The sequence below is a fragment of the Cupriavidus sp. 291-E7 genome, assembly GCF_057798835.1.
In genome coordinates, this window is sequence record NZ_JBYOJV010000007.1 from 281815 (window position 1) to 331087 (window position 49273).

At 64.2% G+C, this 49273-nt stretch carries 42 protein-coding genes, 2 tRNA genes and 3 rRNA genes (1 of these 47 cut by a window edge); 15 read left to right on the forward strand and 32 right to left on the reverse strand.

Translation table 11 applies throughout. The features are described from left to right. On the reverse strand, nucleotides 1-674 hold the 5' portion of the coding sequence (locus AC3FLX_RS15110) for an MFS transporter (protein WP_488697791.1). It extends 637 nt beyond the left edge of the window; the window shows 674 of its 1311 coding nt (coding positions 1-674); the start codon lies at nucleotides 672-674; its stop codon lies beyond the left edge, outside the window. A gap of 159 nt (nucleotides 675-833) precedes the next feature. Then, a complete protein-coding gene (locus tag AC3FLX_RS15115; protein WP_488697869.1) occupies nucleotides 834-1121 on the reverse strand; it encodes a hypothetical protein in 288 nt (95 codons plus the stop codon). A gap of 293 nt (nucleotides 1122-1414) precedes the next feature. On the opposite strand from AC3FLX_RS15115, the gene AC3FLX_RS15120 reads away from it, so the two are divergent. Further along, nucleotides 1415-2296 (forward strand): DODA-type extradiol aromatic ring-opening family dioxygenase, encoded by an 882-nt coding sequence (locus tag AC3FLX_RS15120; protein WP_488697871.1) that lies wholly within the window; start codon nucleotides 1415-1417, stop codon nucleotides 2294-2296. 47 nt (nucleotides 2297-2343) lie between these two features. Here the strand turns inward: AC3FLX_RS15120 and AC3FLX_RS15125 are convergent, their stop codons facing one another. The 6 genes from AC3FLX_RS15125 to AC3FLX_RS15150 form a co-directional block, all read right to left on the reverse strand. After that, nucleotides 2344-3546 (reverse strand): MFS transporter, encoded by a 1203-nt coding sequence (locus tag AC3FLX_RS15125; RefSeq protein WP_488697793.1) that lies wholly within the window; start codon nucleotides 3544-3546, stop codon nucleotides 2344-2346. 31 nt (nucleotides 3547-3577) lie between these two features. Next, on the reverse strand, nucleotides 3578-4816 hold the full coding sequence (locus tag AC3FLX_RS15130; RefSeq protein WP_488697794.1) for an MFS transporter: 1239 nt from the start codon (nucleotides 4814-4816) through the stop codon (nucleotides 3578-3580). Nucleotides 4817-4919: 103 nt separating this feature from the next. Continuing rightward, entirely contained in the window at nucleotides 4920-5339 is a 420-nt protein-coding gene (locus tag AC3FLX_RS15135; protein WP_488697795.1) for a VOC family protein, read from the reverse strand. 12 nt (nucleotides 5340-5351) lie between these two features. Then, nucleotides 5352-5702 carry a GFA family protein gene (locus tag AC3FLX_RS15140; RefSeq protein ID WP_488697797.1) on the reverse strand — a complete coding sequence of 117 codons (351 nt, stop codon included), beginning with the start codon at nucleotides 5700-5702 and terminating at the stop codon, nucleotides 5352-5354. Between the two features lie 25 nt (nucleotides 5703-5727). Further along, the gene (locus AC3FLX_RS15145) at nucleotides 5728-6147 is read right to left on the reverse strand and encodes a GNAT family acetyltransferase (RefSeq protein WP_488697798.1); all 420 of its coding nucleotides are present in this window, start codon (nucleotides 6145-6147) and stop codon (nucleotides 5728-5730) included. A 135-nt stretch (nucleotides 6148-6282) separates the two neighbouring features. Continuing rightward, nucleotides 6283-9876: an indolepyruvate ferredoxin oxidoreductase family protein gene (locus AC3FLX_RS15150; RefSeq protein ID WP_488697799.1), complete on the reverse strand. Its 3594-nt coding sequence runs from the start codon at nucleotides 9874-9876 to the stop codon at nucleotides 6283-6285. Nucleotides 9877-10198: 322 nt separating this feature from the next. On the opposite strand from AC3FLX_RS15150, the gene AC3FLX_RS15155 reads away from it, so the two are divergent. Then, a complete protein-coding gene (locus AC3FLX_RS15155; protein ID WP_488697801.1) occupies nucleotides 10199-11500 on the forward strand; it encodes an NYN domain-containing protein in 1302 nt (433 codons plus the stop codon). A 103-nt stretch (nucleotides 11501-11603) separates the two neighbouring features. On the opposite strand, the gene gspF is transcribed toward AC3FLX_RS15155, so the two are convergent. The 11 genes from gspF to gspG all read right to left on the reverse strand — a co-directional run bounded on the left by gspF (nucleotide 11604) and on the right by gspG (nucleotide 23144). Next, nucleotides 11604-12821, reverse strand: a complete 1218-nt coding sequence (gene gspF / locus AC3FLX_RS15160) for a type II secretion system inner membrane protein GspF (protein WP_488697803.1) — start codon at nucleotides 12819-12821, stop codon at nucleotides 11604-11606. Nucleotides 12822-12836: 15 nt separating this feature from the next. After that, the gene (gene gspE / locus AC3FLX_RS15165; protein ID WP_488697873.1) at nucleotides 12837-14312 is read right to left on the reverse strand and encodes a type II secretion system ATPase GspE; all 1476 of its coding nucleotides are present in this window, start codon (nucleotides 14310-14312) and stop codon (nucleotides 12837-12839) included. A gap of 71 nt (nucleotides 14313-14383) precedes the next feature. Further along, on the reverse strand, nucleotides 14384-16777 hold the full coding sequence (gene gspD, locus AC3FLX_RS15170) for a type II secretion system secretin GspD (protein ID WP_488697805.1): 2394 nt from the start codon (nucleotides 16775-16777) through the stop codon (nucleotides 14384-14386). 37 nt (nucleotides 16778-16814) lie between these two features. Further along, on the reverse strand, nucleotides 16815-17621 hold the full coding sequence (locus tag AC3FLX_RS15175; RefSeq protein WP_488697806.1) for a type II secretion system protein N: 807 nt from the start codon (nucleotides 17619-17621) through the stop codon (nucleotides 16815-16817). Beyond that, nucleotides 17621-18211 carry a type II secretion system protein M gene (locus AC3FLX_RS15180; protein WP_488697808.1) on the reverse strand — a complete coding sequence of 197 codons (591 nt, stop codon included), beginning with the start codon at nucleotides 18209-18211 and terminating at the stop codon, nucleotides 17621-17623. Before AC3FLX_RS15180 ends, AC3FLX_RS15175 begins: the two co-directional genes overlap by 1 nt. Beyond that, the gene (gene gspL / locus AC3FLX_RS15185) at nucleotides 18208-19749 is read right to left on the reverse strand and encodes a type II secretion system protein GspL (protein ID WP_488697810.1); all 1542 of its coding nucleotides are present in this window, start codon (nucleotides 19747-19749) and stop codon (nucleotides 18208-18210) included. The genes AC3FLX_RS15180 and gspL overlap by 4 nt, the downstream gene beginning before the upstream one ends. Nucleotides 19750-20004: 255 nt before the next feature. After that, the gene (gene gspK, locus AC3FLX_RS15190; RefSeq protein ID WP_488697811.1) at nucleotides 20005-21036 is read right to left on the reverse strand and encodes a type II secretion system minor pseudopilin GspK; all 1032 of its coding nucleotides are present in this window, start codon (nucleotides 21034-21036) and stop codon (nucleotides 20005-20007) included. Continuing rightward, nucleotides 21036-21755, reverse strand: a complete 720-nt coding sequence (locus tag AC3FLX_RS15195; protein WP_488697813.1) for a PulJ/GspJ family protein — start codon at nucleotides 21753-21755, stop codon at nucleotides 21036-21038. Before AC3FLX_RS15195 ends, gspK begins: the two co-directional genes overlap by 1 nt. Continuing rightward, nucleotides 21745-22155, reverse strand: a complete 411-nt coding sequence (gspI, locus tag AC3FLX_RS15200; RefSeq protein WP_488697815.1) for a type II secretion system minor pseudopilin GspI — start codon at nucleotides 22153-22155, stop codon at nucleotides 21745-21747. The genes AC3FLX_RS15195 and gspI overlap by 11 nt, the downstream gene beginning before the upstream one ends. Further along, nucleotides 22152-22664 carry a prepilin-type N-terminal cleavage/methylation domain-containing protein gene (locus tag AC3FLX_RS15205; RefSeq protein WP_488697817.1) on the reverse strand — a complete coding sequence of 171 codons (513 nt, stop codon included), beginning with the start codon at nucleotides 22662-22664 and terminating at the stop codon, nucleotides 22152-22154. Before AC3FLX_RS15205 ends, gspI begins: the two co-directional genes overlap by 4 nt. A 15-nt stretch (nucleotides 22665-22679) precedes the next feature. Continuing rightward, nucleotides 22680-23144: a type II secretion system major pseudopilin GspG gene (gene gspG, locus AC3FLX_RS15210; protein ID WP_488697819.1), complete on the reverse strand. Its 465-nt coding sequence runs from the start codon at nucleotides 23142-23144 to the stop codon at nucleotides 22680-22682. A gap of 171 nt (nucleotides 23145-23315) precedes the next feature. Here gspG and AC3FLX_RS15215 point away from each other — a divergent pair, with 171 nt between their 5' ends. The 5 genes from AC3FLX_RS15215 to AC3FLX_RS15235 all read left to right on the forward strand — a co-directional run bounded on the left by AC3FLX_RS15215 (nucleotide 23316) and on the right by AC3FLX_RS15235 (nucleotide 27356). Next, entirely contained in the window at nucleotides 23316-23771 is a 456-nt protein-coding gene (locus AC3FLX_RS15215; RefSeq protein ID WP_488697821.1) for an RrF2 family transcriptional regulator, read from the forward strand. Between the two features lie 97 nt (nucleotides 23772-23868). Further along, nucleotides 23869-25089: a globin domain-containing protein gene (locus tag AC3FLX_RS15220; RefSeq protein ID WP_488697823.1), complete on the forward strand. Its 1221-nt coding sequence runs from the start codon at nucleotides 23869-23871 to the stop codon at nucleotides 25087-25089. A 79-nt stretch (nucleotides 25090-25168) separates the two neighbouring features. Then, nucleotides 25169-25885 carry a hypothetical protein gene (locus tag AC3FLX_RS15225; protein WP_488697825.1) on the forward strand — a complete coding sequence of 239 codons (717 nt, stop codon included), beginning with the start codon at nucleotides 25169-25171 and terminating at the stop codon, nucleotides 25883-25885. 175 nt (nucleotides 25886-26060) lie between these two features. After that, nucleotides 26061-26654 carry an EF-hand domain-containing protein gene (locus AC3FLX_RS15230; RefSeq protein WP_488697827.1) on the forward strand — a complete coding sequence of 198 codons (594 nt, stop codon included), beginning with the start codon at nucleotides 26061-26063 and terminating at the stop codon, nucleotides 26652-26654. A gap of 207 nt (nucleotides 26655-26861) precedes the next feature. Beyond that, entirely contained in the window at nucleotides 26862-27356 is a 495-nt protein-coding gene (locus tag AC3FLX_RS15235; protein WP_488697828.1) for an Lrp/AsnC family transcriptional regulator, read from the forward strand. A gap of 76 nt (nucleotides 27357-27432) precedes the next feature. Here AC3FLX_RS15235 and AC3FLX_RS15240 read toward each other — a convergent pair whose 3' ends face one another. Then, on the reverse strand, nucleotides 27433-28131 hold the full coding sequence (locus tag AC3FLX_RS15240) for a GNAT family N-acetyltransferase (RefSeq protein ID WP_488697829.1): 699 nt from the start codon (nucleotides 28129-28131) through the stop codon (nucleotides 27433-27435). A 344-nt stretch (nucleotides 28132-28475) separates the two neighbouring features. Between AC3FLX_RS15240 and kefF the strand changes: the two genes are divergently transcribed. Together kefF and kefC are read left to right on the forward strand one after the other, a co-directional pair. Further along, nucleotides 28476-29063: a glutathione-regulated potassium-efflux system oxidoreductase KefF gene (gene kefF, locus AC3FLX_RS15245; protein WP_488697831.1), complete on the forward strand. Its 588-nt coding sequence runs from the start codon at nucleotides 28476-28478 to the stop codon at nucleotides 29061-29063. Beyond that, nucleotides 29063-30886 carry a glutathione-regulated potassium-efflux system protein KefC gene (gene kefC / locus AC3FLX_RS15250; protein WP_488697832.1) on the forward strand — a complete coding sequence of 608 codons (1824 nt, stop codon included), beginning with the start codon at nucleotides 29063-29065 and terminating at the stop codon, nucleotides 30884-30886. Before kefF ends, kefC begins: the two co-directional genes overlap by 1 nt. 4 nt (nucleotides 30887-30890) lie before the next feature. Here the strand turns inward: kefC and AC3FLX_RS15255 are convergent, their stop codons facing one another. From AC3FLX_RS15255 to paaA, 7 genes are all read right to left on the reverse strand, one after another. Then, nucleotides 30891-31517: a TetR/AcrR family transcriptional regulator gene (locus tag AC3FLX_RS15255; protein WP_488697834.1), complete on the reverse strand. Its 627-nt coding sequence runs from the start codon at nucleotides 31515-31517 to the stop codon at nucleotides 30891-30893. 44 nt (nucleotides 31518-31561) lie between these two features. Continuing rightward, complete coding sequence (locus tag AC3FLX_RS15260) at nucleotides 31562-32359, reverse strand: DUF1835 domain-containing protein (RefSeq protein WP_488697835.1); 798 nt, start codon at nucleotides 32357-32359, stop codon at nucleotides 31562-31564. A 218-nt stretch (nucleotides 32360-32577) separates the two neighbouring features. Beyond that, entirely contained in the window at nucleotides 32578-33672 is a 1095-nt protein-coding gene (gene paaE / locus AC3FLX_RS15265) for a 1,2-phenylacetyl-CoA epoxidase subunit PaaE (RefSeq protein ID WP_488697837.1), read from the reverse strand. 13 nt (nucleotides 33673-33685) lie between these two features. Next, on the reverse strand, nucleotides 33686-34297 hold the full coding sequence (gene paaD / locus AC3FLX_RS15270; RefSeq protein ID WP_488697838.1) for a 1,2-phenylacetyl-CoA epoxidase subunit PaaD: 612 nt from the start codon (nucleotides 34295-34297) through the stop codon (nucleotides 33686-33688). 12 nt (nucleotides 34298-34309) lie between these two features. After that, nucleotides 34310-35158, reverse strand: coding sequence for a 1,2-phenylacetyl-CoA epoxidase subunit PaaC (gene paaC, locus AC3FLX_RS15275; protein WP_488697840.1), 849 nt, complete (start codon nucleotides 35156-35158; stop codon nucleotides 34310-34312). A gap of 10 nt (nucleotides 35159-35168) precedes the next feature. Next, a complete protein-coding gene (gene paaB, locus AC3FLX_RS15280) occupies nucleotides 35169-35459 on the reverse strand; it encodes a 1,2-phenylacetyl-CoA epoxidase subunit PaaB (protein ID WP_124683005.1) in 291 nt (96 codons plus the stop codon). Between the two features lie 22 nt (nucleotides 35460-35481). After that, nucleotides 35482-36492, reverse strand: coding sequence for a 1,2-phenylacetyl-CoA epoxidase subunit PaaA (gene paaA, locus AC3FLX_RS15285; protein WP_488697842.1), 1011 nt, complete (start codon nucleotides 36490-36492; stop codon nucleotides 35482-35484). A gap of 213 nt (nucleotides 36493-36705) precedes the next feature. Here paaA and AC3FLX_RS15290 point away from each other — a divergent pair, with 213 nt between their 5' ends. After that, complete coding sequence (locus AC3FLX_RS15290) at nucleotides 36706-37176, forward strand: universal stress protein (protein ID WP_488697844.1); 471 nt, start codon at nucleotides 36706-36708, stop codon at nucleotides 37174-37176. A 25-nt stretch (nucleotides 37177-37201) separates the two neighbouring features. Here AC3FLX_RS15290 and AC3FLX_RS15295 read toward each other — a convergent pair whose 3' ends face one another. The 5 genes from AC3FLX_RS15295 to AC3FLX_RS15315 form a co-directional block, all read right to left on the reverse strand. Continuing rightward, complete coding sequence (locus tag AC3FLX_RS15295; RefSeq protein WP_488697846.1) at nucleotides 37202-37480, reverse strand: DUF1488 family protein; 279 nt, start codon at nucleotides 37478-37480, stop codon at nucleotides 37202-37204. Nucleotides 37481-37601: 121 nt separating this feature from the next. Further along, nucleotides 37602-39710 carry an FUSC family protein gene (locus AC3FLX_RS15300; protein WP_488697848.1) on the reverse strand — a complete coding sequence of 703 codons (2109 nt, stop codon included), beginning with the start codon at nucleotides 39708-39710 and terminating at the stop codon, nucleotides 37602-37604. 389 nt (nucleotides 39711-40099) lie between these two features. Beyond that, nucleotides 40100-41344: a nucleoside recognition domain-containing protein gene (locus AC3FLX_RS15305; protein WP_488697850.1), complete on the reverse strand. Its 1245-nt coding sequence runs from the start codon at nucleotides 41342-41344 to the stop codon at nucleotides 40100-40102. Nucleotides 41345-41417: 73 nt separating this feature from the next. Then, complete coding sequence (locus AC3FLX_RS15310) at nucleotides 41418-41804, reverse strand: DUF488 domain-containing protein (RefSeq protein WP_488697851.1); 387 nt, start codon at nucleotides 41802-41804, stop codon at nucleotides 41418-41420. A gap of 19 nt (nucleotides 41805-41823) precedes the next feature. Then, entirely contained in the window at nucleotides 41824-43515 is a 1692-nt protein-coding gene (locus tag AC3FLX_RS15315; protein ID WP_488697853.1) for an AMP-binding protein, read from the reverse strand. 580 nt (nucleotides 43516-44095) lie between these two features. Between AC3FLX_RS15315 and AC3FLX_RS15320 the strand changes: the two genes are divergently transcribed. The 5 genes from AC3FLX_RS15320 to rrf all read left to right on the forward strand — a co-directional run bounded on the left by AC3FLX_RS15320 (nucleotide 44096) and on the right by rrf (nucleotide 49248). Next, a 16S ribosomal RNA gene (locus AC3FLX_RS15320) occupies nucleotides 44096-45627 on the forward strand. Between the two features lie 63 nt (nucleotides 45628-45690). Continuing rightward, nucleotides 45691-45767 (forward strand) — tRNA-Ile (locus AC3FLX_RS15325). Nucleotides 45768-45778: 11 nt separating this feature from the next. Then, a tRNA-Ala gene (locus AC3FLX_RS15330) sits at nucleotides 45779-45854 on the forward strand. 284 nt (nucleotides 45855-46138) lie between these two features. Further along, nucleotides 46139-49017 (forward strand): 23S ribosomal RNA (locus AC3FLX_RS15335). 117 nt (nucleotides 49018-49134) lie between these two features. Then, nucleotides 49135-49248, forward strand: a 5S ribosomal RNA gene (rrf, locus tag AC3FLX_RS15340). The 16S, 23S and 5S rRNA genes sit together here with 2 tRNA genes alongside, the layout of an rRNA operon. Nucleotides 49249-49273: the final 25 nt, after the last annotated feature.

A 49273-nucleotide genomic window follows, 5' to 3' on the forward strand; every position in this document is an offset into this window, starting at 1 on the left:
GCCTGGCGTGCCTCGAACTCGGGCGGCTCCTCCAGGTGCGAGCGGATGTACATGCCCACCGGGCCGATCAGCAGGCCGAACAGGAACGGAATGCGCCAGCCCCAGGCGTCGATCTGGGCCTGGTCCAGTCCATTGGTGACCAGCGCACCCATCGCCGCGCCCAGCATGAACGAAATGCCCTGGCTGGCCTGTTGCCAGCTGGCATAGGCACCGCGCTCCTCGTCGGGTGCGTGTTCGATCAGGAACGCCGTGGCGCCACCAACCTCGCCACCGGCCGAAAAGCCCTGAATCAGCCGCGCCACCACGATCAGTGCGGGTGCCCACAGGCCAATCGACGCATAGGTCGGGGCCAGGCCGATGATGGCCGTGCCCAGCGCCATCAGCAGGATGGTCAGCGTCAGCGCCGCCTTGCGGCCCACGCGGTCGGCGTAGACGCCCAGCACGATGGCGCCGACGGGACGCATGAAAAAGCCCACGCCGAACGTGGCCACGGTGAGCAGGAACGACGTCAGGTCATTGCCGGTGGGAAAGAACAGCTTGGCGATGATGACCGCAAAGAAGCTGTAGACGGTGAAGTCGAACCATTCCAGGCCGTTTCCGATCGTGGCGGCGATGATCGCGCGCCGTCGGGTGGCTTTGGAAAGGTCGTTGGCGGATGTTGCGGTAACGGACATGGAGCTTGCTACGACGATGAATGAACCGGTGGATGCCCCCGCCGGTGTACCCCGGCGGTGACGCAAGCTAGCATCTTAAGCGATTCCTTACATCGGATAGGAATACGGAAGCGGATAGCGGGGTTGTCTGCGCGTCACCCGGTGTCTGCCGGAAAGTTCTTAACCGGCGCGGTGTCCGTGATGCCGGGTAGTGGGCGGGGTCTGGGTGGGCGCGCCGAGGTCGAGCGGCGCGGGCTCCCGCGACGGGGCCGGACGCTTGCGCGTGAACCACAGCCATGCGGCGCTGGCCAGCCAGCCCACCACGAAAATGGTGTCGCCCGCGTGGTTGAGCAGGGCCGGGGCGTAGGGTGTGCCGAAGGTGTCCGCCAGCATGTCGGCCGGCAGGCGCGCGATGATCCAGAGCAGCACGGCCGGGCCGCTGCCGTAAACGCCGGGCTGCCACCACAGCGCGTGGGGCAGGGCGTGCAGGGGATCGAAACGCTTTGACACGGGCTTTCTCCGGCGGATGCGTAAATCGCATCTCTGCGGCACATCATAGGCCGATTCCGCTTACGTCCGCTGCCAGACCCCCGCAAAACCCTTCGGGTTGTGTGCGCTATCCAACGCCCATCACGCGCGCGCCAGCCACGCTTCAAGTTTTTTGCAGGACTTGTCCGCAAATGACGTGTGCCACGGGCCGCCAGCTTTGCCAGACTTCCCTCATCGCATAAAAAACCGAACAGGTTGCTGCCATGACCACCATGCTTCCCGCCATCTATGTGTCACACGGATCCCCGATGCTGGCGATCGATCCCGGCCCCACGGGTGCCGCGTTCGATGCGCTGGGCGTGCGCCTGCGCGCGCTCAAGCCGAAGGCCGTGCTGGTGATTTCCGCGCACTGGATCTACAGCACGCTGGCGGTCACCACGCGCTCGCGCCAGGAAGCCTGGCACGACTTTGGCGGCTTTCCGCGCGAACTGTACGCGCTGCGCTATGACGCACCTGGCTCCCCGGACCTGGCCGCCCGCGTCAAGACGCTGATCGAGGCCGCGAGCATTCCCGGCGCCGGCTTTGTGGCCGAAGACGAGGAGCGTCCGCTCGATCACGGCGCGTGGATGCCGCTGCGCTACTTCTTCCCCGATGCCGATGTGCCGGTGGTCCAGCTCGCCTTCAATCCGTACCTGAGCCCGGCCACGCAGATCGAGATCGGTCGCGCGCTGGCGCCGCTGCGCGAGGAAGGTGTGCTCGTGATCGGCTCGGGCAGCTTTACCCACAACCTGCAGGAAGTGTTTGGCAGCGGCGGACGCAAGGATCAGCACGGCCCGGACGCCGAACCGTATGTCGATGCCTTTCGCGGCTGGATGGCCGATGCGCTGAACCAGGCCCTGGCCACGGGCGATGTGAGCCGGATTGCCGACTATCGCACGCAGGCGCCATTTGCACGCCGCGCACACCCGACGGACGAGCATCTGCTGCCGTTCTACGTCACGCTCGGCGCCGCCATCGGGCCGGATGCCGGGGCCGGCAGGCAACCCAGCGTGACGCGCGTGGCGGACGAGGTCACCTACGGCGTGCTGGCGATGGATACGTTCGTGTTCGACGGCATCGGTACCGGCCATGCGCCGTTGCCGAAGGCCGCCTGACTTCGCAAGCGGTCCTCGGTCAAGCCGATGGCCGATGATTCGGGCAGTCAGGTCGTGAGATAGCGGCGCACCGACCTGGCCCCGAACAGCGCGATGTAACCCATCGTCAGCGCCACCACGGCGATGCCGACGCGCAGTTCGGCCAGGTGCGCCACGCCGCCGATCAACACTGGCCCAATCAGCAGGCCCACATAGGCAAAGCGCGCCACGCGCGCGATGGCCTCGGCGGCGGTCATGCCGGGCAGGCGCGACGCCGCCACGAAGAAGATCGGCACCATGTTCGCGGCGCCCAGCCCCATCAGGCTGAAACCGACCAGCGCGGCCAGCGGGTATGGCACGGCCATCGCCAGCGCGATCCCCGCAAAGCCAAGCCACGCGCTGCCGGTGAGCGTGCGCGCATCGCCGAAACGGGCACGCAGGCGGTCGCCGCCGAAGCGGCCGCAAGCCATGCCACCCGAGAACGCCGCGTATCCAAAGCTGATCCATTCCAGCGGTGCCTGGGTGACTTCGCGCATGTAGACCGTGGTCCAGTCATACATCGCGCCTTCGCCCACCAGGCCCAGGAAAGCCATCAGACCCAGCAGCCAGAGCGCGCGTGATGCGTGCTCGTGGTGGTGCTCGGCGCTGGGCAATACCGGATGATCGGCCAGCAGCCCGCGATGCGCGCCAAGCGCCGCGGCGGCCGTCAGCGCGGCAATCAGTGCGGTATGGATCAGCGGCGGCACCTGCAGGCTCAGCATCAGCCCGCCGAATGCCGCGCCGGCCATGCCGCCCAGGCTGAACATGCCGTGCAGCGCGGACATGATGGGCCGGGTCCGGCTGGCTTCCACCGTGGCCGCCTGGGCGTTCATGCCGACGTCGAACATCGCGTTTGCCATGCCGAACACCAGCAGCGCCGGCAGCAGCAGGGCAAAGCTGGGCATGGCCAGGATCGCCAGCGTCATGCAGGCGAACGCCACCGCGCCCAGCATCGATGCCCTGGCGCTGCCCATCTTGCCGACCCAGCGGCCGACCGGCCCCATGACAAGGATCGCGCCGGCGGCCACGGCCAGCATCGCCAGCGACAGCATGGCGTCGGACAGCCCGAAGCGGGCCTTGATGGTGGGAATGTGGACGCCCCAGGTGGCAAACGTGGCGCCGTTGGCAAAGAACAGCGCCATCGTGCCGCGCGTGGCGCGTGAGACGGCCGACGGGGAGAGGGCGGCGGTGGAAGCGGAGGGCGACTCGGTTTCGATCGAATAATCAGACATCAGGTACAGCCAGACAACAGTTCAGGAAGGCTCATGCCGGCACGGCGCCGGGCCGGAGCAGGCCGCGCTGGTGCAGCGCGAACGCGAACGCGGCCAGCGCGCCCACGGCCAGCGCCACCATGACCCACAGCATCAGCCAGTAGCCACCGGCGGCACGCCACAGCAGGGCGCCAAACCACGGCGCGGCCGCCTGCATCAGCAACACGGGGGTCATCATTAACCCGTTCAGCGTTGCATAGTGATGACGCGAGATCAGCTCGGGCATCGCCATCGCCCGCAGCATCGTATTGACGCCATTGGCGCAGCCATAGCAGACCGCCGCGAACATGAGCCAGTAGCCGTAGCCGAGCGTCAGACACAGCAGGCCCAGGCTCATGACGATGTAGACCGGCATCGACAGCCGCACCGGATGGCTGATCGGCAGTCGTGCCATCGCCAGCCGGCCAGCCACCTGCGCGGGCCCGATCAGTGCAGCCACGATCAGTTGCTGTGCCACGGGCATGCCCTTCTCGGTCAGCATCGGAATCAGGTGCGCGCCCAGCAACGATGCGATGACGGCCGTGGCGGTGAAGGCCAGGACCACGGCCCAGAATACAGGCTGGCGCAGCGTGGACCGCGTGATGCTCGGCGGTGACCCGGCGCCAGGCACCGGCGTGCCGCCATAGCTTGGATGCACCGCGTAGCGCAGCCGCGCATGGAGCGGGGCGCAGACGAACAGGTTCAGTGCCGCGAAGATGACCAGCGTCTCACGCCAGCCCAGATGCAGCACCAGCCATTGGCCGATCGGGATGAAGATCGTGCTGGCGAATCCAGCCAGCAGCGTCACGTGAACGATCGGCTTCTGGTAGCTGTCGCCGAATGCCTGGCGCAGCACCACGAAAGCGGGCTCGTAGAGCGTGGAGGACATGGCGAGGCCGAGTGGAATCCACATCAGCAGGAACATCGTGGGCGACGGGCTCCATGCCCAGAGCAGCAGGCCGATGGCCGCCAGCACCGAGCCGATGCCCATGACCTTGCGTGCCGGCACGCGGTCGAGCAGGCGGCCCACCGCAAACGAACACATGGCCCATACCAGCAGCCCCAGGGAGAAGCCTCCCGCCAGGAACGGCTTGCTGAAGCCCAGCGTCTCGTGCATCGGCCCGATGAAGACCGTGAATGTGAAGTACAGGGTGCCCCAGCTGATGATCTCGGTGATACCGAGCGTCCAGACGATCTGGCGGGGCGATAGCGCGGCGGGGCGCGCGGGTTCAGGGGCGGCGGAGGCAGTCATGGCGCGCCCGGCGCAATTGGGGGACGCCGGTGGCGATGCAGTCGATGAAGCGGAAATTGTATCGGCGGGCGCACCAGTGAGGGAAGGCGCACGTCAGGGGGTATCAGGCCACATCCGCCGGATTTGGCGGCCCTTTCAGTTCCACGGTGTTGCCGTCCGGGTCCTTTACATAGATCGACGGGCCGCGGCCTTCGGCCCCGTAACGCTGCTCCACCGCACTGAAATCTATGTGATGAATATTCAGGTGAGATTCTATCGATGAAATATCGAACGGATCGATACGAAGGCAGAAATGGTCGAGATTGCGTCCCTCCGTACCCGGTGCTGCGCCGCCGGCCTGGCCAAGCGGGCCGTCGAGCGATACCAGGTCGATCAGCCCGCTGCCCGCCCGCAACTGGGTCAGGCCGAACGCCGGCTGTTCGCGCTCGACCGTGCAGCCCAGGACATCGACATAAAACCGCAGCATCCGCGCAACATCGGCGGTCCGCAGCACCAGGTGGTCGATGCCCAGGATCGAGAACATGACGGTCGGCGGTTACTTGTGCAGTCCGTCGTACTCGATGATTTTGAGGCTGGCCAGGTCCACGCTTTCGATGCACCGCACATTCACGGCGGCGGTCGGGTTGCCTTGCGGGTCGGTCGCCTCCGAATACGGGCCGATGCCGCAGGTGGGGCAGAACCGGTGCGCGATCTTCATCGTGTTGAAGCGATAGGTGGATGCGTTCTCGTCAGGCGTCTTCAGGCGGAAGCTCGTCTTGGGGACGAACCAGAGCAGGTGGCCGCGACGGCGGCAGATCGTGCAATTGCACTGCAATACCTGGGTGATCTCGCCATCCGCCTCGAACGCGACGCGGCCGCAGTGACAGCTTCCCTGATACGTCGTCATGGGGTCTCCTGTTGGTGGTCTGTTTCTATTGATCGGGAATCAGACGCTTGCCAAGGCTGACAGCGGCATCGCGCCCGTAACCGAGCCGGTCATAGAACGCCAGCACCGCGTCGTTGGTGTCGCGCACGAGCAGGTTGATCTTGGGACAGCCGCGCTCGATCAGCAGCGCTTCGGCGTGTGCCATCAGCATACGCCCGTAGCCGCGTCCCTGAAACCGCGGGTCCACGGCCAGGTAGTAGACCCATCCGCGATGGCCGTCGTAGCCGATCATCGCCGTGGCCATGAGGCGGCCGTCCACTTCGCCCACCTGGAACAGCTCCGGCTGCGTGGTCAGCTTTCGGGCGATGTCCTTGTGCGGATCGTTCCACGGACGGGTCAGGCCGCAGGCTTTCCAGAGGTCGACAACGGCGGTTTCATCGGCGGGGCGATAGGGGCGGAGCTGCATGGCATGACCGGGGAATGGATGGGTCCCCAGTGTAGCCACGCGCGTGCGGAGGTGGAAAGGGCGGCCGGCTCCCGCACGGAGGGAGAGGGGCCGGGGGCGAGGGTGAGCACCCTCCCCACGCCCCCGTGGCGCGTATCAAGCCGCCTGCTGGCCCGCCTTCGGATCGCGGAACAACTTCAGCAGGCGCTCCCACTTGCCGCGTGCCGCCTTGAGGTTGTTTTCCTTGATGTGCCCGTAGCCTCGGATGTCGTCGGGCACGTTGGCCAACTCCACCGCGGTGCCGTGGTTGGCGGCCGTCAGGCCCTTCGACAACTCATCGAGCAACGTCTTGTATTCGCCGATCAGCGCCCGTTCCGTGCGACGTTCCTCGGTCTTGCCGAAGATGTCGAGCGCACCGCCACGCAGGCCCTTCAGCTTGGCCAGGATGCGGAACAGCGTCATCGTCGACGGACCAAAGCGGCGCTTGACCAGGTTGCCCTTGTCGTCGCGCTTGGCCGTGGTCGGCGGCGCCAGCCAGAAGTTGAGCTGATAGTCGCGGCCCGGCTCGCCTTCGAACTGCGCGCGCAGTTTGTCGAGGAAGATCGGATCGGTGTACAGGCGCGCCACCTCGTACTCATCCTTGTATGCCATCAGCTTGGCCAGATTGCGCGCGGCGGCTTCCGTCAGCGGCAGCGGCTTGCCGGCGCCGACCAGCGCCGCTTCGGCAGTGCGCACACGGTTCACCGCTTCACGGTACTGTCCGGCGTAGGCGGCGTCCTGATACTTGGTCAGCAACTCCACGCGATTGGCGATCAGCTTTTCCAGCAGCGCGCCGCTGGACGTCGGCAGCTTCACCACGTCCGCGCCTTCGGTCTGCGCCTTGAGCTTGCCGGTCAGCGACAGCACGTGATCGGGGTCGTGTGCCATATGGCGGCCCCAGTCGAATGCCGCCTTGTTCTTGTCGACCGATACACCGTTCAGTTCGATGGCGCGCTCCAGCGCTTCGAGCGTCAACGGAATCCAGCCCTTCTGCCACGCATAGCCCAGCACCAGCGGGTTGGTGTAGATCGTGTCGCCCAGCAACGCCACGGCCAGCGCGCTGGCGTTGATGAAGTCGCACTGATCGCCCACGGCATTGCGGACGTCCTGCTCGGCCGACAAGCCCGGGAACTGCCACTTCGGATCCTTGATGAAGGCGGCGGTCGGGGTTTGCGCGGTATTCACCACGGCGCGCGTGCGGCCCGACTGCGTCTTCGAGATGACTTCGTCGGTGGCCGACACGATCGCGTCGCAGCCGATCACCAGATCGGCTTCGCCCATCGCGATGCGCGTGGCATGCAGGTCGTTCGGCGTCGCGGCGATCTGCACGTGCGACAGCACCGCGCCGCCCTTCTGCGCCAGGCCCGCCATGTCGAGCACGGTCACGCCCTTGTTTTCCAGGTGCGCCGCCATGCCGAGCAGGCCGCCGATGGTCACCACGCCGGTGCCACCCACGCCGGTCACCAGGATGCCGTACGCGCGGCGCATGTCCGGCAGCGTCGGTAGCGGCAACTCAGGCAGGCCGCTCATCGACACGCCATTCGCCTTGGGTTTGCGTACCTGCGCGCCTTCCGCCGTGACAAAGCTCGGGCAGAAGCCGTTCACGCAGGAGAAATCCTTGTTGCACGAAGACTGGTTGATCTGGCGCTTGGTGCCCAGCTCGGTTTCCAGCGGCTCCACGGACAGGCAGTTCGACTTGACCGAGCAATCGCCGCAGCCTTCGCAGACGGCGTCGTTGATAAACGCGCGGCGTGCCGGATCGGGGAACGTGCCACGCTTGCGGCGGCGGCGCTTTTCCGTCGCACAGGTCTGGTCGTAAATCAGAATCGTGCAACCCGGCACTTCACGCAGCTCGCGCTGGATCGTGTCGAGCTGCTCGCGCGGATGCACGGTCAGCCCTTCGGGCAGCTTGATCGCGCTGTTGTACTTCTCGGGCTGGTCCGTGACGATGACGATCTTCTTGGCGCCTTCCGCAGCCACCTGGAACGCGATGTCCTGCACCGACAGCTGGCCGTCCACGGGCTGGCCGCCCGTCATGGCCACGGCGTCGTTGTAGAGGATCTTGTAGGTGATGTTCACGCCGGCCGAGATCGAGGCGCGGATCGCCAGCAGGCCCGAGTGGAAGTAGGTGCCGTCACCCAGGTTGGCAAACACGTGCTGGTCGCCGGCAAACGGCGCCTGGCCGATCCAGGCCACCCCTTCGCCGCCCATCTGACTGAAGGTGCTCGTGTTGCGGTCCATCCATACCGTCATGTAGTGGCAGCCGATGCCGGCCAGCGCGCGCGAACCTTCGGGCACGTTGGTCGACGTGTTGTGCGGGCAGCCGGAGCAGAACCAGGGCTTGCGCTCGGCGGTCACGCGCGGCGTGGCCAGCGCGCGTTCCTTGGCATGGATGATGGCCAGGCGCGACTCGATGCGCGCGCGGATGTCGCTGGGCAGATCGAACTTTTCCAGGCGCGTGGCGATGGCCTTGGCGATGATCGCGGGCGACAACTCGTAGTGCGCCGGCAGCAGCCAGTTGTTCTGCGGGATAGACCATTCGCCGCCCGCGTTGTCGCGCTCGTCGAACTTGCCGTAGACCTTGGGGCGCACGTCGTCGCGCCAGTTGTACAGCTCTTCCTTGAGCGCGTACTCCATGATCTGGCGCTTCTCTTCGACCACCAGGATTTCCTGCAGCCCTTCGGCAAACGCGCGTGCGCCATGTGCTTCCAGCGGCCATACGCAACCCACCTTGTACAGGCGGATGCCCAGGCGCGAGCAGGTCTCGTCGTCGAGGCCCAGGTCGGACAGCGCCTGGCGCGTATCGAGATAGGCCTTGCCGGCGGTCATGATGCCGAAGCGTGCGCGCGGAGAATCGATCTCGATACGATCGATCTTGTTGGCACGCACATAGGCCAGGCCCGCGTACCACTTGAAGTCGAGCAGGCGGGCTTCCTGTTCCAGCGGCGGATCTGGCCAGCGGATATTGAGGCCGCCTTGCGGCAGTATGAAATCGTCGGGCAGCACGATCTGCACGCGGTGCGGATCGAGTTCGACGGAGGCGGACGACTCCACCACATCGGTCACGCACTTCATGGCCACCCAAAGGCCGGAGTAGCGGCTCATGGCCCAGGCATGCAGCCCGTAGTCGAGGTATTCCTGCACGTTGGACGGATAGAGCACGGGCAGGCCGCAGGCCTTGAAGATGTGCTCGGACTGATGCGCCAGCGTGGAGGACTTGGCCGAGTGATCGTCGCCGGCCAGCACCAGTACGCCACCGTACTTGCTGGAGCCAGCGGAGTTGGCATGCTTGAAGACGTCGCCGGTACGGTCGACGCCGGGGCCCTTGCCGTACCACATGCCGAACACGCCATCGAACTTGGCATCCGGATACATGTTGACCTGCTGCGATCCCCAGACCGACGTCGCGGCCAGGTCCTCGTTCAGGCCGGCCTGGAACACGACGTTGTGCGCCGCCAGGTGCTTCTTGGCCTTCCAGAGCGATTGATCGAGGGCGCCGAGCGGGGACCCGCGGTAGCCGGAAATGAAGCCGGCGGTATTCAGGCCGGCGGCACGATCGCGTTCCTGCTGCAGCATCGGCAAGCGCACCAATGCCTGCGTGCCGCTGATGTAGATGCGGCCACGCTCCAGCGTGTACTTGTCTTCGAGGGAAACGTTTTCGAGCGCGCGGCGGATGGCGTCGCTGACCGGTGGGGTCAGGGGGGCATTCATAAGTGCTCCTCTTTGGGCCCTGTGGGGCATGCTGTCGGGATCACCGACACATCATTTATGGGCAGCCGCACGTGGTCTCTTGTGGAGATGTTGAGCGGCCGTGTCTCTGCGCGGCATGGTAGCACCGGCGTGCAGGCCGCGGTACCGTGCAATGCAGCATAAAGTGCGCCAGATACCCCCGTGATTTCCCGTATACGCCTATGCTGCACGTGTACACTGCGGTGCATCCAAATGGCGCGCGCGCACATCGCATGAATCCCGCGCGCCACACGCCGGAAACCCCGTCACGGTGCAACCCGGCCCCATCAAGAAGAACCTGACCATGACAAATTCCCCTCGCCAGGGCGCTACCCTGGCAGTACTGATCGATGCCGACAACGCGGCGCCCGCCATCGTCGAAGGCCTGCTGGCCGAAGTGGCCAAGTACGGCGTGGCGGCGGTCAAGCGCATCTATGGCGACTGGACGCGCCCGAACCTGTCGGGCTGGAAAGACCGCCTGTTGGCGCACTCGATCCAGCCGATCCAGCAGTTCCGCTACACCGTGGGCAAGAATGCCACCGACAGCGCGATGATCATCGACGCGATGGACCTGCTCTACACCGGCCGTTTCGATGGCTTCTGCATCGTGTCGAGTGATAGCGACTTCACGCGCCTGGCCTCGCGCATCCGCGAGCAGGGCCTGATCGTCTATGGCTTTGGCGAGCGCAAGACGCCGAAGCCGTTCGTGACGGCCTGCGACAAGTTCATCTACGCGGATGTGCTGCGCGGCGATGCGGACACCGATACCGATGCCGAAGCCGAAACCGCTCCGACACGACGCCGCAGCTCGCAGGAGCTGCGTCAGGACTCGCGCCTGGTGCGGTTGCTGCAGAGTGCATCGCAGGCCGTTTCCGACGAGGATGGCTGGTCCACGCTCGGCGGCATCGGCAACTACATCGCCAAGCAGGCGCCGGAATTCGATTCGCGCAACTATGGCTACGGCAAGCTTTCCGAGCTGGTGGCCGCGACGAACCTGTTCGAGGTGGAAACGCGCAACGGCGGCAACAACAAGACGATCTGGGTGCGGCTGAAGAAGCGTGGCAAGGGTGAGGGCGGACAGCCGCAGCAATCCCAGCAGCCGCAGCAATCCCAATCGCAGCCGCCGCGGCCGGTCCCGGTGAAGCCGTCTCCGGCGCCGCTGCCCACGCAGACCGTGGCGCAGCCAGTGCCTCCGGTGGAAACACCGGCTGCCGTGGTGGATGTGGAAGACATTCCCGAACCCGCGCCTGCGTTGTCGGCGGCGGATGACGAGACAGCAGGCTCGGCATCGACGCTGATCTCGGAAACGGTGGAAGCGGTGGACGAAGAATCGAAGCCGCGTGGCAAGCGCACCAAGCGCCCCGACGTAAAGCTCAGCGAAACGCCGTGGCCGATCGACCAGACCGTATTCGCGGCGCCGGGCTCGACGGTGCTGGCGGCGCAGGTGGAAGCGGAGGTGCCGGTTGCCGTTGCCGAAGCCAAGTCCGAAGCCGCGCCTGAGGCGGATGCCAAAGTGAAGGCACCGGCAAAGAAGAAGCCTGCGGCAAAGAAGGCCGCGCCGCGCAAGCGCGCGCCGGCCAAGAAAGCGCCCAAGGCCGGGGAATAAGCGTTATCGGGACTCGATGCGCTAGCCCTCTGGTTTGCTCCCCTCTCCCGCCAGGCGGGAGAGGGGCCGGGGGAGAGGGTGCGGCGCGTGAACGACTACCGCGCTACCGCACCAACTGATTGATCTCGATGATCGGCATCAGCACGGCCAGCACGATCAGCAGTACCACCACACCCATCGTCAGAATCAGCAGCGGCTCAAGCAGGCTGGTCAGGAACAGCGTACGGCGCTCAAGCTCCTGGCCTTCGCCCGTTGCCGCGCGCTCCAGCATCACGGGCAGGTTGCCCGTGGCCTCCCCCGAACGGATCAGGTGCACGAGCACTGGCGGAAACTGGTTCTGCGCGGCCAGCGCGCGTGCCAGCGAGGCGCCTTCGCGTACACGTGTCGTCGCGTCGTCGACGTTTGCCTTGAGCGCGACATTCGTAAGCGTCTCCCCGGCCGCCTGCAGGCTGCGCAGGATCGGCACGCCGGCCGACACCAGGATGGCCAGCGTGCTCGCAAATCGCGCGGTGTTATAGCCACGGATCAGCTTGCCCACCAGCGGCGCGGTCAGTAGCCAGCGATGCCACGACAGCTTGATGTCGGGTTGCTTCAGCAGACTGCGGATGATCGCCGTGATGACCGCGATCACAGCCAGCCCGGCCCACCACCAGTTGCGCACGAAATCCGACAGCCACAGCATGACGATCGTTAGCGTGGGCAGCTTCTGCTTGGTGTTGGCGAACACGCTGACCACCTGCGGCACCACGTACGACAGCAGGAAGATCACGATCGCAAACGCCACGAACGTGACGATGGCCGGATACGTGAACGCCAGGCGGATCTTCGATGTCAGCTGGTTGCGCGTTTCGATATAGGTCGCCAGCCGTTCCAGCACCACGCCAAGGTGGCCCGAATGCTCGCCCGCCGACACCAGCGCGCGATAGATGTCCGGAAAATCCTTGGGATGCTGGGCCAGCGCGACGGACAACGAACTGCCGCCCATCACTTCGGCGCGGATGCCGGCCAGCAACTCGTGCACGTACTGGCGCTCGGCCTGATCGGCCAGCGCACCCAGGGCTTCGTCGAGCGGCAGGCCCGACACGATCAGGCTGGCCAGCTGGCGCGTGAACAGCGCCTGTTCCTGCGTGTTCAGGCGGCGCACGAACATGCCGCTGCTGCTGCGCTGGGCCAGTCCGGCACCGGCCAGCGGATCGACCGTGATCGGGGTCAGGCCGCGCGCGCGCAGTTGCGAGCGCGCCTGCCTGGGGCTGTCGGCTTCGATGACGCCGCGGTCGGCGCGGCCGGTAGCGTCGGCGGCTTCATAGCGATAGGCGGGCATGCGGCGGTCCCCGGCTTATTCGCGCGTCACGCGCAGCACCTCTTCCAGCGAGGTGGCACCACTATCGATCCAGCGCTGTGCATCGCCGCGCATCGTGTGCATGCCCTTGGCCAGCGCCACCTGCTTGATCTCGGACTCCGGCTGCTGACGATGGATCATCGTCTGGATCTCGCTGTCGACCGATAGCAGCTCGTAGACGCCCATCCGTCCCTGGTAGCCCGAATGGCCGCATTTGTCGCAGCCCACCGCGTGCCAGATGCGCTGCAGCGGCTTGCCCTGCGCGTGGAGCGTTTCGGCCTCGGTCGGCGTGACCTCGATCACTTCCTCGCGCTTGCAGTGCGGACACAGGCGGCGTACCAACCGCTGCGCCAGCACGCCAAGCAGCGACGACGACAACAGGAATGGTTCGATCCCCATGTCGACCAGGCGCGTCACGGCCGAGGCGGAATCGTTGGTGTGCAGCGTGGCCAGCACCAGGTGGCCCGTCAGCGACGCCTGCACCGCAATCTGCGCGGTCTCCAGGTCGCGGATTTCGCCGATCATCACCACGTCCGGGTCCTGGCGCAGGATGGCGCGCAGCGCCTTGCCGAACGTCATGTCGATACGCGGATTCACCTGCGTCTGGCCGATGCCGTCGAGGTCGTACTCGATCGGATCTTCCACGGTCATGATGTTGGTGGTGTGCGAGTCGAGCCGCGACAGCGCCGCATAGAGCGTGGTGGTCTTGCCGGAGCCGGTCGGGCCGGTCACCAGCACGATGCCGTGCGGCTGGCGCACCAGGTGGTCGAAGCCGCCCAGCGTCCCGGGCGACATGCCGAGCTTTGCCAGGTCCAGCCGGCCCGCTTCCTTGTCGAGCAGACGCAATACCGCGCGTTCGCCGTGGCCCGTGGGCAGCGTCGACACCCGCACATCCACCGGACGGCCACCGACGCGCAGCGTGATGCGACCGTCCTGCGGCAGGCGCTTCTCGGCAATGTCGAGCTGCGCCATGATCTTGATCCGCGAAATCAGCGCGCCGTGCAGGGCCTTCTTGGGCCGCACCACGTCGCGCAGCGTGCCGTCCACGCGGAAGCGCACTACCGAAGCCGATTCGAATGGCTCGATGTGGATATCCGAAGCCTGCTCGCGTGCGGCCTGCGTCAGCAGCGCGTTGATCATGCGGATGATCGGCGCGTCGTCTTCCGACTCAAGCAAGTCTTCCACGGCGGGAATGTCCTGCATCAGGCGGGACAGGTCGACTTCGCCTTCGACCTCGCCCACCACCTGCGCGGCCGAGCCGTCCTGGCGGTTGTAGGCGTCCGACATCGCCGCTTCCAGCGCGGCCGGTTCCAGCACGCGCAGGTGCAGCGCACCGTGCACGCGCGCCACTTCCGCCAGCGCCGCCGGAGACGTCTTGCGGCTGACCCAGACTTCGAGTCCGTCGGGGCGCTGGTGCGCGATCAGCAGCGGGGCTTCGCGCGAAAACGAATACGACACGAGCCGCGCCGCCATCGGCGACGGCGGCTCCAGTGGCGCTTCGGCGCCTGCGGATGGATTGGCGAGTGTTTCGGTAGCCATGATGCTCAGCTCTGCGGCGCGGTGCGCTTCTTGAACGACTCATCGTTCAGCGACAGAGGCCGCGGTGGCACCTGCGGCGTGGACTGCGGTGCGGGTTGCTGCGCTGGCGCCGCCGGCTGGCTCGGGTCCAGAGGCAGCGGTGCCTGCACGGGGCCGTTGTAGCGCGGATCGACGAACGGCGCGGCCGGCGCATCGGCCGGCGGCAGCACCGGCGTGTCCTTGTCGCGTACGACCATGTTAGGCGACACGAATCCCTGCTGCTGGCCCCGGATGTACTCGTAGCGGTCCTGCGTCAGGCGATCCGTCGCGGTGGCCGTGCGCATCACGTACGGTCGCAGGAATACCAGCAGATTGGTTTTCTTGCGGTTCTTGTTCTCGAAGCGGAACAGCGAGCCCAGGTAGGGAATATCGCCCAGCAGCGGCACCTTTTGCACGCCGTCGCCGTAGCTGTCTTCGATCAGGCCGCCCAGTACGATGATCTGGCCGTCGTCGACGAGCACATTGGTTTCGATCGAGCGCACATTGGTGGTCGGACCCTGGATCAGCGCCGCCGTGCTGGCCACCACCGATGAGGATTCCTGGTAAATCTGCATCTTGACCTGCCCGCCCTCGGTGATCTGCGGACGCACGCGCAGCGTGATACCCACATCCTTGCGGTCGAAGGTCTGGAATGGCGATACCGTGGCCGTGCTGCCGGTCTGCGCGTAGGAGCCGGTCGTGATCGGAATGTTCTGGCCGATCAGGATCTTGGCTTCCTCGTTTTCAAGCGTGATCAGGTTTGGCGTCGACAGCAGGTTCACGCTGTCGTTGGTGCCCAGCGCACTGACCAGCGCGCCCAGCCCGGCGGACTTGTTGACCACGCCGATATTCAGGCCGCCCAGGTCGGGCACCAGTTGCTGCGCGGCCGCGATGCCGGCCGTGTTGTTGTTCCGGTACAGCAGCCCGGCCAGCGTCAGGTTCAGGATGTTCTGACCGCCGGTGCCGAAGTTCGTACCGATCACGCCGATGGTGTTGCCGGCCTGGTTGACGAGGCCCTGCCACTGGATACCAAGCTGCTGCGCCTGCGTGGCCGTGACTTCGACGATCATCGTCTCGATGTAGACCTGTGCGCGGCGCGCATCGAGGTCGTCGATGACCACGCGCAGATTGCGATAGACGGGTTCGCTCGCGGTGATGATCAGCGAGTTGGTCGACTGGTCGGCCTGGATCGTGCCGCCCGTGGTGGGCTGCTGGTTGACGGCGAACGATGCCGAGAACGCGTTCGATCCGCCACCGCTGCCGAGACCGGATGACGACGATCCGCTGCGGTTATAGCCCGAGCTGCCGCCACCGGAGTACTGGCCAGTCTGCTGCGTCGGCGTGCTCTGGAACCCTCCCGTAGTGCCGCCCGTGGCGCCGGCCTGGCCCGGTTGAGTCGAGCTGGCAAACGTGCCGTCGGCGGCGACGATCGCGCGCAGCGTGGCCGCGAGCTTCACGGCATCGGCGTTCTTCAGCGGCACCACCCAGATGTTGCCGGGACGCGCGAACGGCTGATCGATCTTCTCGATCAGCTGGCGCGCCTGCTGCACGCGGGCACGGCTGGTGGCGCGGATCATCAGCGAGTTGCTGCGCGGCTCGGCCACCACGGTGGTGCGCAGCGAGGCATCGGTCGCGCCGGCACCGCCACCGGCGCCGCCGGCTGCCGACGGGTCGAGCAGTTTCTGCAGCACCACGGCCGCATCGCTGGCCACGGCGTTCTTGAGCGGTATCAGTTCCACCTCGCCCGATGCCGGCGCATCCACGGCCGCGATGATGCGGGCCAGGCGGCGCAGGTTGTCGGCATAGTCGGTGATGACCAGCGTGTTGTTGGCCGGGTAGGCCGTGATGGTGTTGTTGGGCGCGATCATCGGCCGCAGAACCGGCACAAGATTGTTCGCCGACTCGTAGTTCAACCGGAATACCTGCGTCACCACCTGGTCGCCGCGGCCCGCGCCGGCGCCAATGACGGTGGGCGACCCCTGCAGCTTGGCGTCGGCTTCCGGCACCACCTTCGTGAAGCCGTTGGATTCCACCATCGCGTAACCCTGCATGCGCAGCACGGAACCGAGCGTCTCCAGCGCCTGCGCGCGCGATACCGGCTGCTCGGTCACCAGATTCACCGTGCCCTTCACGCGCGGGTCGATCACGAAATTCTTGCCCGTGGCCTGGCCGACGGCCTTCACGACGGATTCCAGATCGGCATTGACGAAATTCAGCACCACCTGATCACGATTGCGCGGCGTAATGTCATTGGGCTGCGGTACCTGCTGCTGCGGCTGCGCCCATAGCGTGGCGGGCGACAGCAATGACAGGCTGCACAACAGCGCAGTGGCGCGAGCGCAGACGGTACGGGCAAGGCGGTGGGTGGATTGCGTTTTCATCATCGGTTCCAGGCTTGAGCTTCGGCAGCTTCGGCAATCAGAAGCGCAGCCTTGTCACGTTGTTTTCTGTTCGTCCCAGCAGGCTTAGCAGGCCCGCGAGCTGGGTGGCCGCTTCGGGGTCGGCGTGCGCCGTGCCTTCGAAGCGGGACTGCCGGCCAAGCGTGCCGCTGCCCTCCAGATGCAGCGGCCCGGCCGTGGTCTTCAGTTGCAGGCTGCCGTCGGCGCCGGTCAGGTCGACCTCCGCGCGATAGCTGCCCAACGGGCGCAGACGGCTCACCGCCGCCGACATCTGTTCCAGTTGCAGGGTCAGACGTCCGAATTTCTGGTTGCCGGCAAACTTGCCTTGCAGCGCCGACCAGTCGATGCGCATCGTGCCGTCCGGGCGCAGTGTGTTGAACGGCGCGCCGATGCCTTCGAGCAGCGATGCCGGCAAGCGGATGCTGCCAGGCTGCACGGTCCAGCCGGCCGGCGTCACCGCAACCGTTACCGGTGCGGCCATCGACATATCCTGTTCCAGCACGATCCGCAGCGTACCGGTCAGCAACGGCCAGAACGCCACGTCCCATGTCAGCCGGCCCGGCAGTACCGTGGACGTCTGGCTGCCCGCGCCGGCCGACAGTGCCAGCGTGGCGCTGCCGTGCCACAGCGTGCCCGCCGCGTCAGCCAGTAGCACGCGCCGCCCGCTTTCCGTGGCAATGCGGTCGGCCATCCATGTGGCTGGCAGCGATGCGATCACGGTGACGGCGACCGTCGCCGCGCCGAGCATCGCCCAGCGCAGCCGTTGCCAGCCGCGCGATGCGCGCGCTCGCCGACGGGGCAGCCGCAGGGCCTCTAGCCGCGCCATCAGTTGCGGCCGCCGGCACCGGGGCCTTGCAGCGTTGCCGTGACATTGACGAGTGCCGTGGCGCCCACGTAGCTGATGCGGGCATCGGTAACCTTGAGCCGCTGCTGCGCCCGGACGTCTTGCAGCCAACTGGCCACGGAGCCGAAGGCCACCTTGTCGAGCTGCACCTGGACGGCGTTGTCGCCGGTAGCGGCCAGGCGTGTGGCCTTCAATCCGTGCTGGTTGAGGATGTCTTGCAGCGCCTGCGTCAGCGCATCGCCGCGCAGCGACGGGGCCGGGCTCGCCTGCAGGCCGCGCGCCTCCTGAGCCAGCGTTTCCATTTCCGCCAGGTCGGCGCGCTGCGCGGGCAGGTTGCGCATCAGGCGGTCACGGCCTGTGGCCGCGGGTTCCCACAGCACCAGATAACCGAACACCAGCACCAGGACGATGGCGCCGCCGCCAAGAATGGCCTGCTCGCGCGGGTTGCGTGCGTTCCAGAAGGCATCGAATTTCTCGCGCCATGCGTCGGGAACACGCGGGCGCAGTCGGCCCAGGCGCGCGCCAATGGTGGCTGCGGGGGCGGAGCGATTTGCCGAATTGCCAGGCTTCATGATCCGGCTCCGCCTTGTGTCTTGCCGTCGGCGCGCGATTCGCTCTTGATGGCCCAGCGCGAGCCAGGCGGCGTCGGTGCGCCGCCTGCGCGGACGGTGGCGTCGGGTGGCGTCTTGTCTTCTTCCATCTGCAGGCCTGCCTGCCGTGCGGCATTGCGCAGTGCGTTGGTGTTGGTGCCCGCCTTGAGCGTGGCGTAGAGCGTGCCGGCGCGATAGTCGAGTTGCAGCAGGGCATCGGGCGGGAGATCGCTCGCGGCGCGGGCAAAGCCATCGGCCAGCGGCAGGAAATCGCTCGGGGTGCTACGGCCGCTGGCCGTGCGCAGCAGATCCATCTGACGGCGCATCAGGAGCGGAGGCTCTGCCACCGGCGGCACGTTCGGGAATGCCGTGTGCAGGATGTCGATCTGGGCCGCGTCGATGTGCCGGGACTCCTGACGAAGCATCAGCCATTGCACATTCATGCCGATGATCTGGGCGAGCACCAGTGCCAGGACCAGTGCAACCGGCGCGCGCCAGGCCAGCAGGTTCCAGCGGTCCATCCGGCCCTGGGCGAATTCGAACTGGGCCAGGTCGAGTTGCGGCTCGCGCAGGCAGGCTTCCGCGCCGGCCAGCCAGATGCGCCAGTCGTCGGAAATCCGCGATGCGCGTGCGATGGGACGCTGCGTCCGCAAGGCCGGCACCGGCGCGTGGCTTCTTGCCGCCTTGTCGCCGTGCCATTCGCCGGCGGGGGCCAGTGCCTCCCAGGCGGCAAGGGCCTGATCGTTGAGCAGCAGGCCGTAGCCATCGTACGGGCCGGTGCGCACGGTCAACTGCCAGAGCCGGGCGGCTTCGGCTGCGGCGGGTGGCGGCGCAGCGGCGTCCAGCAGCAAGGCCGATTGCGCCAGCGCCGAGGCGGCCGCTTCCACGACGAGCGTGGCGGGTTGCGCCGCTTCGTCGCTGGAGGCCGGAGCTTCGGGTGCGGACGGTGCCGGTGCGGGCGAGGGCGCGGCGTTGCCTGCGAGGGCCGGTTCCGGTGTGTCGGCGGGCGCCTGAGCCGTGGCTTCCGCAAGCGGCAGGCACAATTGCGCGGGCAGCACGGTGCGGCGACGGTGTTTGTGTTCGGCGAACTGGTCGAGTGCGGCGCGCAGCCAGGCACGGTCGGTCACCATCAGCAGTCGGCGTCGCGGACCACGCGCCGGGGCGGTGGCATCGAGTGCCGGACCGAGGGCGATATGGCACGGCGCGGCGTCCGTGGCCAGCATGTCTTCCACCAGGTTCGGCAGGGCCAGGCGCAGGCGGGCCGGGGGCAAGGGCGGGACCATTGCCGCCGTCAGCAGCACATCGCTGGCGGCCAGGATCAGAACCAGTCGGTCCGCGGCTGGCATTTCAGCGGGCAGGCCGTGGCCTTCGCGCAACAGCTCGGGTCCCGGCGGTGTGGCGCCGGGCCGGATCTTGTCCCCGGAAGCACGTACCAGCGCAAACGGCATCGCGCCAAACTGCCACGGTTGCGGCTGGTCATGCGGCCGGTGCGGCAGGCGGACGTAGAGCGTGGTACTCAAGATTTCCCTGTTGTCTGTGGCGAAGGCGCGCTGGAGGCGCGTGGCCGGCCTGTCGGCCGTCCGGTGTCGCTTTTCTGGGGCGAACAGGCTGGCGCGATCGGTTATGCCACGGCAGCTTGCTGCAGTGGACCCGGCACGGCGCAGCAGCATACCTTGCCTGTGTGACTTACGTGCGTCAATAGTGGCCTGGCTGATTCTGAAGAAGGTTTACGCCTACACGCATCCGGGCAAAAACGGCTTGCGCCCGCCGGTTTTTCAGCGTTGCTCGGGCATCGCGTCCGCGTCGCGGACCCAGATGATGCGGGTGGTATTGCCGCTGCCAAGCACATCGGCCCGGAACACCAGCGAAACCTTGAGCCGGCGCGCGCGCTCGTGCCGCACCAGGCCGTAGATCAGGAAATAGTGGGTGCGCACGTCCACGACATCGCCCGCGTTGGCCGCCTGCGGGGCAATGCCCTGCAACTGCGAAGTGACGTCGCCCGTGTTGTTGAAGTAGCTGCGGTCGCGCTGGCGAACCAGTTCGCGCGCACGGTCGATCGGCAGCTTGTCGATCACGGCGGACAGCACCTCGGCCTCGGCGGTATTCGCATTGACCTTGGTGCGCTCGGGCAGCACGGCGACGAACGGGTCCAGCACGGCAATCATCGCGGGCGTATAGCCGGGGATGGCCAGCAGGTCGTCGACGCTGTCGGGCGGGCGTGGCGCCGGCTGGCCGTTCGTCGACGTGCCCCGGGCCGCGCGCAGGAAATACTGCGCGGTGGGCTCGGCCAGGCCCGCGTTCATGCCGAGTGTTTGTAGCAGGCGCCTGAAGGCGAGCAGCGACGGCTGGTCGATATTGGCCACGCGGCCGGTGCCGTCGGCCTGCCAGATATAGAGATTGGTCAGGTTGAAGCGTGCCTGCGCGTCGAGGATCCGGCCCGATACAAAGGACGTTTCACCGCCCTCGGACGTGCTGACGCCGGCGCCGAGAAAGTCCGACAGCCGGGTTTCCGCCACGGGCACGGACCAGGGCTCGCCCAGATAGTCCACCTGCGAGCGGCGCTGGTCGTCGCGCAGGATCAGCCGCGACCAGTCCACGGCTGCCTTTTCGATCCATGCGGCCTGGGCCACCAGGCGCTGGTTTTCGATCGAGCGGATCTGTACCTGCTGGCGCCACAACATGCCGGATACCACGACCACGGCCAGCGTGACCATCAGCAGGGCCGTCACCACCGCGGCGCCTTGCTGGCGTTCGGGGTGGCGGATGGGGAGGTTGCCGTAGGAGGCAGGGCGGGGCGCGCGCTTCATCACATCCCCGTCATGCAGATTTTCTGGAACTGGCGCGTGGCATCGCCATCGCCCATCCGGGCGAAGACGGTTAGCTCGACGGCACGCACCGCCACGCTGGTCGAGATATTGCCCAACCCGGCCTGCGCGTCACTGGCGCTGATCGCCTGGGCCGCGCTGGCCGCGGCGCTGCCCTGCATCAGGGCGGTTCGCACGCGGCTGCTGTCGATCAGCCAGCCCACCGGTTCCACCCAGGCGCGCGCGGACAACTGGTCGGCCTGGCTCAGCAACGGGCGCATCTGCAGACCCGCGCTGCCGGGTTGGCGTAGCGCCAGAAGCGCGCTCTGCACGTCGTTGCGGGAGATGGCGGGCCGGCTTGCGACGCGCACCACGGTATTGCCATCCATCCGGTACGCCACCACCTGCCAGCTCGGAGGCTGACCTTCGTCACGACGGTCGCGCACCATCAGCAACTGGTTTGGCGCGATTTCCACGGGGCTGGCCTGCAGTTGGGCGGGCTGGGCCAGGTGTTCGCAATCGGACTGGAACTGGCCGTACATCACCTTGAGCGCATCGAGCCGGGCGTCGTGATCGGTCAGCCGCTCGCGGCTGCGGGTCAGGGAATCGAGCGCGCGCCATCCGATGACGGCCATGACGGCCAGTAACGTGATGGCAACCAGCATCTCCAGCAGCGTGAAGCCGCGCTGGCCACCGGGGCGGGCGCGGCGCTCAGAGGACATTGCGGGTTTCATTGGGGACGAGGGTGACCAGCCACGCCAGACGTACGGACTTGTTGCCGGCCGATGGATAAACCGCGACTTCCACCCGGCGGAACGACGGGTTTGGCGTACCCGATACCGACTCCTCGCACCACAGGGGCACGCCGCCCTGCGGACAGTCGTAGCCGCGCGAACCCGGCTCTGGCCAGGTCTTGGAAAGCCGCAGCGTGGCCAGGTGATTCTCGGCGCTGAATTCGGCCAGCATACGCTGCTGCAGCGAGGCACTCGATTCGGTCATCGACCCCATCGCACGCATGGCGGCGGTCAGCGCGACGGCGAGGATGGTCAGCGCAACCAGTACCTCGATCAGCGTGAAGCCTCGGGGGCGAGTCCGGAGCGTCCGGCGGGTGCGGTGGATCATTGGGTCACCGTGGCCACGTAGCGGCCGCTGCCGTCGCCGGTCACGTCCACGCGGATATCGCCGCGCGTCAGTACCAGCCGCTGCGGTTCGTCGATCAGTTCACGGCCGAAGACCAGGCGCACGGGCCCCGTGCCAGGCTGGCGGCCGCCCTGGGTGATCACGGCGCCGTCCAGCGGGATGCGCCAGCGGCCCGGCGCGAAGACATCGGCACGCAGCGGCACCCAGCCTTGCGGAGTGGATTCAAGAAAGCGCCATCCGGTAGCATCGCCTTCCCAGGCGAGGGGCCGGGCGCCGAGCTGGGCATCTTCCTGCGCCAGTTCGAACAGGCGGGCAATGCGCTGGCCGTCGTCGAGTACGCGGCCCCGGTCATTGGGTGTGGCGTTGACCGCCACCAGCGAGATGACGATGCCGGCGATCACCATGACCACCAGCAGTTCCAGGAGCGTGAAGCCGAGCCGCCGGCGACGCTGGAGGAGGGCGGCCTGGCCGCGCGGCGTCACCGGAGTCATGAGAAGAGGGGGCGATTATTCCCAGTTGCCGATATCGGCGTCGTTGCCGCTGCCACCGGCCTGTCCATCGGCGGCAAAGCTGAACACGTCGATCTCGCCGCGCACGCCCGGATTCAGATATTGGTACGGATGGCCCCAGGGGTCCTTCGGCAGTTTTTCCAGGTAGCCGCCGCCCTTCCAGTTGTTGGGAACCGGCTCGGTGGTCGGCTTGCTCACCAGCGCCGCCAGGCCCTGCTCGGTCGTGGGATAGCGACCGTTGTCCAGGCGGTACAGCTTGAGTGCCTGCATGATCGACGAGATGTCCTGGCGCGCGGCCACGATGCGGGCCTCGTCGGGCCGGCTCATGATCTTGGGCACCACCAACGCCGCGAGCACGCCCAGGATCACGATCACCACCATGATTTCGATCAGGGTGAAGCCGCGAGCGCGGCGACGGGTGTCACGCTGGGAGGCGGCAGTCTGGTTGACGGTTCTGCGCATCGGTTCTGTGCCTTGAGGTCTGAATATGGTCAGAGAGTATAACCCTCGTCTCATGACCGTTTGGTGTGCGGCACAGGCCCCAGCCTGAGGGATTGGGTTCTGAGTAAGTATCGTGCAATCGCAACAAAAATCTTGCATTGCAGATGCACGTTATCTATGATTCCCAGCACGATGCAACTGACCCGATTCTCAGACTACGCCCTCCGCCTGCTGATGTATGTATCGCGCGGCGATGGCACCCGGCCGATCACGATCGCCGAGGTCGGCCAGCAATTCGACATTTCGCATAACCACCTTGTCAAGGTGGCGGCGCGTCTGTCGAAGCTTGGCTGGATCACGGCCACGCGTGGGCGGCACGGCGGGCTGCAATTGGGCCCGGCCGCTGAGAAGCTGTCGATCGGCACTATCCTGCGTGAGCTGGAAGGGCACAAGGCGATCATCGACTGTACCGATCCGCCATGTGCGTTGCACGGCAATTGCCGGCTGAAACGCGCGCTGGACCAGGCCGAGGAGGCGTTTTACCAGGCGCTCGACGGCGTCACGCTGGGGGAAGTCTCCGGCAACAGCCGCACGGCAGAGTCGATCATCAGCCTGCATCGGGATTTCCTGAGCCGGCGCGTGGCCTGAAGCGATAGGGGCGAGCCCCCCGCTGAAGGCTGGCGCCGGTTTTATTGTGCGTAAAAACATGCATCTTAAATGCATGAATTCACAGGAGTTTTTGCTGATGTTGTCCGCTGCTTCCCGCCCCTATATCGATGCCAGCGTCCCCGTGCTGCGCGAGCACGGTCTTGCCATTACCACGCACTTCTATCGTGAAATGTTCGCGGCCCGGCCCGAACTGAAGAACATCTTCAACATGGGCAACCAGGCCAACGGCTCGCAGCAGCAGTCGCTGGCTTCCGCCGTGTTTGCCTACGCCGCCAACATCGACCGCGCCGACGTGCTGGCGCCGGTGGTGGAGCGCATTGTCCACAAGCATGTGGCCGTCGGATTGACCCCGGCGCACTATCCGATTGTCGGAAAGTACCTGCTCGAAGCCATCGCCGCGGTACTGGGCGAGGCCGCGGTGCCGCCGCTGCTGGCTGCCTGGGATGAGGCTTACTGGCTGCTGGCCGGCGAGCTGATTGCCGCCGAGGCGCGTCTCTACGATCGCCACAATGTCACAGCCGGCCAGCTGCTGCGCGTGCGCGTGGTCAATCGCGAGGAAGAGGGCGATCACGTCGTGGCGCTGACGCTGGCGGCAGTCGACGGCAAGCCGCTGCGCGACTTCGCGCCGGGTCAGTACATCAGCGTGGAAGCCATCCTGGCCGACGGCCAGCGTCAATTGCGCCAGTATTCGCTGTCCGGCGAGCGCGGAGTGCCCACCTGGCGCATTTCGATCAAGCGTGAGGACGGCAATGCCGAAACGCCGGCCGGCGCGGTTTCGAACTGGCTGCATGACAACGCACACATCGACACCACGCTGCACGTGAGCACGCCGTGGGGCGACTTTGCGCCGGAGATCGACGATCGTCGTCCGATCGTGCTGATGTCGGCCGGTATCGGTGTGACGCCGATGGTGTCCGTCCTGCGCACGCTGGCGCACGAGAATCCGCATCGCCCGGTGCTGTTCGCGCATGCGGCACGCCACGGCCGCCACCACGCGCATCGCCGCGACGTGGTCTGGGCGCGTGAGCGGATGCCGAACCTGCGTACCCACATCAGCTATGAAACGCCACTCGCCGCCGACGTGTCCGGTGAGGATTACGACCACGCCGGCACCATGCCGATCGAGTCACTGCTGAATGCCGAGGACACGGCCGCCTTCAACGACGCACGCTTCTACCTGTGCGGCCCGATCGGGTTCATGCAGGCCCAGCGCCATGCGTTGATCGGTGCGGGGATTCCGGTGGGCCACATCCATCGTGAAGTGTTCGGTCCGGACCTGCTGGACGACCTGCTCTGATCCCCTCTGCCGGGTACAGACCCCGGTTGGCACGACTGACAGACAATTGACGCATGCGTCTGGTACGCTAGGCGATCTCATGGATTCCGCCGCCTGGCGTACGCTCGTGCCAACCCTGACCCGGCCTGCATTCCGCTTTGACCTGTCCGCCCCCTGGCTGCCTCGTGCAGCCAGTCTGTTGTTGTTTGTCGCGCTATGCGCGCTGATCACGCACTGGGTGCTAGTGTTTGGCGCGATGCGGACGATTCCCGTACCGAAGTCTGCGCGCATCGCGCAGACCGAAGCCGTGGAAACTGGCGCCGTGGCCACGCTGTTTGGCGGTAGCGCACAGTCTGGCGTGCGTGACGTGCAATTGATCGGCGTGGTGGCGGACGTTGATGGCGTGGGTCCGGCAGCGGCGATCCTTTCGCTCGACGGTGGGCCGCCAAAGTCCGTGCGTGCGGGTACTTCGCTCTCTTCCCAGATTCGTCTGACTGAAATTCACGGGCGCAACATCGTGATCGAACGCAACGGCGTGCGCCAGGAAATCGCGTTGCCGCTGCAGAACACGGTGTCGGTCGGCCGTCCCGGCAATGTTCCCGCGCCGCCGCCGTCCGGCGCGGCCGCTCCGCTGTCGACGCCGATGCCCGCCCCGGTTCAGTCTGCGCCGCCGGCTGCTGCCACTGCGCAGATACAGGCGCCGCAGCAGATCGCTCCGCAGCAGCAGGGCGGTTTCCCGGGACCGCAAAACGCTCCGCAGTTCCAGCAGGTGCCTCCGCAGGGGCCGATTGGCGAGAACCAGATCCCGAAAGACTGATCAAATCGTAAAAATACGCGTTTCAAATCATTGCGCAATATTTGACTGTCTTACGCATGTTTATGGCGCGAGTCGATTCTGTGAGGCCGGTAACATCGTATTAAAAGTGCCAACTTGGCGCGGTTGTCTGCGTTCTAATCCGTACATGCCCAACGTGATGAAAAGGAGCACAGACATGCAACGCAATCACAAGACGCACATCCTGAAGAGCTTTGTCGCTGCCTCGGCCATGATCATGGCGGCGGGCGCGGCGTTCGCGCAAACGGCACCCGCGCCGGCTGCCCCGCAAGGCGGCCCCGCACCACAGCACCGCATGGGCGGCCCGGGCGAGCACCACCACGGCGGCATGATGTGGATGAAGTCGGTGGACACCGATGGTGACGGCACGATCTCGAAGGCTGAAGCCGACGCACTGTTCAACAAGATCGACACCAACCACGACGGCAAGCTCGACAAGTCCGAAATGGCTGCCTATCGCAAGGCGCAATGGGAGCAGCGCCGGACCGAGATGAAGGCCGAGTTCGAAGCGAAGTTCAAGGCCGCGGACAAGAACAACGACGGCGCGCTGACCCGCGATGAGTTCAAGGCCGCCTTCCCGCGCATGGCCAACCGTTTCGACAAGCTCGATGCCAACCGTGACGGCAAGGTGACGATGGCTGAGATCCAGGTCGACATGCAGAAGATGCACAAGGAACGGATGGATCGCATGGAACGTCGCGGCCCTGGTGGCGCGTCGGCCCCGGCGGTGCCATCGCCCAGCGGCAACTAAGCCTGTCGTCGGCACAGAAAAACGCGGCCTGCGGGCCGCGTTTTTTTTCGTGCCTGGCACCATCCTTGCCTTGTGTCACGTGACGCATGCGCCCGCTGCAAATCGTCCCAGTAATAGTCCTTACATGAAATAAATTGCGGACTTGTGCACGACTTGCTAAATTTGCGCAAGAAAATTGCCGACAAACATATTGCGGAGCAACAAAACGTGAGCAAGGTGGAGCTGGACAAGATCGACCGGAAGATTCTGGAGGTCCTGCAGACCAATGGGAGGTTGACCAACCTGGAAGTGGCCGAGCGCGTGAATCTGTCGCCGAGCCCGTGTCTGCGTCGTATCCGTCGGCTGGAGGAGATTGGCGTTATTCGCCAATATGCCGCGCTGCTGGAGCCCAACAAGATTGGTCTCGGGCTGCTCGCCTATATCAATGTGCGGCTGGAAAAGCAGGGAGGCACGCCGAAGGGAAAGGCGCCGCTCGACCTGTTCCGCGCCGCCATCCTGACCTGGCCCGAAGTGGCGGCCTGTCACGCCATGACCGGCGAGATGGATCTGCTGCTCAAGGTCTATGTCGAGGACATGGAACACTTTGCCCGCTTCATGCAGGAACAGCTGCTGGCCCATCCCTCCGTGATCGACGTACGTTCCAGCTTTGCGCTGGAGTCGATCAAGGACACCACGGCGTTACCGGTAGCGGGCGGCGCCTGATCGTCAGACGCACCAAACAGAAACGGCGCACCGTGCGGGTGCGCCGTTTTGTTCTGTGCAGCCGGTCCGGCAGCGATCAGGCCGTGTGCTTTTGTGGCACCAGCGAGCGCCAGAAGCGCAGGCCGAAGCGGCGCACATCGCGCAGGTTGCGGCGAACCATGTAGTCGAGGTCCGCCACCTGTTCGTCGATGGCCTCGGTCAGGCGGCTCACCGTATCGGCGGGCGGCAGTTCGAGGTAGGCATCGGCTTCGCCGTACGCGTATTGCACCTTCATGCCGGCCTTCTTGGCGATGTGCATCATCGCCGCGTTGCGCGACAGGCAGTGCATGTAAAGGGTGCGGACGCTGGTGTTGCGGCCGTGCATGGCTGCGCGCTGGAACAGCGAGCTGCCGATACCGCGCCCGCGCGCGCTCTTCGACACCGACACGCCGAACTCCGCCACGCGGCCTTGCGCGTTGTCGCGCAGATTGGCGAAGTGGCCCACGCCAACCAGTTCCAGGTGCTCGTCATAGACGCCAAACACGCTGTCGTGGTCAAAGTCGATGCTTTCGACGTATGCCTCGATCACATGGTTACCGACGGACTGGCCAAAACGGAGCAGGCGATCTTCCTCGCCCAGGGCGAGAAAATGCTTTTGCAGGCGCGAGCGATGATGGGCGGCCAGCTCTCGCACCAGGATGGTGTGACGCTGTGCAGCCTGGCTCGCCTCGGCTGCGCGGCGCAGATCTTCGTCGGTAACTGCGCCGACGGCCTTGCTCAGTTCGAGCGGGTTCACTTTGGTTTCCTTCTTCAGTGATCGGTATAAAAATAGCACCGTCGCGGTGGTTGCCCATCCACTTTTCGAAAGGTCAGGAATTTGTGATGCTAAATGCCTGATTGGGGCAAACACTAGGTTGCTGCAACGCCAAAACTATTGTAGTGGAATTGTCAGTCTGACGTAAGCTTCCCGGTCGCCCATTGGCGGCATGAAAGTGTTTCGAATCAAAAAGCTCAGCCAATTCAAGGATTTGCCATAGCGGAAGGAACATCGCAGGCGGGTGGATTGTGGATTTGCTGCAACGCCGCACCGTCTGGCGTAGCCTGTCGCATCAGGCCCTACGGGAAAGACAAAGCCCCTTCATGAACGAACCACCGATTGTTGTGATTTATGCGCATCCCGCGCCTCGACGCTCGCGCGTCAATCATCCCCTTGCCGAAGCGCTCGCGGAGCTGCCCCATGTGGAAGTGCGCGAACTCTACCGCCGCTATGTCGACTACGACATCGACGTCGTAGCGGAACAGCGACTGGTGTCGACCGCCGAAACGATCGTGCTGTTGTTTCCGGTGCGTTGGTACAGCGTGCCGGCGCTGCTGAAACTCTGGCTCGACGATGTGCTGGAGATGGGCTGGGCCTATGGCCCTGGTGGCACCGCGCTGCGTGGCAAGTCGCTGCTCGCCGTGGTCAGTACCGGCGGCCATGCCGACGCATATGGGCCCGATGGCACTCACGGGCATCCGATCGGCGATTTCCTGTTGCCGCTGGAGCAGACCGCGCTGCTGTGCGGCATGACCTGGATGCCTCCGATCGTGTTGCATGACGCGGACCGCGCCAATACGGATGCCGTGGCGCTTCATATCGAACACGTGGCACGGCACTTGGCCGCACCGCCGTTGCCGCCGGAAACGCAGGATTTTCCCGAAGCCGAAGCAACCGGGGAGGATGCCTGATGAACCAGCACGATTTTCTGATTGCGCTGCTGGTCTTCCTGGTTGCCGCCGTGGTGGCCGTGCCGGTCGCGCGCCGTTTCCAGCTTGGGGCGGTGCTGGGCTACCTGATCGCGGGCGCCGCCATTGGTCCGTTCGCCCTGCGCCTGGTCACGAATGTGGAGTCGATTCTCCATTTCTCGGAATTTGGCGTCGTGCTGATGATGTTCGTGATCGGCCTGGAGCTGGAGCCGCGCAAACTCAAGGCGCTGAAGCGGAGCATCTTTGGCTATGGATCCATCCAGATGGCGACGTGCGCGCTGGCCATCGGCATCCTCGCCGCGCTGTTCGGCGCGCCCTGGCAGGTGTCCATCGTGGCCGGGCTGGGGCTGGCGCTGTCGTCCACCGCGATTGCCTTCGCCACGCTGGCCGAGCGCAACCTGATGAGTACCGGTGCCGGTGCCGCCAGCTTCGGCATCCTCCTGTTCCAGGATATCGCGGCCATTCCGATGATCGCGCTGCTGCCGCTGCTGGCCGCCGACGGTGTGGGCGCGGCGACGGCGCATGGCCCGGAAAACTGGCAGACCGCGGCAAAGGCCGTGGCGGTGATCGGCGCGGTGGTGGTGGGTGGTCGCTACCTGGTGCGGCCGGCGCTGCGGATCATCGCCCGGACCGGCATGCGCGAGATGTTCACGGCGTTCGCGCTGCTGCTGGTGGTGGGAATTGCGCTGATGATGGACGCGGTGGGCCTGTCGATGGCACTTGGCACGTTCGTGGCCGGTGTGCTGCTGGCGGACTCGGAGTATCGCCATGCGCTGGAGGCCGACATCGAGCCGTTCAAGGGACTGCTGCTCGGACTGTTCTTCATGGCCGTGGGTATGTCGATCGATTTCGCCATCCTCGCGCAATCGCCGGGCAAGGTCGTCGGCTTCGTCGTGGCATTCGTACTGGTCAAGACGCTTGTGCTGACCTTGCTGGCGCGGCGCTTCGGGGTTTCGCGCGGCCAGTGGCTGCTGTTCGGCCTGCTGATCTCGCAAGGCGGCGAATTTGCCTTCGTGGTGTTCGCCGAGGCGCGCATGGTCGGCCTGCTGCCGAAGGAAACCGAGGCGCTACTGGTGCTGATCGTGGCGCTGTCGATGGTGGCCACGCCGCTGTTGCTGCTGCTGTTCGACAAGTTGCTGGCACCGCGTCTGAACGCGATGTCGAAGCGCCCGGACGACGAGATCGAGAACCACCACAATCCAGTGATCATTGCCGGGTTCGGCCGCTTCGGTCAGATCATCGGGCGCCTGTTGTACGCCCAGGGCGTTGGCGTGACCGTGCTGGACCACGATCCCGACCAGATCGAGTTCCTGCGCCAGTATGGTTTCAAGATCTTCTATGGCGATGCCACGCGCGTGGACCTGCTGGAAGCGGCCGGCGCGGGCGAAGCAAAGATCCTGATCGTGGCCATCGAAGACCTCGACGACAACCTCGGGCTGATCGACAAGGTGCGCCACCGCTGGCCGGATCTCAAGATCTATACGCGGGCGCGGCACGTGTCGCACGTCTACCAGCTGATGGACCGGGGCATCGACAGCGACAGCTACGAGCGGGAGATGTTCGAAGGCTCGCTGATGCTCGGACGGAAGGTGCTGGAAGGGCTGGGCTTCGATCGGGTGGAGGCGCGCGGCGTGGCGCTGCGCTTCCGCCGCCATAACATCGAGGCGATCGACCGCTTCTATCCCTACTACAAGGATCAGAAGAAGCTCGTCTCGCTGGCCAAGCAGGCGCGCGACGAACTTGAGGAAATGTTCCGGCAGGACCGAGAGCAGCGCCGCAAGCAGGAGGACGCTGAGTGGTCCTAGCCGTCTAGCTGGCGGCTGCGGCGCCCGGCATGCCGGGCGCCAGGCCGTTTTCGAGCAGGCTCACCACCATCTCGGCAAATGCCGCGTATGACAGCCGGCCGCCGGGCTTGAGCCAGGTGAACGTCCAGTTGATCATGCCGAAGACGGTCATGGTCAGTGCGGTCTGGTTCTCGGGCGTCACGCGGTCGGGATACGCCAGCTGCAACAGGCGCGCGAACGACGCCACCACATCGCGCTCGCGCTGCAGAATCTGGTCGCGCTGCTCCTCGGCCAGAAACTTCACGTCGTTGATCAGCGCGATATGGCGGGTTTGCGAGGTTTCGTACTCGGCCAGGAACGCGCGCAGAAGGTGGCCGAAGGTTTCACGATGGCTGCGGCCGTGGCGTGCGCCGGCCGCCTCGACGTCCGTGACGATCCGCATCAGCTGCCGGGTATAGCGATCCAGCAGATCGAACAGGATCGCTTCCTTGCTTTCGTAGTAGTGGTAGAGCCGTGCCTTGGACGTGCCGCAGGCCGCGGCCAGATCGGCCATCGACGTACTGGGATAGCTGGTGGCGGCGAATGCGGTGGCCGCCAGGTCGAGAATCTGTTCGCGTTGCGCCTCGAAATCGGGCGCCTTGGTTCTTGCCATAGGGGTCGGATCGATCCGCCTGTTGTTCTGTTATCGGTGTGGCGTCAATCGGCGCTGGCAGCAAGGTAGTTGCGACGGATTTCGCAGGACTCGAGGCTTTCCGGGTTGCCGCGCAGCGCCAGCTGGCCCGTGCTGACGAGCTCGCGGCAGCGCCAGAAGACGAACCAGTCGCTGGCCAGCAGACCCTCGATGGCACCCATCACGCTGCCAACCACCTGCGCGGCGGCGGTCCAATCCTGGGGGGCGCGTTCCAGGATCACGTCGTCGACGTTGTGATAGGCCGCCGGCACCAGCGTATTGCCTTTCCACAGCCGGACGTCGGCGTTTTCCTTGACGTTCTGCTGCCATTCGTAGCCCAGCCGGCCCAGCCGCAGCACGGATACCGGCGCAATGGTCGAAAACCGGCGCGCCAGGCGGGCGGCCGGATACATACCGATGGCGGTCAGGCTGCCATGCGTGGGGACTTCCAGCTCGCGCAGGTCCATCGCCACCTCGTTGATGCGCTGCGGGGCCTGGTAAAGGTGGAACACCACGCGGCGCAGCATCAGCTGGTCCGATGCGCTCTGGCCATGCCAGATGGCCACTTCCAGATTGTCGCGGCGCAGTTGCTGGAGCTGGTCCAGCGCCTGACGCATTTCGGCGGCGAAGTCGATGTCGGTGTGCGGGGCCACCCGCTGCCAGAAGCCGGAGCGGATCAGGCCGGTGCTGTCGATATCGGCGATCGGACCCACGGCGAGATCGTCGCGCAGGACGACCACCGGGTCGGGGCGGGCAGCCTGGGCCAGTGCCTGGCGCAATGTGTTGCCCGCGACATCGCCGTTGACGACATGAATGTATTGCATGACCGTGATTGTATAGGGTGCGACGGGCTCCGGGCCTCCGGTCGCGGCCGCGTGGCCCGCCGGCGGACGGTGGCACGACGGGCGATGCGACGCATGAAGCGTGTCCCGCCATTGTAATCACGGTGCACGGCCCGCCGGGCATCGGCGCCTGTCTGACATGTGGGATTCCCGCCATAGTGCGACGCCCCTTGACACCGGTCACCAGCCTCGCTCACCCATCACCGTTCGTCGTAGCTGACCACCACCCGCGGCGTCAGCGCACGGGCCTGGCATGTCAAGACAAATCCCTTTTCCATTTCCCACGGTTCGAGCGTGTAGTTCTTTTCCATTTCCACCTCGCCCTCCAGCACCTTCGCGCGGCAGGTACAGCAGACGCCGCCCTTGCACGCATAGGGCAGGTCCAGGCCGGCGGCCAGCGCGGTGTCCAGCACATTGGCGTCCGCCAGCGGCAGGCGCATCTTGTGCTGCTTGCCGTCCAGCACCACCACGAGTTCGGCCGTACCGGCGTGATCGGCATGGTCGGCATGCGCGGGCGCGGTTCGCCTGGGCTGGCCCAGCGGCACGCCAAAGCGCTCGGCGTGGATCTGGTGCGGGTCCACGCCGGCCGCCTTGAGCGCATCCTCCACTTCGTCGATCATCGACGCCGGGCCGCAGACAAAGGCGGCGTCGATGTCGTCCACGGGAAGCAGCGTCTGCAGGAACGCAGTCACGCGCTCCCGATCGAGCCGGCCGTGCAGCAGATCCACCTCCTGCGGCTGGCGCGAGAGCACGTGGTACAGCGTGAAGCGCGACAGGTACTGGTTCTTCAGGTCCTCCAGCGCTTCGGAAAAGATGATCGAATCGACGCTGCGATTGCCGTAGACCAGTGTGAAGCGGCTGCGCGGTTCCACGGCCAGCGTGGTGCGGATCAGGGACAGGACCGGCGTGATACCGCTGCCGGCGGCGAAAGCCACGTAGTGGCGGCTGGTGCCGGCATCCAGCGGCACATGAAAGCGGCCATCGGGCGTCATCACGTCGAGGATCTGGCCGGCGGCGACGGTGTCATGGACCCACGTGGAGAACACGCCATCGTCGACGAGCTTCACCGCCACGCGCAATTCGCCGCGCTCGTCGTAGTCCTGCACGCCGCAGCAGATCGAATAGGAGCGCCGCACGTCCTTGCCGTCGACGGGCGCCTTGATCGTCAGGAACTGGCCTTGCGTGAAGCGGTAGGCGTCGCGCAGTTCCGGCGGCACGTCGAAGGCAATCGAGACCGTGTCCGATGTTTCCGGACGAACCTGCGCCACGCGGAGCGGATGGAACTGTGGGGTCATGGCCGGGCGGTGCTCAGTAGGGTTTGAAGTAATCGAACGGCTCGCGGCAATCGAGGCAGCGATACAGCGCCTTGCATGCCGTGGATGCAAAGCGCGACAGTTCCTGCGTGTGCACGCTGCCGCAGTGCGGGCACGCGATGGCCGCATCCTGCGCTGCGCGCGGCACGAAGCGAAGCGGCTGAACCTTGTTGTCGCGCGATGCCGTGGGCGCGCATTGTCCTGGCGGCGCAATCCCGTAGGCACGCAGGTTGGCACGGCCCGCTTCGGTGATCCAGTCGGTCGTCCAGGCGGGCGCCAGCACCGTGCGTACACGCCACGGTGCCAGGCCGGCTGCGTCGAGCGCGCGGCCCACGTCCTCCTCGATCTGCGACATGGCTGGGCAGCCGGAGTAGGTCGGGGTGATCACGGCTTCGATCGTGTCGTCGTCGGCAAGCACGACATCGCGCAGGATGCCGAGGTCACGGATCGACACGACGGGGATTTCCGGGTCGGGCACGGCATCCAGCGCCGCCCAGGCGCGCGCCAGTCGGCTGCCGGGCGTGACGGCGTCGGCGTTGGCCTGCGCGAAGGCAGGGGCGAACGGCGATATGGGTGGCGATGTCATCGGCGTGGCGTGGTCGCGCATCTCAGACTCTCACTACCACTGCGCGCCCGGATGGGCCCGCGCCAGGGATTGCAGTTCGGCCAGCAGGTAGCTCATGTGTTCGGAATGCACGCCGTGCTTGCCTGTCGAGACGAACGCCGACTGCGCCGGACGCCGTAGCGTGGCATCGTCCAGCGTGGCGATCACCGTGGCTTCCCACGCCTCGCGCAGATCGGCGGTGAGCACGGCAACGCCTTGCGCGGCGGCTTCCTGCTCCACGGCATCGACGGCAAAGCACTCGTTCATGTAAGGCAGCAGATGGTCCAGCGCCCGTTGCATGCGCTGGTGCGATACGTCGGTGCCGTCGCCCAGCCGCACCACCCAGTCGGCGGCATGGTGCAGGTGGTAGCGAACCTCCTTGGCCGACTTGGCTGCGATGGCGGCCAGCTCCGCGTCGGTGCTCAGTTCCAGCGCCGGCCAGAGTTCCGCCATCAGCGCGCTGTACAGAAAGTTGCGCATGATCGTGACCGCATAGTCTCGATCGGCGCGCGCCGTGCCGGCCAGCGGGCCATGATGCGGCAGTTCCTGCAGCGTCCAGTTGCGGAATTCGGCTTCGTTCCGCCAGTAGGCGTAGTCGTCCTCGTGACGCACGCGGCCGGTCAGCCGGCCTTCCAGCACGCCAGCATGGCTGTAGAGCAGACGGGCCTGCCCGATCAGATCGAGGCTGATGTTGGCCAGTGCGATGTCTTCCTCCAGCACCGGGCCGTGACCGCACCACTCGGCGTTGCGCTGGCCAAGAATCAGTGCGTTGTCGGCAAGGCGCAGTACGTATTGCAGGGGCGCGGTCTGTGCCAATGGCAGGCGCGCCAGGACGATGCCGTCGGCTACGATGGTTTGCGTCATGGTGCCGGCCTTACATATGGTTCACTTCGTCGGGCAACTGGTAGAACGTGGGGTGGCGATAGATCTTGTCCGCGGCGGGGTCGAACAGCTCGGCCTTTTCCGCCGGGGCGCTGGCCGTGATGGCCGACGATGGCACCACCCAGATCGAGACGCCTTCCTGCCGGCGCGTATAGACATCGCGTGCCATGTGCAGCGCCTGCTGGGCGTCGGCCGCATGCAGGCTACCGCAGTGCTTGTGCTCCAGGCCCTGTTTGCTGCGGACGAAAACTTCCCACAGCGGCCATTCCTTTTGTTGTGTCATGGTGTCTCCTCGCAAGCCGGGATCAGGCGGCCTGTGCGGGTGCGTTGCGCAGCGTGCGTTTTTCGGTATGTGCCAGGGCGGCTTCGCGCACCCACGCGCCGTCCTCGTGCGCCTTGACGCGCGTGGCCAGCCGTTCGCGGTTGCATGGGCCGTCACCGTTGATGACGCGCCAGAATTCATCCCAATCCAGCGGGCTGTAGTCGTAGTGGCCGCGCTCCTCGTTCCAGACCAGTCCGGGATCGGGCAGCGTCACGCCGAGTACCTTGGCCTGCTCGACCGTGGCATCGACGAATTTCTGGCGCAGGTCGTCGTTCGAAATCCGCTTGATACCCCAGGCCATCGTCTGTGCGCTATTGGTGGAGGCGGCGTCGGGCGGCCCGAACATCATCAGCACCGGAAACCACCAGCGGTCGACGGCGTCCTGCACCATGACGCGCTGGCCTTCGGTGCCGCGCATCATCGACAGCAGCGCGTCAAAGCCCTGGCGCTGGTGGAACGACTCTTCCTTGCAGATGCGGATCATCGCCCGCGCATAGGGGCCGTACGAGCAACGGCAGAGCGGAATCTGGTTCATGATCGCCGCGCCATCCACAAGCCAGCCGATCACGCCGACATCCGCCCAGGTCAGGGTCGGGTAGTTGAAGATCGACGAATACTTGGCGCGGCCGGTGTGGAGCGCATCGACGAGGTCGTCGCGCGAGGCATTGAGCGTTTCCGCCGCGCTGTACAGATAGAGGCCGTGGCCGCCTTCATCCTGCACCTTGGCCAGCAGGATGGCCTTGCGCTTCAGTGACGGCGCGCGGCTGATCCAGTTGCCCTCGGGCTGCATGCCGATGATTTCCGAGTGCGCATGTTGCGAGATCTGGCGAACGAGTGTCTTCCGGTAGGCCTCGGGCATCCAGTCCATCGGCTCGACCTTGGCGTCGTCGGCGATGCGCGCATCGAAAGCAGCCTGCCGCCCGGCCGCGTCGGCATCGGCGTCGCTGAGCGCGGGCTGAGGCTGGCCCGGCAGGTCGAGGCTCTGTGTGTACATCACGTCTCCTTGACTTTCGTCTTTGGCGGGGCCGACCTGTTCTTGTCTTGGGCAGGTTTTGCGGGGTCGGACAGTTTGCTAACTATAAATATAAACCGACCGGTCGGTCAATTTAAGGCTTTTACGATGGACACGGCTAGCAAAGTTCGATCAACACGTGAGTCCGGGGCCACGTGTAGTATCGAACTTCAACTTCTTCCCGGAGGGCAAGCTATGTCGAGCAAGGCTTACAGCAAGATCGCGGTGGCGGTGGATGGCAGCAGCACGTCTGACCTGGCGCTGCAGGAAGCGATCCGCGTGGCCAGCGGTGGCGGTGGTTCTGTTCTGGCGCTCTATGTGGTCGACAACGGCGTCATGCTGTTCGATGCCGGTTTCTACGATCCAACGCAAATCGAACGCGCCTACGTGGATAGCGGCAAGAAAGCGCTGGAAGCGGCCGGCGGGATGCTTGGCAGCGCGGGCGTGAAGTTCGAGACAAAGCTTGTGACCGAGCCGGCCGTCATCGGCGATATCGCCGGGTCGATCAATGCGGCGGCGAGCGAATGGGGCGCGGATCTGCTGGTGATCGGCACGCACGGACGCCGCGGCGTGCGCCGCCTGGTGCTGGGCAGCGTTGCGGAGGCCGTGATCCGTCAGTCGACGATGCCCGTGCTGCTGGTGCGCGGTCAGGAAGCCGCCGACTGAGTTTGGCTCGGCAACGACGCGGTGGTCACCCGGCGAAACGGAAATGGCCGCCGCGCAGCACGATTTCGCGCGCCTCGGTCAGCTCGAACAGCGATTCGGCCAGTTGCTCAATCCGCTTGCGATTGGTCGTGAAGGCGCGCACGAGGTCTTCTTCTCGCACGGACTTGGCCCCGCAGTAGGCTTCGAGCGCTTCAGCAGTAACCGAGTACTGCGAACTGTTGCCATTGACCGTAGCGGGACAGGACAGCGTCAGGCTGGACCCGCAGTAGGTAGGAACGGTGCTTGGAAAGGTGATATCGGCCATGGCATACCTCGTCTTGCCGGGAACGGGGAAACGGCGAATATCCATTCAATATAGGCAATTGCGGTTCCCAGGCAAGCCGGCTGGCAAGAGTGTCTGGGAAAGCCCCGCTCGGGGCATCGGATCAGCTTGCCTGAGCGCCGGGTACGCGGATGCGACGCGCCAGGGCCTGCTCCGCGGCCAGCGCTCGAAGGCTGGTGACGGTGTCGTGGGCGCTGTCGATATGAGTGTCCGCGTAAGTGCACTGTTCGGCCAGGAAATGCTCGAACGGGGCGTCGGAAGGCGTCAGCGGCACCATGCGGGCCGGTGCGACGGCGGCGCTGACGCCGTTTCGTCCAGGGCGGACCGCCACTTCGGCAAGGCGGGTTTCCAGGTCGGATAGCAGCGCCTGAACTGCCGGGCCGGGCGTTGCGTGGGCTTCACCGGACTCGGCGCCCGCGCGCACCAGACCTGCCAGCGATGCCATGCGTCGCGCCGTGACATGCAGCGCAGCGTGGGCGGCGCCGAGTCGCGGATCCAGTTCGCCAGTGCATTGCGCCAAGGTGTCTTCGGCGCGGGTTGACGCGCGGCCCGCGGCTACGCGCAGCGCTTCCAGACGCATTCTGGCCGGGGTGACCGTGCGCGCGGCACTGACGGCGGCCCGCAGGTACACGGCGTTGACGGAAAGTGCGTCGAGGCTGTGCCGATAGGCGCGCGACAGCTCGGCACGCGGGGCCAGCACGTAGTAGCTGGCGAGCGCGATCAGACAGCCGATGGCGGTGTCCATGCCGCGCAGGGCCGCCACATGGCTGCTGCTCGACGCAGGTTCGCCCAACCAGGAGAACAGAATGACGGCCGGGGTCAGGCAAAAGGCAAAGCCTCCCGCGCTGCCAGCCAGCCGCAGCGCATAGGCCGCCGCCAGGCTCAGGGCACTCAGGCCAAGCGCCAGCATCGGACTGGGATGGGTAAGCCCCACCAGGCAAGCCAGCAGCGCGCCAGCCAGCGATCCAGCAAACCGGTGGAACGAAATCTGGCGCGTGGTCTGCAGGCGCGGACTCAGCACCATGATCACGGTCACGGCAACCCAGTAGCCGTGATCCACCTGCAATAGCTGCGACGGCAGCAGGCTCAGGCCGCCGGCAAACGCGAGCCGTAGCGCATGCCGTGTCACCCGGGCATCGCGTGCGGCGATGTCCGCCAGCGTGTGTCCGATCCGATCGACGACGCCAGCCAGGCCGGCATTGGGCCAGGAAAACGACTCGCGCCAGCGCTCGAACGCCGGATGCTGGGCCAATGCGGCCAGGGCGGATTGGTACGCCGGTGGTGCGCCCGCGTTGGCACGCTGGCCGATCAGGCGGCGCACGTCGCGATCGAGCATGGCGCTCAGCGCGGGCAGATCGGGCGCATGACGCGACAGTGCCTGCCGTACCTGCTCCTGCGTATCCGTCAGGCAGCGCGCGGCATACGCGAGCGGCAGGTCGTGCCGGTCCCCGGCGCGCTCGCGCAATTCGCCAGCGACGATCAGCAAGGCGAAGATCGCGTCGGCTACCGCCACGGCATAGGCGTAGTGCAGCATGCCGACGGGATCGGTCATGCCGCGGCGCGCGCTCACCGCCGAGCGCGCGGCCTCGATGCGCTGCCGGATTTCCTGCTTATAAATGGAGGTTTCCCGCAGGGCTGGTGCCGCCAGGCAATCGGCAAAGCGCTGCAGGGCATCGTAAGTTGCAGTGATCTCAAGTCTGGGCCGTGCGTCACGCTGCGATGGAATCAGCACCAGGCAGATCAGGCAGGCAAACACGCCGCCGCGCAGGTAGTCGACGCCGGCCGTCCACGCGTGCATCAGCACCGGCGTATCGACGACCGGTTGCAAGCAGGCCGCGATCAGCACGACGTAGAGCAGCTTGAAGCACAGTGCGGCCACCGGACCGCGGATTTCAGCCAGGCCCGCGATCACGCCCGCGGCGATAACGACGGCCAGCGCGGCAAGAGGTGAAGTCGCCAAGCTGGCGCCGATCAAGCTAGCGATTGCGCCGCCGATGCCCACCGCGCCAAGTCCGCGCATGCGCGTGGCGGCCGTACCTTGGCGATCGGCCAGGCACGTCCAGATGGAAGCCGTCGCCGACCACAGATATCCGGCGTCACCTGTCAGCCACGCGGTGCCGGCCAGCGCGAAGAACGAGATCGCATAGACCACGCCACGCTGCAGGAAGGCGGAATCGGGCCAAAAGGAAAGGAAGCGCGGGGCGTGGCGCATGATCGGGGGCGGTGAAGTGGATGTCTCAGGGTGAGTACGGAGTCCACTCTACGAGCAGTATTGTTGCAACGCAACAATTCAGTGATTTCGATCAGATTTGCGCAGAGGTTGTGCGGCGCTGCACCAGGAGGAGGAAATGTGATGCAAAAGCGTGCCAGCATCGGATTTCCGAAGTTCTGCAGTTGAAAGAACTACAGACGGCCCCTGATTCCCCGGATTTTGGGCAAAAAAAACCCGCGCAGGTTGTGCGCGGGTTGGAATCCACCGAGGTGGTGGAGGAGACAGACTTCACTATACACGACTTGTTGCGACGCACCAAGCGCGTTGTTTGAAAATGCATTCAAGAGAGCACAATCTCCGTTGTTGTCGTACAACAAGAGTGGCTACGCTCAGCGAAAGAGGTAGGCAATCCACACGGCTGCCCCCAAGCCCACTACGTCGGCGAACAGGGCGCAGCCCAGCGCGTGGCGCGTATTGCGCACATTCACGCTGCCAAAGTAGACGGCCAGTACGTAGAACGTGGTCTCGGTCGACCCCTGGATGATGGCCGCCAGCCGTCCCTGGAACGAATCCACGCCATAGGTCGTCATGACGTCCACCATCAGGCCTCGTGCGCCGGCGCCGGAAAGGATCTTCATCAATCCAACGGGAAGGGCGGGAACGAAGTCGGTATTGACGCCCAGCCATGTGAACCCGGCCGTCAGCCCACGCATGGCGACATCCATGCAGCCGCTTGCTCGGAACAATCCGATCGCCACCAGAATCGCTACCAGATAGGGAATGATCTGCACGGCGACACCGAAGCCTTCCTTGGCGCCGTCGATGAAGGCGTCATAGACGTTGACGCGCCGAAGCGCCCCGCAGACCAGGAACAGCATGATCAATGACAGGATGAAGCCGCTGCCGGCCAGGGACGCCATCTGACTGACTTGATCGGGCGGCGCATGGCGCAGCCATGCAAACAGGCCCGCGACGATGGCACCCGTCGCGGCGAAGGCGGCCAGCACCGCAGGCTTGAAGAGATTCAGCCGCTGTACCCAGGCCACGGCCAGCAGGCCGGCCAGGCACGATGCCCCGGTGGCCAGCAGCGTCGGCAGGAAGATGTCCGCCGCGTTGAAATTCACCAGCCCCTGCTTGACTGCCATCGCCTGGCGGATCGCGATGACCGATGTCGGAATCAGCGTCAGCCCGGCCGTGTTCAGCACGATGAACATGATCTGGGCGTTGGTGGCGGTATCCGGCTGCCGGTTCAACGTCTGTAGCTCGCGCATGGCCGTCAGGCCCAGTGGCGTTGCCGCGTTGTCCAGCCCCAGCATGTTGGCCGACACGTTCATCATCATCGCGCCCTGCGCCGGATGCCCCTGTGGCACGCCGGGAAAGAAATGGCGCAGGAGCGGATTCACCATCCGCGCAAACAGATCGATGACCCCGGCGCGCTCGCCGATGCGCATGATGCCGATCCACAGGCTCATGACGCCCACCAGGCCAAGGGAAATCTCGAAAGCCGTGCGTGAGCTATCGAACAGGCTGGTCAGCAACGCCGGAAATACCGTCGTGTCGCCGCCGATGAGCCGCACGCAGGCGGCCAGGAAAGAGAGTAGGAAAAATCCGAGCCAGACGAGGTTCAGTGCCATCGACGTAAATAAGGCCAGTGGAAAGCTTCGCGGCGCGTCGCACAGCGAAGCCTCGCATCATAGCCTGACGATCTCACGCAATGTCGGCGCCGCGTTTAGTCAGGAGGTCTCTCAGTATGGATCGATGGCAGTGGGACTCATTCTCGCAGTAGCAACCCAGCGAGAAATTCGTCTGGTGGGAGAGGGCGGCCAGCAGATCCAGCGTGCGACTGGCATCGGGCTGCGCCATTTCGGCCCGGAAATGTTTCTCGAAGCTACGCCACGCCTTGGGGTCGTCCGCGGCCTGCGCCTCGGCCACGAGTTCCGCCGAAGGAGAAAGCGCGGGATACCAGACGTCGTAGAAGTCGCGGCTGGAAAACTCGGCCTTGGGCACGCCGCGCGGTGGTCTGCGCACGGTGCCCATGCGCAGGCCTTCGTCCTTGGCGCGCGGTTCGCCGAGCCTGACGATGCGGATGGTCATCGGATGGTCCCCTCAGGATTTACGCCGTGGCGGCTTGCTGCAGCCCGAGGTCGTGAATCATGGTGTCACGCATCACGAATTTTTGCACCTTGCCGGTGACGGTCATCGGCATCTCGTCCACGAACCGGATGTAGCGGGGGATCTTGTAATGGGCGATCTGGTCGCGGCAGAACGCGCGGATCTCATCCTCCGTGGCGGTTTGGCCGGGTTTGAGCACGATCCATGCGCAGACTTCCTCCCCGTACCGGGTATCGGGCACGCCGAACACCTGCACCGCCTGAACCTTGGGATGACGAAACAGGAATTCCTCGATCTCGCGCGGATAGATGTTCTCGCCGCCACGGATCAGCATGTCTTTCACGCGCCCGACGATATTGCAGTAGCCATCGGCGTCGATGGTGGCCAGGTCGCCCGTGTGCATCCAGCCATCGCGGATAGCTTCGCGCGTGCGCTCGTCGTCGTCCCAATAGCCCTGCATGACGGAATAGCCGCGTGTGCAGAGTTCGCCGGTCTCGCCGCGCGGCACGATCTGGCCGGTGGCATCGACGACCTTGCACTCCAGATGCGGCTGCACGCGGCCGACTGTGGCCACACGCTTGTCGAGCGGATCGTCGGTGGCGCTCTGGAACGAGACCGGACTCGTCTCGGTCATCCCATAGGCAATGGTGACTTCGGCCATGTGCATGTCGGTGACGACGCGCTTCATGATCTCGATCGGACACGGCGCGCCCGCCATGATGCCCGTGCGCAGCGTGGAGAAATCGAACTTGCGGAAGTCCGGATGATCAAGCTGGGCGATGAACATCGTCGGCACGCCATGCAGGGCCGTGCATCGTTCATCGGAAACCGCCTGCATCGTCGCCAGCGGATCGAAGGCTTCGCCCGGAAATACCATGCATGCGCCAACCGACACGCACGCCAGCACGGACAGGACCATGCCGAAGCAGTGGTAAAGCGGCACGGGGATGCAAAGGCGGTCGCCAGCGCCTAGCCGCATGGCCAGGGCGACGAAGCGGCCGTTGTTGACCACATTGTGATGTGTCAGCGTGGCACCCTTCGGGTTTCCGGTCGTGCCGCTCGTGAACTGGATATTGATGGCATCGCGCACATCGAGCTGGCGGGTGGCTTCATCCAATATGGCGGTATCGGCCGGCCGCAGCAGGCTGGAATAGTTGAGCATGCCGGCGGTGCGCTCATCGCCCATCCGGACCACGAACTGGAGTTTCGGAAACCGGGTGATCCGCAGATTCTCCGGATTCGCGTCGGCTAGCTCTGGCGCGAGGGCTTGCAACATTCCCAGATAGTCACTGGATTTGAAGCGGGTGGCGGTGATCAGCATCCGCACGCCAGCCTTGTTCAGCGCATATTCCAGTTCTGCCTGGCGGTAAGCCGGGTTGATATTGACCAGGATGGCGCCAATACGGGCAGTTGCAAACTGGGTGACCAGCCACTCCGCGCGGTTGGGCGACCAGATTCCAACGCGGTCGCCGCGAGCGATGCCGCGCGCCTGCAGGCCGGCGGCGAGCTGGTCGATCTGATCGGCAAACTGTCGCCAGGTCCAGCGGATGGACTGCTCCCGGAAGACCACGGCGTCGCCGTCCGGGTTTGCCGCCACGGCGCGCGCCAGCAGGGCAGGAATCGTGTCGTCGGACAGGGGGATATCAGTCGCGCCGACCACGAGTGAACGGTCGACGGGCACGGATTGCTTCATGAGTGTCTCCTTCAACAGCGTCTTCTAATAGGTGGCTGTCAGCTTAGGGCAGTTCGAAATCGAAGGCTGTCTCCGCCGCGACAGTTGCGCTGATTCGGGCACTCCCATCTTTTTTCTAAAGTTTTCAGAAAGGGCTTGCGCACTGCGGAGAAGCGGTCTAATATTCGCCCCCTCGCAACACGAAGCGCGCTGCAAACGCAGCAGCGACAAGGGCTGCGGGGCAACAGGGGGTGAGCGGCTGAGGAGTTTTCAGCGCTGACCGGCAGAAAAAAAGTTCTGCAAAAACTGTTGACGAAACGCTGAATGCTCTGCATAATCTCGTTTCTCCGCTGCAACGAAAACGACGCAGCGACAGCGAACGGCAAAGCCGGCCGCTGAGGTTCTTTAACAAACAAACAACCGATAAGTGTGGGCGCTTGATGGCGAACGCCACGAGGTTTCGGCCTTGTGATGCTTCAAAAGTTATCAGTGCTCGCACAGTAAAACATGTTGGTTCACGTCGCGAGATGTGAGCCAGTCAGTTTTCTGAGAGTGAGCGACCGCTCGAAAGAGCGAGGTGCTTCGGCACCACACAGAGATTGAACTGAAGAGTTTGATCCTGGCTCAGATTGAACGCTGGCGGCATGCCTTACACATGCAAGTCGAACGGCAGCGCGGACTTCGGTCTGGCGGCGAGTGGCGAACGGGTGAGTAATACATCGGAACGTACCCTGTTGTGGGGGATAACTAGTCGAAAGATTAGCTAATACCGCATACGACCTGAGGGTGAAAGTGGGGGACCGCAAGGCCTCACGCAGCAGGAGCGGCCGATGTCTGATTAGCTAGTTGGTGGGGTAAAGGCCCACCAAGGCGACGATCAGTAGCTGGTCTGAGAGGACGATCAGCCACACTGGGACTGAGACACGGCCCAGACTCCTACGGGAGGCAGCAGTGGGGAATTTTGGACAATGGGGGCAACCCTGATCCAGCAATGCCGCGTGTGTGAAGAAGGCCTTCGGGTTGTAAAGCACTTTTGTCCGGAAAGAAAACGCACTGGTTAATACCTGGGGCGGATGACGGTACCGGAAGAATAAGCACCGGCTAACTACGTGCCAGCAGCCGCGGTAATACGTAGGGTGCGAGCGTTAATCGGAATTACTGGGCGTAAAGCGTGCGCAGGCGGTTTTGTAAGACAGGCGTGAAATCCCCGAGCTTAACTTGGGAATTGCGCTTGTGACTGCAAGGCTAGAGTATGTCAGAGGGGGGTAGAATTCCACGTGTAGCAGTGAAATGCGTAGAGATGTGGAGGAATACCGATGGCGAAGGCAGCCCCCTGGGACGTCACTGACGCTCATGCACGAAAGCGTGGGGAGCAAACAGGATTAGATACCCTGGTAGTCCACGCCCTAAACGATGTCAACTAGTTGTTGGGGATTCATTTTCTCAGTAACGTAGCTAACGCGTGAAGTTGACCGCCTGGGGAGTACGGTCGCAAGATTAAAACTCAAAGGAATTGACGGGGACCCGCACAAGCGGTGGATGATGTGGATTAATTCGATGCAACGCGAAAAACCTTACCTACCCTTGACATGCCACTAACGAAGCAGAGATGCATTAGGTGCTCGAAAGAGAAAGTGGACACAGGTGCTGCATGGCTGTCGTCAGCTCGTGTCGTGAGATGTTGGGTTAAGTCCCGCAACGAGCGCAACCCTTGTCTCTAGTTGCTACGAAAGGGCACTCTAGAGAGACTGCCGGTGACAAACCGGAGGAAGGTGGGGATGACGTCAAGTCCTCATGGCCCTTATGGGTAGGGCTTCACACGTCATACAATGGTGCATACAGAGGGTTGCCAACCCGCGAGGGGGAGCTAATCCCAGAAAATGCATCGTAGTCCGGATCGTAGTCTGCAACTCGACTACGTGAAGCTGGAATCGCTAGTAATCGCGGATCAGCATGCCGCGGTGAATACGTTCCCGGGTCTTGTACACACCGCCCGTCACACCATGGGAGTGGGTTTTGCCAGAAGTAGTTAGCCTAACCGCAAGGAGGGCGATTACCACGGCAGGGTTCATGACTGGGGTGAAGTCGTAACAAGGTAGCCGTATCGGAAGGTGCGGCTGGATCACCTCCTTTCTAGAGGCTTGTGTTCACAAGTCAAGCGTTCACACTTATCGGTTTGTTTGCTGTTACAGCCAAGGGTCTGTAGCTCAGGTGGTTAGAGCACCGTCTTGATAAGGCGGGGGTCGTAGGTTCAAGTCCTACCAGACCCACCAAGTTATCTCACGGGGGATTAGCTCAGCTGGGAGAGCACCTGCTTTGCAAGCAGGGGGTCGTCGGTTCGATCCCGTCATCCTCCACCACTTACCTTGGGGTAGTCGTCAAAGACAAGTATTCAGGAGTTTATTCTGAGTGATTGTCTTTGGCTGTTGCCAACGAGCATTTAGCTCGGCTGTTCTTTAACAATATGGGATGTAGTAAAGGTGTCGTGAAGCCTTGATGAGAGGCTGAAGTACCCAACACGATACCGGGTTGTGATTGTATCAACCAAAATGTATTTAAGTGATCGAAAGATGACTTGGAATACGGCACAAACGCGAGAACTCAGACCTATGACGGTCGTGTCCTTGAGACACACTCGTTATAGGGTCAAGCGAACAAGTGCATGTGGTGGATGCCTTGGCGATTACAGGCGATGAAGGACGCGGTAGCCTGCGAAAAGCTTCGGGGAGCTGGCAAACAAGCTTTGATCCGGAGATGTCCGAATGGGGAAACCCGGCCCTAATGGGTCATCCCTTGCTGAATACATAGGCAAGGGAAGCGAACGCGGCGAACTGAAACATCTAAGTAGCTGCAGGAACAGAAATCAACCGAGATTCCCAAAGTAGTGGCGAACGAAATGGGAAGAGCCTTGTACTCTTTAGCAGCATTGTTAGCAGAACGGGATGGAAAGCCCGGCCATAGCAGGTGATAGCCCTGTATGCGAAAACAGCGTTGTGGAACTAGGTGTACGACAAGTAGGGCGGGACACGTGAAATCCTGTCTGAAGATGGGGGGACCATCCTCCAAGGCTAAATACTCGTAATCGACCGATAGTGAACCAGTACCGTGAGGGAAAGGCGAAAAGAACCCCGGGAGGGGAGTGAAATAGATCCTGAAACCGCATGCATACAAACAGTCGGAGCCTGGAAACGGGTGACGGCGTACCTTTTGTATAATGGGTCAGCGACTTACATTCAGTGGCAAGCTTAACCGATTAGGGAAGGCGTAGCGAAAGCGAGTCCGAATAGGGCGTTGAGTCGCTGGGTGTAGACCCGAAACCAGATGATCTATCCATGGCCAGGTTGAAGGTGCGGTAACACGTACTGGAGGACCGAACCCACTAACGTTGAAAAGTTAGGGGATGAGCTGTGGATAGGGGTGAAAGGCTAAACAAATCTGGAAATAGCTGGTTCTCTCCGAAAACTATTTAGGTAGTGCCTCGTGTCTCACCTTCGGGGGTAGAGCACTGTCATGGTTGGGGGGTCTATTGCTGATTACCCCGCCATAGCAAACTCCGAATACCGAAGAGTGCAATCACGGGAGACAGACATCGGGTGCTAACGTCCGGTGTCAAGAGGGAAACAACCCAGACCGCCAGCTAAGGTCCCAAAGATTGGCTAAGTGGGAAACGAAGTGGGAAGGCTAAAACAGTCAGGAGGTTGGCTTAGAAGCAGCCACCCTTTAAAGAAAGCGTAATAGCTCACTGATCGAGTCGTCCTGCGCGGAAGATGTAACGGGGCTAAGCCAGTCACCGAAGCTGCGGACGCACGCAAGTGCGTGGTAGGAGAGCGTTCTGTAAGCCTGTGAAGGTGTCTTGTAAAGGATGCTGGAGGTATCAGAAGTGCGAATGCTGACATGAGTAGCGATAAAGGGGGTGAAAGGCCCCCTCGCCGTAAGCCCAAGGTTTCCTACGCAACGTTCATCGGCGTAGGGTGAGTCGGCCCCTAAGGCGAGGCAGAGATGCGTAGCTGATGGGAAGCAGGTTAATATTCCTGCACCGTCGTATGATGCGATGGGGGGACGGATCGCGGAAGGTTGTCCGGGTGTTGGAAGTCCCGGTCCCTGCATTGGAGAAGGCGCTTAGGCAAATCCGGGCGCGGAATTCAAGGATGTGGGGCGAGCGGCCTAGTGCTGCGAAGCAATTGGAAGTGGTTCCAAGAAAAGCCTCTAAGCTTCAGTCATACGAGACCGTACCGCAAACCGACACAGGTGGGCGAGATGAGTATTCTAAGGCGCTTGAGAGAACTCGGGAGAAGGAACTCGGCAAATTGGTACCGTAACTTCGGGATAAGGTACGCCCTTGTAGCTTGACTGGCCTGCGCCAGGAGGGTGAAGGGGTTGCAATAAAATGGTGGCTGCGACTGTTTAATAAAAACACAGCACTCTGCAAACACGAAAGTGGACGTATAGGGTGTGACGCCTGCCCGGTGCCGGAAGATTAAATGATGGGGTGCAAGCTCTTGATTGAAGTCCCGGTAAACGGCGGCCGTAACTATAACGGTCCTAAGGTAGCGAAATTCCTTGTCGGGTAAGTTCCGACCTGCACGAATGGCGTAACGATGGCCACACTGTCTCCTCCCGAGACTCAGCGAAGTTGAAGTGTTTGTGATGATGCAATCTCCCCGCGGCTAGACGGAAAGACCCCATGAACCTTTACTGTAGCTTTGCATTGGACTTTGAACCGATCTGTGTAGGATAGGTGGGAGGCTTTGAAGCGTGGACGCTAGTTCACGTGGAGCCGTCCTTGAAATACCACCCTGGTTTGTTTGAGGTTCTAACCTTGGCCCGTGAATCCGGGTCGGGGACAGTGCATGGTAGGCAGTTTGACTGGGGCGGTCTCCTCCCAAAGTGTAACGGAGGAGTTCGAAGGTACGCTTGGTACGGTCGGACATCGTACCTAAAGTGCAATGGCAAAAGCGTGCTTAACTGCGAGACCGACAAGTCGAGCAGGTGCGAAAGCAGGACATAGTGATCCGGTGGTTCTGAATGGAAGGGCCATCGCTCAACGGATAAAAGGTACTCTGGGGATAACAGGCTGATACCGCCCAAGAGTTCATATCGACGGCGGTGTTTGGCACCTCGATGTCGGCTCATCTCATCCTGGGGCTGTAGCCGGTCCCAAGGGTATGGCTGTTCGCCATTTAAAGAGGTACGTGAGCTGGGTTTAAAACGTCGTGAGACAGTTTGGTCCCTATCTGCCGTGGGCGTTGGAATCTTGACGGGGGCTGCTCCTAGTACGAGAGGACCGGAGTGGACGTACCGCTGGTGTACCTGTTGTCTCGCCAGAGGCATCGCAGGGTAGCTATGTACGGAAGAGATAACCGCTGAAAGCATCTAAGCGGGAAACTCGCCTGAAGATGAGGATTCCCTGGAGGCTTGACCTCCTTGAAGGGTCGTTCGAGACCAGGACGTTGATAGGCTGGGTGTGGAAGCGCAGTAATGCGTTAAGCTAACCAGTACTAATTGCCCGTAAGGCTTGATCCTATAACCAGTGTGTTTTACCTGGTGAGTGCGCCTAGTGCCCAGGTGTACAACACAACCCAATCTTTACTACACCCAGATTCGCCGCGCTGACACTAGTCAGCCCGGCAACCCCTCATGCCTGGTGACCATAGCGAGTTGGAACCACCCCTTCCCATCCCGAACAGGACCGTGAAACGACTTTGCGCCGATGATAGTGCGGACTACCCGTGTGAAAGTAGGTCATCGCCAGGCTCTTATACCCAGAACCCCCAAGCCC

Bases quoted from the DNA above. Each gene is read 5' to 3' on its own strand.
- AC3FLX_RS15310 (WP_488697851.1), bottom strand. From the start codon at position 41,804: ATGACCATCCGCATCGTCAGGCTCGGCGAACCGCGCGCCAAGGACGAA.
- AC3FLX_RS15205 (WP_488697817.1), bottom strand. From the start codon at position 22,664: ATGACTCCGGTGACGCCGCGCGGCCAGGCCGCCCTCCTCCAGCGTCGC.
- AC3FLX_RS15315 (WP_488697853.1), bottom strand. From the start codon at position 43,515: ATGAAGCAATCCGTGCCCGTCGACCGTTCACTCGTGGTCGGCGCGACT.
- AC3FLX_RS15130 (WP_488697794.1), bottom strand. From the start codon at position 4,816: ATGACTGCCTCCGCCGCCCCTGAACCCGCGCGCCCCGCCGCGCTATCG.
- paaC (WP_488697840.1), bottom strand. From the start codon at position 35,158: ATGACGCAAACCATCGTAGCCGACGGCATCGTCCTGGCGCGCCTGCCA.
- AC3FLX_RS15305 (WP_488697850.1), bottom strand. From the start codon at position 41,344: ATGGCACTGAACCTCGTCTGGCTCGGATTTTTCCTACTCTCTTTCCTG.
- gspK (WP_488697811.1), bottom strand. From the start codon at position 21,036: ATGAAGCGCGCGCCCCGCCCTGCCTCCTACGGCAACCTCCCCATCCGC.
- kefC (WP_488697832.1), top strand. From the start codon at position 29,063: ATGAACCAGCACGATTTTCTGATTGCGCTGCTGGTCTTCCTGGTTGCC.
- gspF (WP_488697803.1), bottom strand. From the start codon at position 12,821: ATGCCCGCCTATCGCTATGAAGCCGCCGACGCTACCGGCCGCGCCGAC.
- AC3FLX_RS15140 (WP_488697797.1), bottom strand. From the start codon at position 5,702: ATGACGACGTATCAGGGAAGCTGTCACTGCGGCCGCGTCGCGTTCGAG.
- AC3FLX_RS15145 (WP_488697798.1), bottom strand. From the start codon at position 6,147: ATGCAGCTCCGCCCCTATCGCCCCGCCGATGAAACCGCCGTTGTCGAC.
- gspD (WP_488697805.1), bottom strand. From the start codon at position 16,777: ATGAAAACGCAATCCACCCACCGCCTTGCCCGTACCGTCTGCGCTCGC.
- gspI (WP_488697815.1), bottom strand. From the start codon at position 22,155: ATGATCCACCGCACCCGCCGGACGCTCCGGACTCGCCCCCGAGGCTTC.
- AC3FLX_RS15255 (WP_488697834.1), bottom strand. From the start codon at position 31,517: ATGGCAAGAACCAAGGCGCCCGATTTCGAGGCGCAACGCGAACAGATT.
- paaE (WP_488697837.1), bottom strand. From the start codon at position 33,672: ATGACCCCACAGTTCCATCCGCTCCGCGTGGCGCAGGTTCGTCCGGAA.
- AC3FLX_RS15180 (WP_488697808.1), bottom strand. From the start codon at position 18,211: ATGAAGCCTGGCAATTCGGCAAATCGCTCCGCCCCCGCAGCCACCATT.
- AC3FLX_RS15290 (WP_488697844.1), top strand. From the start codon at position 36,706: ATGTCGAGCAAGGCTTACAGCAAGATCGCGGTGGCGGTGGATGGCAGC.
- paaD (WP_488697838.1), bottom strand. From the start codon at position 34,297: ATGCGCGACCACGCCACGCCGATGACATCGCCACCCATATCGCCGTTC.
- kefF (WP_488697831.1), top strand. From the start codon at position 28,476: ATGAACGAACCACCGATTGTTGTGATTTATGCGCATCCCGCGCCTCGA.
- paaB (WP_124683005.1), bottom strand. From the start codon at position 35,459: ATGACACAACAAAAGGAATGGCCGCTGTGGGAAGTTTTCGTCCGCAGC.
- AC3FLX_RS15225 (WP_488697825.1), top strand. From the start codon at position 25,169: ATGGATTCCGCCGCCTGGCGTACGCTCGTGCCAACCCTGACCCGGCCT.
- AC3FLX_RS15295 (WP_488697846.1), bottom strand. From the start codon at position 37,480: ATGGCCGATATCACCTTTCCAAGCACCGTTCCTACCTACTGCGGGTCC.
- gspE (WP_488697873.1), bottom strand. From the start codon at position 14,312: ATGGCGGCGCGGCTCGTGTCGTATTCGTTTTCGCGCGAAGCCCCGCTG.
- paaA (WP_488697842.1), bottom strand. From the start codon at position 36,492: ATGTACACACAGAGCCTCGACCTGCCGGGCCAGCCTCAGCCCGCGCTC.
- AC3FLX_RS15260 (WP_488697835.1), bottom strand. From the start codon at position 32,359: ATGCAATACATTCATGTCGTCAACGGCGATGTCGCGGGCAACACATTG.
- AC3FLX_RS15125 (WP_488697793.1), bottom strand. From the start codon at position 3,546: ATGTCTGATTATTCGATCGAAACCGAGTCGCCCTCCGCTTCCACCGCC.
- AC3FLX_RS15195 (WP_488697813.1), bottom strand. From the start codon at position 21,755: ATGTCCTCTGAGCGCCGCGCCCGCCCCGGTGGCCAGCGCGGCTTCACG.
- AC3FLX_RS15215 (WP_488697821.1), top strand. From the start codon at position 23,316: ATGCAACTGACCCGATTCTCAGACTACGCCCTCCGCCTGCTGATGTAT.
- AC3FLX_RS15175 (WP_488697806.1), bottom strand. From the start codon at position 17,621: ATGGCGCGGCTAGAGGCCCTGCGGCTGCCCCGTCGGCGAGCGCGCGCA.
- AC3FLX_RS15135 (WP_488697795.1), bottom strand. From the start codon at position 5,339: ATGTTCTCGATCCTGGGCATCGACCACCTGGTGCTGCGGACCGCCGAT.
- AC3FLX_RS15120 (WP_488697871.1), top strand. From the start codon at position 1,415: ATGCTTCCCGCCATCTATGTGTCACACGGATCCCCGATGCTGGCGATC.
- AC3FLX_RS15155 (WP_488697801.1), top strand. From the start codon at position 10,199: ATGACAAATTCCCCTCGCCAGGGCGCTACCCTGGCAGTACTGATCGAT.
- gspG (WP_488697819.1), bottom strand. From the start codon at position 23,144: ATGCGCAGAACCGTCAACCAGACTGCCGCCTCCCAGCGTGACACCCGT.
- AC3FLX_RS15150 (WP_488697799.1), bottom strand. From the start codon at position 9,876: ATGAATGCCCCCCTGACCCCACCGGTCAGCGACGCCATCCGCCGCGCG.
- AC3FLX_RS15300 (WP_488697848.1), bottom strand. From the start codon at position 39,710: ATGCGCCACGCCCCGCGCTTCCTTTCCTTTTGGCCCGATTCCGCCTTC.
- AC3FLX_RS15230 (WP_488697827.1), top strand. From the start codon at position 26,061: ATGCAACGCAATCACAAGACGCACATCCTGAAGAGCTTTGTCGCTGCC.
- AC3FLX_RS15220 (WP_488697823.1), top strand. From the start codon at position 23,869: ATGTTGTCCGCTGCTTCCCGCCCCTATATCGATGCCAGCGTCCCCGTG.